The organism is Citrobacter sp. Ce129 (genome assembly GCF_030334545.1).
Taxonomy (GTDB): Bacteria; Pseudomonadota; Gammaproteobacteria; order Enterobacterales; family Enterobacteriaceae; genus Citrobacter; species Citrobacter europaeus.
In genome coordinates, this window is sequence record NZ_JAOWDS010000047.1 from 1 (window position 1) to 54,789 (window position 54,789).

The 54,789-nt window shown below is 53.8% G+C and carries 43 protein-coding genes, 2 other RNA genes and 2 pseudogenes; 27 read left to right on the plus strand and 20 right to left on the minus strand.

Translation table 11 applies throughout. The annotated features are described in order from the left end of the window. Together OGV77_RS00915 and OGV77_RS00920 are read left to right on the plus strand one after the other, a co-directional pair. Positions 1-420, plus strand: a 420-nt coding sequence (locus OGV77_RS00915; RefSeq protein WP_141110927.1) for an alpha/beta hydrolase, incomplete at its 5' end; no start/stop codon positions are given. Between the two features lie 141 nt (positions 421-561). Continuing rightward, the gene (locus OGV77_RS00920; RefSeq protein ID WP_043017892.1) at positions 562-1,689 is read left to right on the plus strand and encodes an MFS transporter; all 1,128 of its coding nucleotides are present in this window, start codon (positions 562-564) and stop codon (positions 1,687-1,689) included. Here OGV77_RS00920 and OGV77_RS00925 read toward each other — a convergent pair. Beyond that, positions 1,686-2,186 carry an Lrp/AsnC family transcriptional regulator gene (locus OGV77_RS00925; RefSeq protein ID WP_087050470.1) on the minus strand — a complete coding sequence of 167 codons (501 nt, stop codon included), beginning with the start codon at positions 2,184-2,186 and terminating at the stop codon, positions 1,686-1,688. The two genes, OGV77_RS00920 and OGV77_RS00925, sit on opposite strands and share 4 nt — an antisense overlap. 84 nt (positions 2,187-2,270) lie before the next feature. Here OGV77_RS00925 and OGV77_RS00930 point away from each other — a divergent pair, with 84 nt between their 5' ends. Further along, positions 2,271-3,443, plus strand: a complete 1,173-nt coding sequence (locus OGV77_RS00930; protein WP_043016100.1) for an MFS transporter — start codon at positions 2,271-2,273, stop codon at positions 3,441-3,443. 73 nt (positions 3,444-3,516) lie between these two features. Here the strand turns inward: OGV77_RS00930 and OGV77_RS00935 are convergent, their stop codons facing one another. The 5 genes and pseudogenes from OGV77_RS00935 to OGV77_RS00955 all read right to left on the minus strand — a co-directional run bounded on the left by OGV77_RS00935 (position 3,517) and on the right by OGV77_RS00955 (position 7,975). After that, a complete protein-coding gene (locus OGV77_RS00935; protein ID WP_087050471.1) occupies positions 3,517-4,581 on the minus strand; it encodes an alpha/beta hydrolase in 1,065 nt (354 codons plus the stop codon). Between the two features lie 78 nt (positions 4,582-4,659). After that, complete coding sequence (locus OGV77_RS00940) at positions 4,660-5,421, minus strand: carboxymuconolactone decarboxylase family protein (protein ID WP_087050472.1); 762 nt, start codon at positions 5,419-5,421, stop codon at positions 4,660-4,662. After that, complete coding sequence (locus tag OGV77_RS00945) at positions 5,399-5,875, minus strand: (R)-mandelonitrile lyase (RefSeq protein ID WP_043016104.1); 477 nt, start codon at positions 5,873-5,875, stop codon at positions 5,399-5,401. Before OGV77_RS00945 ends, OGV77_RS00940 begins: the two co-directional genes overlap by 23 nt. Before the next feature lie 64 nt (positions 5,876-5,939). Then, positions 5,940-7,294, minus strand: a pseudogene (locus tag OGV77_RS00950) (ATP-binding protein). Beyond that, complete coding sequence (locus OGV77_RS00955; protein WP_087050473.1) at positions 7,295-7,975, minus strand: heavy metal response regulator transcription factor; 681 nt, start codon at positions 7,973-7,975, stop codon at positions 7,295-7,297. A gap of 218 nt (positions 7,976-8,193) precedes the next feature. Here OGV77_RS00955 and OGV77_RS00960 point away from each other — a divergent pair. Then, positions 8,194-9,243: pseudogene (locus OGV77_RS00960) on the plus strand (alpha/beta hydrolase). 255 nt (positions 9,244-9,498) lie between these two features. Here OGV77_RS00960 and ychF read toward each other — a convergent pair. Together ychF and pth are read right to left on the minus strand one after the other, a co-directional pair. Continuing rightward, positions 9,499-10,593, minus strand: a complete 1,095-nt coding sequence (gene ychF, locus OGV77_RS00965) for a redox-regulated ATPase YchF (protein ID WP_043016108.1) — start codon at positions 10,591-10,593, stop codon at positions 9,499-9,501. A gap of 115 nt (positions 10,594-10,708) precedes the next feature. After that, the gene (pth, locus tag OGV77_RS00970) at positions 10,709-11,293 is read right to left on the minus strand and encodes an aminoacyl-tRNA hydrolase (RefSeq protein WP_003020814.1); all 585 of its coding nucleotides are present in this window, start codon (positions 11,291-11,293) and stop codon (positions 10,709-10,711) included. A gap of 274 nt (positions 11,294-11,567) precedes the next feature. Between pth and ychH the strand changes: the two genes are divergently transcribed. Next, on the plus strand, positions 11,568-11,849 hold the full coding sequence (ychH, locus tag OGV77_RS00975) for a stress-induced protein YchH (RefSeq protein ID WP_003833480.1): 282 nt from the start codon (positions 11,568-11,570) through the stop codon (positions 11,847-11,849). 108 nt (positions 11,850-11,957) lie between these two features. Here the strand turns inward: ychH and lysC are convergent, their stop codons facing one another. Next, positions 11,958-13,319: a lysine-sensitive aspartokinase 3 gene (lysC, locus tag OGV77_RS00980; RefSeq protein WP_087050474.1), complete on the minus strand. Its 1,362-nt coding sequence runs from the start codon at positions 13,317-13,319 to the stop codon at positions 11,958-11,960. Between the two features lie 608 nt (positions 13,320-13,927). On the opposite strand from lysC, the gene OGV77_RS00985 reads away from it, so the two are divergent. Continuing rightward, positions 13,928-15,313: a diaminobutyrate--2-oxoglutarate transaminase gene (locus tag OGV77_RS00985; RefSeq protein ID WP_087050475.1), complete on the plus strand. Its 1,386-nt coding sequence runs from the start codon at positions 13,928-13,930 to the stop codon at positions 15,311-15,313. Between the two features lie 15 nt (positions 15,314-15,328). Further along, the gene (locus OGV77_RS00990; protein WP_087050476.1) at positions 15,329-16,792 is read left to right on the plus strand and encodes a pyridoxal phosphate-dependent decarboxylase family protein; all 1,464 of its coding nucleotides are present in this window, start codon (positions 15,329-15,331) and stop codon (positions 16,790-16,792) included. A 97-nt stretch (positions 16,793-16,889) separates the two neighbouring features. On the opposite strand, the gene dauA is transcribed toward OGV77_RS00990, so the two are convergent. The 4 genes from dauA to lolB form a co-directional block, all read right to left on the minus strand. Next, positions 16,890-18,572, minus strand: a complete 1,683-nt coding sequence (dauA, locus tag OGV77_RS00995; protein ID WP_072033332.1) for a C4-dicarboxylic acid transporter DauA — start codon at positions 18,570-18,572, stop codon at positions 16,890-16,892. A 124-nt stretch (positions 18,573-18,696) separates the two neighbouring features. Continuing rightward, positions 18,697-19,644 carry a ribose-phosphate diphosphokinase gene (gene prs, locus OGV77_RS01000; RefSeq protein ID WP_001518537.1) on the minus strand — a complete coding sequence of 316 codons (948 nt, stop codon included), beginning with the start codon at positions 19,642-19,644 and terminating at the stop codon, positions 18,697-18,699. Between the two features lie 266 nt (positions 19,645-19,910). Further along, positions 19,911-20,762: a 4-(cytidine 5'-diphospho)-2-C-methyl-D-erythritol kinase gene (ispE, locus tag OGV77_RS01005; RefSeq protein WP_043016114.1), complete on the minus strand. Its 852-nt coding sequence runs from the start codon at positions 20,760-20,762 to the stop codon at positions 19,911-19,913. Then, positions 20,759-21,382 (minus strand): lipoprotein insertase outer membrane protein LolB, encoded by a 624-nt coding sequence (gene lolB / locus OGV77_RS01010; protein ID WP_043016115.1) that lies wholly within the window; start codon positions 21,380-21,382, stop codon positions 20,759-20,761. The genes ispE and lolB overlap by 4 nt, the downstream gene beginning before the upstream one ends. Before the next feature lie 211 nt (positions 21,383-21,593). Between lolB and hemA the strand changes: the two genes are divergently transcribed. Genes hemA through kdsA form a run of 6 tightly spaced genes read left to right on the plus strand, consistent with a single transcriptional unit; the run spans position 21,594 to position 26,898 of the window. Next, the gene (hemA, locus tag OGV77_RS01015; protein ID WP_003833420.1) at positions 21,594-22,850 is read left to right on the plus strand and encodes a glutamyl-tRNA reductase; all 1,257 of its coding nucleotides are present in this window, start codon (positions 21,594-21,596) and stop codon (positions 22,848-22,850) included. A 41-nt stretch (positions 22,851-22,891) separates the two neighbouring features. Next, positions 22,892-23,974 (plus strand): peptide chain release factor 1, encoded by a 1,083-nt coding sequence (gene prfA / locus OGV77_RS01020; RefSeq protein ID WP_003020786.1) that lies wholly within the window; start codon positions 22,892-22,894, stop codon positions 23,972-23,974. Then, complete coding sequence (gene prmC, locus OGV77_RS01025; RefSeq protein WP_087050477.1) at positions 23,974-24,807, plus strand: peptide chain release factor N(5)-glutamine methyltransferase; 834 nt, start codon at positions 23,974-23,976, stop codon at positions 24,805-24,807. The genes prfA and prmC overlap by 1 nt, the downstream gene beginning before the upstream one ends. Further along, positions 24,804-25,196, plus strand: a complete 393-nt coding sequence (sirB2, locus tag OGV77_RS01030) for an invasion regulator SirB2 (RefSeq protein ID WP_043016117.1) — start codon at positions 24,804-24,806, stop codon at positions 25,194-25,196. Before prmC ends, sirB2 begins: the two co-directional genes overlap by 4 nt. Before the next feature lie 2 nt (positions 25,197-25,198). Next, positions 25,199-26,008, plus strand: coding sequence for an invasion regulator SirB1 (sirB1, locus tag OGV77_RS01035; RefSeq protein ID WP_003020775.1), 810 nt, complete (start codon positions 25,199-25,201; stop codon positions 26,006-26,008). Positions 26,009-26,043: 35 nt separating this feature from the next. Further along, a complete protein-coding gene (gene kdsA, locus OGV77_RS01040; RefSeq protein WP_003020772.1) occupies positions 26,044-26,898 on the plus strand; it encodes a 3-deoxy-8-phosphooctulonate synthase in 855 nt (284 codons plus the stop codon). Between the two features lie 115 nt (positions 26,899-27,013). On the opposite strand, the gene chaA is transcribed toward kdsA, so the two are convergent. Continuing rightward, a complete protein-coding gene (gene chaA, locus OGV77_RS01045; protein WP_003020769.1) occupies positions 27,014-28,114 on the minus strand; it encodes a sodium-potassium/proton antiporter ChaA in 1,101 nt (366 codons plus the stop codon). 276 nt (positions 28,115-28,390) lie between these two features. Here chaA and chaB point away from each other — a divergent pair, with 276 nt between their 5' ends. Beyond that, positions 28,391-28,621, plus strand: coding sequence for a putative cation transport regulator ChaB (chaB, locus tag OGV77_RS01050; RefSeq protein ID WP_043016118.1), 231 nt, complete (start codon positions 28,391-28,393; stop codon positions 28,619-28,621). A gap of 196 nt (positions 28,622-28,817) precedes the next feature. Further along, a complete protein-coding gene (locus OGV77_RS01055; protein ID WP_060682116.1) occupies positions 28,818-29,513 on the plus strand; it encodes a gamma-glutamylcyclotransferase in 696 nt (231 codons plus the stop codon). 54 nt (positions 29,514-29,567) lie between these two features. On the opposite strand, the gene OGV77_RS01060 is transcribed toward OGV77_RS01055, so the two are convergent. Together OGV77_RS01060 and OGV77_RS01065 are read right to left on the minus strand one after the other, a co-directional pair. Continuing rightward, positions 29,568-29,813, minus strand: a complete 246-nt coding sequence (locus OGV77_RS01060) for a DUF1883 domain-containing protein (protein ID WP_003020763.1) — start codon at positions 29,811-29,813, stop codon at positions 29,568-29,570. A 262-nt stretch (positions 29,814-30,075) separates the two neighbouring features. Then, positions 30,076-30,429 (minus strand): DsrE/DsrF/TusD sulfur relay family protein, encoded by a 354-nt coding sequence (locus OGV77_RS01065; protein WP_047410733.1) that lies wholly within the window; start codon positions 30,427-30,429, stop codon positions 30,076-30,078. Between the two features lie 73 nt (positions 30,430-30,502). Here OGV77_RS01065 and nasR point away from each other — a divergent pair, with 73 nt between their 5' ends. The 7 genes from nasR (at position 30,503) to OGV77_RS01100 (ending at position 43,001) form a co-directional block, all read left to right on the plus strand. Continuing rightward, positions 30,503-31,684 (plus strand): nitrate regulatory protein NasR, encoded by a 1,182-nt coding sequence (gene nasR, locus OGV77_RS01070; RefSeq protein WP_087050478.1) that lies wholly within the window; start codon positions 30,503-30,505, stop codon positions 31,682-31,684. A gap of 222 nt (positions 31,685-31,906) precedes the next feature. Next, the gene (locus OGV77_RS01075; RefSeq protein ID WP_087050479.1) at positions 31,907-33,166 is read left to right on the plus strand and encodes a CmpA/NrtA family ABC transporter substrate-binding protein; all 1,260 of its coding nucleotides are present in this window, start codon (positions 31,907-31,909) and stop codon (positions 33,164-33,166) included. A gap of 1 nt (position 33,167) precedes the next feature. Beyond that, positions 33,168-34,043: a nitrate ABC transporter permease gene (gene ntrB / locus OGV77_RS01080; protein WP_047410740.1), complete on the plus strand. Its 876-nt coding sequence runs from the start codon at positions 33,168-33,170 to the stop codon at positions 34,041-34,043. A gap of 9 nt (positions 34,044-34,052) precedes the next feature. After that, positions 34,053-34,841 carry an ABC transporter ATP-binding protein gene (locus OGV77_RS01085; protein ID WP_043016122.1) on the plus strand — a complete coding sequence of 263 codons (789 nt, stop codon included), beginning with the start codon at positions 34,053-34,055 and terminating at the stop codon, positions 34,839-34,841. 10 nt (positions 34,842-34,851) lie between these two features. Then, positions 34,852-38,916 carry a nitrite reductase large subunit NirB gene (gene nirB, locus OGV77_RS01090; protein WP_087050480.1) on the plus strand — a complete coding sequence of 1,355 codons (4,065 nt, stop codon included), beginning with the start codon at positions 34,852-34,854 and terminating at the stop codon, positions 38,914-38,916. Beyond that, positions 38,913-41,513 carry a nitrate reductase gene (locus tag OGV77_RS01095; RefSeq protein WP_087050481.1) on the plus strand — a complete coding sequence of 867 codons (2,601 nt, stop codon included), beginning with the start codon at positions 38,913-38,915 and terminating at the stop codon, positions 41,511-41,513. Before nirB ends, OGV77_RS01095 begins: the two co-directional genes overlap by 4 nt. A gap of 84 nt (positions 41,514-41,597) precedes the next feature. Beyond that, positions 41,598-43,001: a YchO/YchP family invasin gene (locus OGV77_RS01100; RefSeq protein WP_087050676.1), complete on the plus strand. Its 1,404-nt coding sequence runs from the start codon at positions 41,598-41,600 to the stop codon at positions 42,999-43,001. 21 nt (positions 43,002-43,022) lie between these two features. Here OGV77_RS01100 and narL read toward each other — a convergent pair whose 3' ends face one another. Together narL and narX are read right to left on the minus strand one after the other, a co-directional pair. After that, positions 43,023-43,673, minus strand: coding sequence for a two-component system response regulator NarL (gene narL, locus OGV77_RS01105; protein WP_087050482.1), 651 nt, complete (start codon positions 43,671-43,673; stop codon positions 43,023-43,025). Next, positions 43,666-45,462, minus strand: coding sequence for a nitrate/nitrite two-component system sensor histidine kinase NarX (gene narX, locus OGV77_RS01110; RefSeq protein WP_043016124.1), 1,797 nt, complete (start codon positions 45,460-45,462; stop codon positions 43,666-43,668). The genes narL and narX overlap by 8 nt, the downstream gene beginning before the upstream one ends. Before the next feature lie 340 nt (positions 45,463-45,802). Between narX and OGV77_RS01115 the strand changes: the two genes are divergently transcribed. The 5 genes from OGV77_RS01115 to narI all read left to right on the plus strand — a co-directional run bounded on the left by OGV77_RS01115 (position 45,803) and on the right by narI (position 54,252). Next, complete coding sequence (locus OGV77_RS01115; protein WP_003833390.1) at positions 45,803-47,194, plus strand: NarK family nitrate/nitrite MFS transporter; 1,392 nt, start codon at positions 45,803-45,805, stop codon at positions 47,192-47,194. A gap of 395 nt (positions 47,195-47,589) precedes the next feature. Beyond that, positions 47,590-51,333 carry a nitrate reductase subunit alpha gene (locus OGV77_RS01120; protein WP_047410758.1) on the plus strand — a complete coding sequence of 1,248 codons (3,744 nt, stop codon included), beginning with the start codon at positions 47,590-47,592 and terminating at the stop codon, positions 51,331-51,333. Then, complete coding sequence (gene narH, locus OGV77_RS01125; RefSeq protein WP_087050483.1) at positions 51,330-52,868, plus strand: nitrate reductase subunit beta; 1,539 nt, start codon at positions 51,330-51,332, stop codon at positions 52,866-52,868. The genes OGV77_RS01120 and narH overlap by 4 nt, the downstream gene beginning before the upstream one ends. Further along, positions 52,865-53,575, plus strand: coding sequence for a nitrate reductase molybdenum cofactor assembly chaperone (narJ, locus tag OGV77_RS01130; RefSeq protein WP_008784959.1), 711 nt, complete (start codon positions 52,865-52,867; stop codon positions 53,573-53,575). The genes narH and narJ overlap by 4 nt, the downstream gene beginning before the upstream one ends. After that, positions 53,575-54,252, plus strand: a complete 678-nt coding sequence (gene narI / locus OGV77_RS01135; protein WP_003833386.1) for a respiratory nitrate reductase subunit gamma — start codon at positions 53,575-53,577, stop codon at positions 54,250-54,252. The genes narJ and narI overlap by 1 nt, the downstream gene beginning before the upstream one ends. 186 nt (positions 54,253-54,438) lie before the next feature. Here the strand turns inward: narI and OGV77_RS01140 are convergent. Both OGV77_RS01140 and OGV77_RS01145 read right to left on the minus strand, forming a co-directional pair. Beyond that, a non-coding RNA gene (locus OGV77_RS01140) (RtT sRNA) lies at positions 54,439-54,569 on the minus strand. A 43-nt stretch (positions 54,570-54,612) separates the two neighbouring features. Beyond that, positions 54,613-54,743, minus strand: a non-coding RNA gene (locus tag OGV77_RS01145) — RtT sRNA. Positions 54,744-54,789 lie beyond the last annotated feature (46 nt).

Consider the following 54,789-nt stretch of genomic DNA (forward strand, 5'->3'; position numbering starts at 1 on the left):
CATGATATTAACGTCGACAGCAACGGCAAGGCCAGCGCGGGCGAGCGCGTTCTGCCAGAAACGCTGCCGGCAAATCCGCATCCGATACTGAAAGAGTTCTTCGATTACTATCGCATGCCGCGCGGCTTCCACGAGCGTTCCGTTAACTCGACCGGGGCGTGGACGGCAACGATGCCACTGTCGTTTATGAATATGCCGCTGCTGAGCTACGCCAGTGAAATCACCATCCCAACGCTTATTGTGACCGGTGAGAAAGCGCATTCACGCTATTTTGCTGAAGATGCTTTCAAGGCGATTGGCAGTAAAGACAAAGAACTGGTAGTGGTGCCAGGGGCAAATCATGTGGACCTCTACGATAACGTGGCCGGAAAAATACCTTTCGCGAAGTTCGAACAATTTTTCCAGACCAAACTGAAATAAACCCTCTCCTGAATTGATGCAAAGCCACCGGCCTCTGGCGGGTGGCTTTTATCCTGATCTTCGTGAAATTTCACTATGTCGACGCTAAACCAAACACCATCATCTCATCATCAGCGCGCATACTGGGGCGGTATTTTTGCCATGACCCTGTGCGTGTTTGTGCTGATTGCTTCTGAATTTATGCCCGTCAGCCTGCTCACGCCGATTGCCCGCGATTTAGGCGTGACGGAGGGGCTGGCAGGCCAGGGGATTGCCATCTCCGGCGCACTGGCGGTTCTGACCAGCCTGACGCTTTCAACGCTAGCAGGAAAGATGAATCGTAAATTCCTGCTGCTGGGAATGACGGTTCTGATGGCCGTATCGGGGCTTATTATTGCGCTGGCTTCCAGTTATCTGATGTATATGATCGGTCGCGCGATGATCGGTATGGCGATTGGCGGATTCTGGTCGATGTCTGCGGCAACGGCGATTCGTCTGGTGCCGCAGCAACAGGTCACGCGTGCGCTGGCGATTTTCAATGCCGGTAATGCGCTGGCGACGGTCGTGGCCGCGCCGCTGGGAAGCTATCTGGGTGCCACGGTCGGATGGCGAGGCGCTTTCTTGTGCCTGGTGCCCATCGCGGTGGTCGCCTTTATCTGGCAGTGCATCAGCCTGCCCAGTATGGATGCGAATAAAAGCCGCACGTCACCTGGCGATGTATTCCGCATACTTAGCCGCCGCGTGGTTGCGGTTGGCATGCTGGCCTGCGGCCTGTTTTTCATGGGCCAGTTTACGCTATTTACCTATGTGCGCCCGTTCCTGGAGACCGTGACGCGGGTTGATTCCTCAGGCTTGTCGTTGATTTTGCTGATTATCGGCGTAGCCGGTTTTATCGGCACGCTGGTTGTTTCGACATTCCTCAACAGAAAATTCTATCCCACGCTGATGGTCATACCCGGACTGATGGCCGTCATTGCCATCGGCCTGATGCTGACCGGGCATCTGGTCTGGACGGTTTCGTTGCTGTTAGGGCTCTGGGGCATGCTGGCCACCGCTGCGCCAACCGGATGGTGGACATGGATTGCGCGTACGTTGCCTGATAACGCAGAAGCCGGAGGCGGGCTCATGGTCGCGGTGATTCAGCTCTCCATCGCCCTTGGATCAACGGCAGGAGGCATCGTGTTTGACCACCTCGGTTGGCAGAGCACGTTTGCCATGAGTAGCGTGCTGCTCCTTTGCGCGGGCGTACTGACCTTTTTTACCGCACGCCAGAAGGCCGGTGCGCGTTAATCCGGCGAGGGCCCGCGCTCCAGAAAAGTGGAAAGCGCAATATAGCTGCGTACGGAACGTACGCCCTCAAGGCTCTGAATCTCCATCAGGAAATTTTCCAGCGATTCGGTATCGGCGGCGCGTACTTTGATAAAGACGCAGCCGTCGCCGGCAACGGTATGCAATTCTTCCACCTCCTTGCGGCTGGTGAACTGCAAAAGGGCGCGCGTCGCCTGATAGCTACTGGTGTCGATAACCAGAAACGTTAACAGCGTCCGTCCCAGCTTGCAGCCATCCAGGACCGCCACGGTACCCTTGATCACCCCATCGCGCTTCAGTCGTTTTACGCGATCGTGAACCGCCGGGGCTGATAAGTTCACAATCTCACTCAATTCCGTGTAGCTGCGTCCTGCATCCTCTGCCAGGGCACTTAATATTTTTCGGTCAATGGCATCCAATTCCGCCGGTTTATGTCTTGTCTGCCGAATACCATCTTTTTCTTTATCAAATGCGCTCATAGGGCTTCTCAATCTGAATGAAAATATGAATATACTTAATTCTACCTAATATTATTAAGCCATAAAACGAATAATGGAGTTGCAATGCCTATCGCACTTTTCGCCCTCGCCGTGGGCGCATTTGGTATCGGCCTGACGGAATTTGTCATCGCCGGGATCCTGCCACAAATCGCAGCAGAATTTAGCGTCAGTATCCCGAAGGCGGGAATGATGGCGACGTCATACGCGCTGGGCGTATTTATTGGTGCACCGCTGTTAACGATTATTGGCGCGAGGATCCCCCGCAAGGCCATGCTGATTACGCTGGCGGGTATTTTTACGGTCGGTAATATCATTACGGCCATCGCGCCGACGATGGCGATAGCCATTGTCGGTCGTATTATTACCTCTTTTAATCACGGTGCCTTTTTTGGTATCGGCTCGATTATTGCCGCATCGCTGGTGGCACCCGGACGCCAGGCAAGCGCCATTGCCTTTATGTTTTCGGGGCTGACGTTAGCCAATCTGCTTGGCGTTCCGGTGGGTACGTGGCTTGCGCAAACCTTTAGCTGGCGGCTGGTATTCTGGATCATTGCTGGTATCGGGGTGCTGACGATGGCAAGCATAGCCGTGCTGGTTCCGCATATTGCGAAAGGCAAAGCTATTGCTTTACGCAACGAACTGAGAGCCTTTGTTGACCCGCAGGTGCTGCTGGTCATGGGGATCACGATTTTCGGTCCGGCCGCCTTTTTCACCTCGATTACCTATATTGCGCCAATGATGGTGCAGGAGGCCGGTTTCTCCTCAGGCGGCGTGGCAGGGTTAATGGTGCTGTTTGGTCTGGGACTTGCTGTCGGTAACTGGATTGGTGGACGCTTCGCTGACCGCTCTCTGTTTGGCACGCTGTTCGTTACCCTCGCGGCTCAGGGGTTGGTGCTGCTGGTCTTCTGGGCGGGTGTTGAAAGCCAGTGGGTTGCCGGCATCTCAGTCTTCCTGATGGCGGCCTTCGGCTTCGCGACGGTCTCACCGATTCAGAAACTGGTTATGGAGCGCGCCAGCCATGCGGGAGCCCCGACAATGGCGGCCTCGGTCAATATCGGCATGTTTAATCTGGGAAATGCGCTGGGGGCATGGGCCGGTGGGGTAACCATTGCTGCGGGTTTTGGACTGGCTTCTCCGAACTGGGCGGGCGCAATTCTGTCCTTCATTGCGTTGGGCCTCGCTGTTCTTGCATGGCAAAGTGCGCGTAAAGGTTATATTTTGCCGGTACTTGAATAAGTTACACAAGGCGATGAGCGCCCACTATGTGTTGGGCGCTCTTTTAAATGATTTAGGTGATTTTCTAAAACGGCTACTGCAAATTTTTCTCTTTCAAGAATTTACTCACCAAATCAGCAATCTGCACATTATTTAAATCAGAGAACGGGAAGTGGGTATTCCCTTTGATTCCCACTTCTGGCAGATGCGTCACAGTGACATCCCCGCCATGCTTGTTCACCACATCACGCCATTCGCGAGCCATCGCCAGACGTACGCGCCAGCTGTCCTGCGCGGGCATGGCGACAGGTTTATCCGGTATGTTATCGCCGTAAATAATCAGAATCGGGATTTTGGTCAGAGCCATAAACTGCTCCATCGGCACTGGCTCACCCTTCAGTGTGTCGAACGCGCTTGGCATAGGGGCTGGGAGTTCTTTTTCCGGGAAGACAAAGCTGCTGCCAGGCTCGAAGGCGACAATGGCTTTGACCTTGTCATTTTTCATCGCCGTGTACCAGCCTGGTCCACCGCCCTGAGAGTGGGTGAAGAGGATAGCGGGGCCGGATTTATTCACGACGGCGGACATCGCATCAGAGATGACATTGATATCAAACGGCCCGGTGTTCGGGGTCATCTGACGGAAATACTGGTTCAACGCTTCTTTGTCGTGAGAAAACTGAACACCTTTAAAATACTCTGGCCACACGCCAACTCGGAACTGGTTAAACCACATTTGTTCATCCGATTTAGGCGTAACAGTACCTTCTACCGTCGTGCGCCCGGCGCTGCCCCGACGTGGCTGATCGACAAGATAGGTTGAGAATCCGCGCCGCAGGAAGATGTTCTGGAACCCTTCGCGGCCATCCGGGGTACTTTCCCAGGTACGGGAGAACTGACCTGCGCCGTGCAGCATGACGATAGGGTATTTATGCGGATTCTCCGGGATTTGGTAGAACACTGAGGCATGATCGCCATGCCAGGTTTGGCCAGCTGAATCCAGCGGCTTTTTTGCATCAAATGTTCCTGGTGCGGTGATGATAGTGCCACCAGCAGAAAAGCTTCCTTGTTCCTGAATGACCAGCGGCTCGGCATAGACCGACTGAGCCACCAGGCCGCCCGCCATTACGCAGATGGCCAGTGTTTTTAAGATTGTCTTCAAGATTACATCCTCTGTTATGTTTGCCGCTCAATAATATCTGAGTTGTCCGCGTTAATTATTTAGCACCCCTGATTGCCCTTATTTGCCATCGAGCGCCTGTTGCAGCGCCTTTTCTGCTCGCGTTGCTGCATCATTTTCGCCATGTTCACGCAGAACCTGTGCGAGCTGGCGCAGCTGCGCTGCCGTCAGGCCGACCCGCATGCTTGCTCGGGTATGCGACAGCAGCTGGGCTTCAACGCCTGGCGTGGCCGCTAATGCACCCACCGTTGCCAGCTCGCGGCTTTGCCAGTCGAGGTTATCGCGGGCGAAAATGTCACCGAAAAGATGCGTTTGCAGGAACTGGTTAATGACCGGGGCAAAATCAAACAGCGGACCCTGGACGGGAGCGCCTGAGATTTTCGTCTGGTTTGCGGTACCGACACGGCGAAGCTCATCCCCGACAGGGATGGTGGCGACCGGTTCTTTACCTTCAACGTCTTCGATGCCACGTTGTTTACGTGCTTCGACGACCTTCATCAGTTCACTAAGCGCATTCAGGCTACGGGGGAAGCCCGTATAGGCGTAAAGCTGGACGAGAATCTCTTTGGTTTCGTTTATCGTGAGCCCGGCATCCAGTCCCTGATTCAGGGCTGCATTCAGCTTATCCATCTGACTGCTGGCCATTGATGCCGCAATCAGCGGGATGGCCTGTTGGCGGACTGACAGCGTATCTGAAACCGTTTGTTCGTGGTTCATTTCTGAGGCTCCTTTATTGACGGGGGCAGCATGTGCCGCGAGACCAAAACCAAAGGTCAGCAGTACCGCTGCCGCTAATGCTTTAATGGGCGTGGTATTGTTCATCTGTCACTAACTCCTTCCAGTTAACGCTTTTGCCATCCACAATCCCGGTTATCGCCAGATGCGTCATCGCACTGCCGGGAGCCGCCCCGTGCCAGTGTTTGACGCCCGCCGGGCAAGAGACAACGTCACCGGCGCGGATAACCTGCACCGGCTGGCCTTCTTGTTGGGTGAGCCCCACACCCGAGGTTACAATCAGCCGCTGACCTGCCGGATGCGTATGCCAGGCGGAACGAGCGCCGGGTTCAAACGTGACATAAGCCCCGGAAACAGGGATGTTGTTATCCGGTCTGAAGAGAGGATCAACCCGGACGCGACCGGTAAAGTTCTCGGCGGGCCCATATACCGCGTTCTGACTTCCTGCGGGGGTGATATGGACAGCGGGATTTTGCTCCGCTGCCCAGGATGAAAATGTAATCGGCAGTAACAGCCCGAGGTAACGTAAATGTCTGATCATGCAAAGCGTCCTTATCAATGAAGAGGGGATTGCCTGCGATGATTTTATCGAGAGGGTGATGACGTCAGGCTGACGCCCCCCTGACAATTCTGTCAGTTAACCCGGGTCCCGGCTCAGTGCCGGATTGAGCATTGCCCGCCGCTTTATCCGCTTGTATCGCAAAGGTGAGGCCAAATGTATTGATGCCACCTTCACTACGGGCAAAGACATCTCCCTTGTGCATAATGGCGACGGCACGCACGATCGACAGGCCCAGTCCATGGTGGGTATCACTCCTCGCCCGGGAGGTGTCAACGCGATAGAACCGCTCGAAAAGCCAGTGTAAGTGCTCTGGTGCTATCGGATCGCCCAGGTTTGACACTTCAACACAGGCTTGATGACCGGTTTCGCTTAACCGCACCGTAACCGTGCTATTGGACGGCGAATGCCTTGCGCTGTTTTCCAGTAAATTAGCCAATGAGCGATGGAACAGACGTCGGTCGATGTGCGCGATCACGTCGCCCTGAACATCCAGAGAGAGCTGTTTTTCAGCAAAAGAAGGTTCAACGTACTCCGCTGTTTTCAGGGTTTCTTTTCGCAGCGACACTTGGGTCAACTGGGACGCATGTTCACCCGCGTGGGCATGGGACAGGAACAGCATGTCGTTAACGATAGACGCCATGCGTTCCAGTTCTTCCAGATTGGAGCCCAATAATTCTTCCAGTTCATCATGCGAGCGTCGGCGCGAGAGCCCCAGTTGCGTCTGGCCGATCAGATTCGTAAGCGGAGTCCGGAGTTCATGCGCTGGCCATGGTTTCCCGGTGCAAGATGCCGGGCCTGTTTACTGAGCGCCCCAACGGGACGAAGACCGATCCTTGAAACGAAGTATCCCAGTAAAGCGACAATCACGACGCCCAGCGCGGTAATGATTAACAGCGTCCGGGTGAAGGCATTCAGTGTGCCCATATACGGCGTGGAGTCGATGGCAACGATATAGCGCAGCTCAGGCCTTTCACCGTTGGCGGGGATCGTTTTCACTAACAGAAACAGCGAGCAGGCACCTTCCGATGCGCCGGGCACTTTATTAAAGCCTTCCTGTAAAGAAGACCACTCAACACCCACCGGTGGTGTTCCCCCCATGCTAAAGCGTGGGTTATCGCTCACTATCCAGTAACGAACGCGTTCACCTTCAGAATTGGTTAACACGGTGAATTTATTGGCAAGCAGTGACCAGCCGTCAGCCGAGGTTCGTGCGGTGATCCACGGACTCATCAATGACTCACGAAATAACAATTCGTTGTGCATCTGCTTTTGCAAAGAGTCATGCAAAGAGCTTCTGAGCAGGATACCGATAACGGACACAATCAGCAGCGCGGATAAGGCAAACATCAGCGCCAGGTGAACGGAGATGGAACGCTCAGGCAAGCTTATCCCCTTCATTTATTTGGACCGGACTTCGAGGACATAACCCATGCCACGAACGGTATGCAGCAGTTTGATATCGAACGGGGCATCCACTTTGGCTCGTAGGCGTTTAATGGCCACTTCAACCACGTTGGCATCGCTATCAAAGTTCATGTCCCATATCTGCTCAGCAATCATCATCTTTGACAGGATCTCTCCCTGATGTCGGGCCAGAAGGCTCAACAGGGAAAACTCTTTCGCGGTCAGTTCCAGCCGTGTTCCGGCGCGAAATACCCGACGAGCCAGCAGGTCGAGCTGCAGATCGTGAATTTGCAGTTGAGTGATGTCCACGCCATCCGTAGAACGACGACGCACCAGGGCCTGAATACGCGCCACCAGCTCAATAAGCGAAAAGGGCTTAGGCAGATAATCATCCGCGCCAAGACGCAGCCCTTCAACACGTTCATCGACTGAGCCGCGAGCCGAAAGCATCAGCACCGGCGTCTGTTTGGCTGCTCGCACACTCTCAAGTACCCGGTAACCATCCATCCCCGGCAGCATCACATCCAGTATTATCGCGTCGTAGTCGAACTCCAGCGCGTAATGAAGACCTTCAGCGCCGTCTGCAGAGACATCTACCGTAAATCCGGACTCACTCAACGCACGGTTAAGGTATGTTGACGTTTTTTCTTCATCTTCGACTAACAACAGGCGCATAACGGGACTTCCTCTTAGCTTTTCATCGGTGCTTCAATACCTGAACAACCCTGTTACTGAGACCATTTTGCCTTCTGATTGCCAACATAAAGCTGACGGTTACCTGACAAAAATGTTATTTCCGCGTCAGGATGCTGACAGCGCTCGCACCCTAATCTGAGCCTGCAAATTTAATCCGCGAGCCTGAATAACCAGGCCGACACTCATCGGGAGAGACCATGAAATTCACGCTTATCAGCGCAATATTGCTCACGGCAATGGCTGGAGTGACCTCAGCCAATGCGGCTGATTACAAAAAAAATCAATTCACGCTGGCCTATGACGGCGCCATCACTGAGAACGTCAAAGGCAAGGTCAACATTCACCCCGTGAAATACGATCTGCATGGCATCCAGATTGCTGCGAATGTCTATACCCCTGCTAACTACGATCCCGCCAAAAAATACCCTGCTGTAGTGGTGGCACATCCTAATGGCGGCGTAAAAGAACAGGTCGCCGGGTTGTATGCCCAGCGTCTCGCCGAACAGGGCTACATCACGATTACCGCCGACGCGGCTTATCAGGGTGCTAGCGGTGGGATGCCTCGCAGCGTGGATAAACCCGCTAATCGCATTGAGGATATCCACGGTATGGCTGATTACATCAGCCAGTACCCCGGCGTAGATACCGCCCGCCTTGGTCTGCTGGGTATTTGCGGAGGCGGCGGGTATTCACTGGTAGCCGCCGAAACTGACAAGCGGTTCAAATCGATAGCGACCATCAGTATGTTTAATTCAGGCCTGGTGCGACGTAACGGTATGCAGGATTCACAGCTGGATACTATCCAGCAGCGTCTTCAGCAGGCTTCTGACGCACGCGCTCAGGAAGCTGCCGGAGGCGAAGTGCTTTACTCCGGCGATGCCAATCTGACTGATGAACAGATTGCTAAATTACCCTTTGCCTTATATCGCCAGGGCTACGAGTATTACTGGAAAACTCACGCCCACCCGAACTCTACGTTTAAATACACCACCAGCAGTCTGCTGGATTTGATGAGTTTTGACGTCACGGACCATATCAATCTCATCAATCAACCGCTGCTGATGATTGCCGGTACAAAAGCGGATACGCTCTAGATGACTGAAGATGCGTTCGCAAAAGCCACCGGTACGAAGGACAAAGAACTCTTATTGATCGATGGCGCTACTCACATCGAGACTTATTGGGTTCCTGAGTACGTTGACCAGGCGATGCAAAAGTTAGATGTCTATTTTGATAAAAATATTTAATCCGTATCTGTCGATACCCCGAGGGGTATCGACTTATTCAGTATTTATTGTTCAGCTTAACGAAACTGGGCAGAAAGATAATTACGCACATTAAATAGCCGCTATGAATTAAATTCATAAAACAATTGGGCATGTGATGGCTATGTTTACCTGAATAAGTCTGTGAAATGAAAAATCCACGCAATTGCGTGGATTTTATAGTTTTTTGTGATTCTTATGAGATGTATTAAGATCTCATGAGACAACAAATTTTATTTAGACGTTGAACAGGAAGTTCATCACGTCGCCATCTTTAACGATGTAGTCTTTACCTTCTGCACGCATCTTACCGGCTTCTTTCGCGCCTTGCTCACCCTTGTAGGTGATGAAGTCTTCAAACGCGATGGTTTGCGCACGGATAAAGCCTTTCTCGAAGTCGGTGTGGATCTTACCGGCAGCCTGCGGAGCGGTCGCACCGACAGGGATGGTCCACGCGCGGACTTCTTTCACGCCGGCGGTGAAGTAGGTCTGCAGGTTCAGCAGCTCGTAACCAGCGCGGATAACGCGGTTCAGGCCCGGCTCTTCCAGACCCATTTCAGCCATGAATTCTTCACGGTCAGCATCATCGAGTTCTGCGATGTCAGCTTCAACGGCAGCGCAAACGGCAACAACAACAGACCCTTCTGCCGCCGCGATTTCGCGCACTTTATCGAGGTATGGGTTGTTTTCAAAACCATCTTCGTTGACGTTGGCGATATACATCGTTGGCTTCAGCGTCAGGAAGCTCAGGTATTTGATGGCTGCTTTGTCTTCTTCGGTCAGCGTTTTCAAAGCGCGCAACATGCCGGCGTTTTCCAGCTGTGGCAGGCATTTTTCCAGCGCAGCCAGTTCCGCTTTAGCGTCTTTATCGCCGCCCTTGGCCTTCTTCTGTACGCGATGGATAGCGCGCTCACAGGTATCCAGGTCAGACAGTGCCAGTTCGGTATTGATAACTTCAATGTCGTCAGCCGGATCCACTTTGTTATTAACGTGGATGATGTTGTCGTTTTCAAAGCAGCGAACCACATGGCCGATAGCTTCGGTTTCACGGATGTTGGTCAGGAACTGGTTACCCAGGCCTTCACCTTTGGATGCGCCTTTTACCAGACCGGCAATGTCGACGAATTCCATCGTGGTTGGCAGGATACGCTGCGGTTTGACGATTTCGGCCAGCTGATCCAGACGCGGATCGGGCATCGGGACAACACCCGTGTTCGGCTCGATAGTACAGAACGGGAAGTTTGCCGCTTCAATACCCGCTTTTGTGAGCGCGTTGAACAGGGTAGATTTGCCTACGTTTGGCAAACCGACGATACCGCATTTGAATCCCATGTTTAAATCACCTTAATCTTTTGATATTCAACCTGTTATAGAAAACAGATTGTAGAAAAGTAAATAACTTTGCCTATTATACACAGCACGCGAGAAAAATGCCGCACATCGCTGCTTATTGCGCTTTAAAGGTGTGTAACCGGCTCGTTGCCTTGGTCAGGCCATCTTTGAATAAAATCTCGGTACAACGTGCCGCTTCGTCAATCGCTTCATCAATTAACTTCTGTTCTGAAACAGGCGGTTTGCCTAAAACAAATCCGACAACCTTGTTTTTATCGCCCGGATGCCCAATTCCGACGCGTAAACGATGAAAGTTAGGGTTATTGCCCAACTTACTGATGATGTCTTTCAGGCCATTGTGTCCGCCATGACCGCCGCCAAGCTTAAATTTGGCTACACCAGGCGGCAGGTCTAACTCGTCGTGTGCGACCAAAATTTCATCGGGATTAATTCGATAAAAACTGGCCATCGCGCCGACAGCCTTGCCGCTCAGATTCATAAATGTGGTCGGCACCAGCAAACGAACATCTTCCCCTTCGAGCGTTACTCTGGAGGTATAGCCGAAGAATTTCGGCTCATCGCGCAGGGGAGCGCGTAATCTCTCTGCCAGAAGATCGACATACCATGCGCCTGCGTTGTGTCGCGTTGCCGCATACTCTGCGCCGGGGTTCGCCAGGCCGACAATCAATTTAATCGCCACGTGTTTTGTCCTGAGTGTTTCCATAAACGACGTGTAGTTTACTGTCTGAGGCTGCTGTTGACAAAAAACTGCGTGCTAATCGCCAAAAGCTGAATAATTGCACAAGTGGACTATTAGAAATTGAGTGTGTTCAGTAGCTTATTTGTAAAGTTTTGTTGCGTGAGTGTTTGTAATTGTGATCGCTCCCGCACTTGCGAACGGCAGTGTTGTCTATACTTTACACATAAGGATTAGGGGTATTCCCTGTAACAACCCAAAGTTCCGGAGGTGACACATGAAACGCAAAAACGCTTCGTTACTCGGTAACGTGCTCATGGCTTTAGGGTTGGTGGTGATGGTAGGTGGTGTCGGTTACTCTATTTTAAACCAACTGCCGCAATTTAATCTGCCACAGTTTTTCGCACATGGTGCCGTGCTCAGTATTTTTGTTGGTGGTGTTCTCTGGTTGGCAGGTGCCAGAGTGGGTGGGCATGAACAAATCAGTGACCGTTACTGGTGGGTGCGCCATTATGACAAACGCTGCCGTCGCGGTGATACCAATCATCGTCATAACTAAATAAGTGCTGCGTTAAGAACACAAAGTCCTGGTCGAAAAACCAGGGCTCTGTTTGTTCATTACACTTGCATTAAACGCTCTTCTGTTCACTACCGAATATAAGAAACGTTATTCGAATAATCGATAATGTAACGCCTTAACCGCGCTATCCGCAGCTTCAGCCGGTAACAGAATGCTCAGGTTATCGTTTGACGCACCGTGGCAAATCATTCGCACCGTATGCTCTTCGAGCCAGGCAAAAACGTCTTTGCAAACCCCCGCAGCCTGGGTCAGTTGATTCCCCACCAAAGTGACTAATGCCAGTCCGGTTTCCACTTCCACACGACAGTGGGAGGACAATGCGGTAAACAATGCCGTGGTCAGCACATGGTCTTCACCTGAGGTTGCATGAGTGGCGTCCAGCGCCAACGCAATACTATTCTCTGAGGTTGTAACCAAATCCACCGTGACCGCGTGGCGAGCTAAAATGGCGAAGGACTGTGCCAGGAAAGAACAGAACGGCTGTGTCTCCAGACGATGTAATCGCAACAACGTCTGTTTACGGCGCACGGCAAGCGCACGGTAGCGCGGTGGATTATCGGTGGTATTGTGTACCAGCGTACCTCCGGCGGCAGTATCCTTACTGGAGCCTACAAAGACCGGAATGCTTTTACGCATTGCCGGGAGCAGCGTAGCCGGGTGGAGGACCTTCGCCCCGTAGGCGGCCATATCGCTGGCCTCGGAAAATGAGATGTGGTCGATGCGTTTGGCCCGCGGCGCAATGCGCGGATCGGTGGTGTAGATCCCTGCAACGTCGGTCCAGATGTCCACGCGTGTGGCGTGAAGCGCCTCACCGAAAAGCGTTGCCGTGTAATCACTACCGCCGCGTCCAAGCGTTGTGGTATGCCCAGCGGCATCACGGCCAATAAATCCCTGAGTCACCATAATCGCTTGCTCAAGACGAGGGCGCAAGTGTGTCTCCACCTGGTGGTGCAGGGTGCTAAGTTCGGGTTCCGCGCAGCCGAAGTTCGAATTGGTACGCATTACGCTGCGGGCGTCAAACCACCCGGCCTCAGCATGTCGTTCACGTAACACTTCAGTAAACAGCAAAGAGGACATCAGCTCGCCGTGACTAACCAAATCATCGCTTAGCGCATCGGACGGTGAAACCGTCGCCGTTTGCGCAAGATGACGAATATTGTTGAGAAGATTATCGATTTCCGTACTGATAACGGACGGCTGCTTCAGGCGGGAAATAATGTTGTATTGGATGGCGCGTAAGGTCTCAAGCTTATCTAATTGTTGATGCGTTTCCAGACCTTCAGAAAGCTCGACCAGTAAGTTTGTGACGCCTGCGGAAGCAGACAGTACGACTAAACGGACATCGTGATCAGCAAGGACAATGCTGGCGCTGCGGTTCATCGCATCAAAATCAGCGACGCTGGTGCCGCCAAATTTGGCAACGACGGATGGTGGATAAATGCGAGTCATAACAATCTCATATCAGGGCGCCATAAAAGTATGGCTAGAAAATTTTCATTCTCGGCATAAGGGAACGACGTTCACCTTACGAAATGTCCGCCCGCGAACATTTCTGCTGACAACCCAGGGAATACCTGTTGTCGATAACGCGTGTCGCCTGTACGCGTTATCGGGTGCTGCGCATTAATTTTATCTACATAGCCTGTAAATAAGCGCGCCATACTAAGTGATTTATATTTAGGGATCGACTTTTTTATTCGATTTATCGATAAATAAGTGAAAAATCATGTCGTAACAAGAAAACGCGTACATTATTAATGGTAAAAACGTGTAAAAAAATAATAAAAACATGAAAATTCCATGGTTTTTATTACATCACAGGCGTTGCAACTGGGTACGGTTTTGTAAAATAAATAGCTATATTACTTTATGATTTCGTAATGTTGAATGAGTGTTACGTTTTGAATTTTAAGGTGAAAATGCTTATTTAAGCGACGGGAAAATAAATGATTGAGTCCTGTGCTAAAACAACATATATTAGCCGCGCTTTTTTACAGGTAATCCTTATAACCATTTATTCAATCAGGCGTTAATCTACACCTGGTTGTAGGAGTGATATGATGACGGATAAAGTCCGTATTGATACTTTAAGTGCTAATTCATTACCACAGAGCAATGATACCTTTTTAGCAAGACAGGCTGAGTTTGAATCTAATGTCCGCAGCTATCCGCGTAAACTGCCATTGGCAATTGCCAAAGCACAGGGCGTCTGGATTACTGATGTAGAAAATAATCAATATCTTGATTGTCTGGCAGGCGCCGGAACTCTGGCGCTTGGTCATAACCATCCTGAAGTGCTGCAAAGCATTCAAAGTGTCATCACAAGCGGCTTACCGTTACATACGCTTGACCTTACCACGCCGTTAAAAGATGAATTCTCATCTTATTTACTTTCTTTATTACCGGGCCAGGGCAAAGAATATTGCCTGCAGTTCACCGGGCCGTCCGGCGCTGATGCCGTTGAAGCGGCGCTGAAGCTGGCGAAGAAAGTCACCGGCCGTTCCAGCATCATTAGCTTCTCTGGTGGCTACCACGGGATGACGCACGGTGCGCTGTCCGTGACCGGCAACCTGTCGCCGAAAGAAGCGGTCAGTAACATGATGGCGGAAGTGCAGTTTATGCCGTATCCGCATCAGTACCGCTGCCCGCTGGGTATTGGCGGTGAGGCTGGCGTGAAAGCATTAACCTACTACTTTGAAAACCTGATCAACGACGTTGAAAGCGGCGTGCGTAAACCGGCAGCCGTGATCCTCGAAGCGGTGCAGGGCGAAGGCGGCGTAAACCCGGCGCCGGTCGAGTGGCTGCAGCGCATTCGTAAAGTGACGCAGGAACACGGCATTCTGCTGATTATCGATGAAGTTCAGGCTGGCTTCGCGCGTACCGGTAAACTGTTCGCCTTCGAGCACGCTGGTATTGAGCCAGACATCATCGTGATGTCCAAAGCGGTTGGCGGCGGTCTGCCGTTGGCGGTGCTGGGTATTAAGAAGCAGTTCGACGCGTGGTCTCCGGGCCACCACACTGGCACCTTCCGCGGTAACCAACTGGCGATGGCGACCGGTCTGACAACGCTGAAGATCCTCAAAGACGACAAGATTGCCGATAAAGTTGCCGCCCAGGGCGAGTGGCTGAAAGGCAAACTGGCTGACCTGCAGAAACGCTACCCGGTTATTGGCCAGGTGCGTGGCCTCGGTCTGATGATCGGTCTGGAAATCGTGAAGCCGGGCGAAGCGCAGGATCACATGGGCTGCTACCCGGCCGATGGCGAACTGGCCGCGCTGCTGCAGAAAAAATGCTTCGAAAACGGCCTGATTCTGGAGCGCGGTGGTCGCAATGGCTGCGTCCTGCGTCTGCTGCCGTCTCTGCTGATCACCAACGCTGAGCTGGAAATTTTCCTCGATAAATTCGAAAACGCCCTGCTGGGTGCTGGCGTGAAGCCGGTTTAAACGGAGTTGGATCGAATGTCAGACGTAAACCCGATTCTGTCCGGCTCGGCGCAAAGTATCGCTGCCTACCAGGACGCTATCGAGCAGAGTACGCAAGCCGTCGTTGAATGGTTGAAGCAGCCTGAGATGTATCAGGGCAAAACCGTTGAACAGCTGCGTGAACGTATCAACCTGAATTTTACGTCTCAGGGCCTGGGCAACCAGGCCGCTATTGAGCGTGCGGTTGAATACTTTCTGAAAGACAGCCTGTTGGTTCACCATGCGCAGTGCGTCGCGCACCTGCACTGCCCAAGCCTGGTGATTAGCCAGGCGGCGGAAGTGCTGATCAATGCCACCAACCAGAGCATGGACTCCTGGGACCAGAGCCCGTCGGCCACCATCATTGAGATCAAACTGATCGAATGGCTGCGTGAGCAGGTAGGCTACGGCGCAGGCGACGCGGGCGTATTCACCAGCGGCGGCACCCAGAGCAACCTGATGGGTCTGATGCTGGCGCGTGATGCCTTCTTCGCACGCCAGGGGCACTCCATTCAGCAGAATGGTCTGACCGGCGATCTGAGCAAAATCAAAGTGTTCTGCTCTGAAAGTGCGCATTTTTCCGTACAGAAGAACATGGCGCTGATGGGGCTGGGCTACCGTTCCGTCACCCAGGTGAAGACCGATGCCTTCTCACGTATGGATCTGGCAGACCTGAAAGACAAGCTGGCCCAGGCGCAAGCCAACGGCGAGCAGGTGATGGCGATTGTTGCCACGGCCGGAACGACCGATGCGGGCGCAATTGATCCGTTAGCGGATATCGCGGCGCTGGCGGCAGAAAACCAGATCTGGATGCACGTGGATGCGGCATGGGGCGGGGCGCTACTGCTTTCTGAGAAGTATCGTCACTTCCTGAATGGCCTGGAGCTGGCGGATTCCGTCACCCTGGACTTCCACAAGCAGTTCTTCCAGACCATCAGCTGCGGCGCGTTCCTGTTAAAAGACGCGCGTCACTATGAGCTGATGCGCTATCAGGCGGCATACCTGAACTCTGATTTCGATGAAGAGGCTGGTGTGCCAAACCTGGTGTCGAAGTCGCTGCAGACCACGCGTCGTTTCGACGCGCTGAAGCTGTGGATGGGCCTCGAAGCGCTGGGCAAAAAGCAGTATGCCGAAATCATTGATAACGGCGTAACGCTGGCGCGTGATGTGGCTGAGTTTGTGAAAACCCAGCCGCATCTGGAACTGGTGATGGAACCGCAGCTGGCAAGCGTACTGTTCCGCTTCCGCCCGCAAAGTGATGACATGGCCTTCGTTGCGTTGCTGAACCAGCGTATTGGTGACGTTCTGCTGGCTTCCGGTAGCGCCAACGTCGGCGTGACCGAAGCAGATGGCGTCACCTGCCTGAAGCTGACGCTGCTGAATCCTACCGTGTGTCTGGAGGACGTTAAAGTTCTGCTGGCAAGCGTGAAGGCAACGGCTGAGCAACTGCTGAAAGCCTAAGCAATAAGCTTGTTATAAAAATGGCTCCCACATGTGGGAGCCATTTTTTTTTCTGTCATTTGTCGCCCCGGCGGCGCTTCGCCTGGCCGGGTTACGGTTAGATGATGTCTGCCAGCGCGGCGTCTTTATTCGGGAAGAAGGTCAGACGCCCGGCGATTGGCTGAATGCCTGCGCGCGCCATGGTACGTAGCGGCTGGAATTCCAGATTACTGATGCGTAATTCACAACCTTCCGGCAGCCGTTTTACAAAACGCTGGAAAGCGTCCAGACCACCGGCATCCAGTACCGGGACCGCGTCCCACTTCAGGACTACAATGCGTTTACCTTCTATACGCGACTCGAGATCGGTAAATAATCCTTCCGCTGCGGCAAAGAACAGTGGGCCAATCACGCGCAACACCAGCACATCTTCCGGTACGTCTATGTTGACCGGCGCCAGACGCGTCATGCGTGCAATACGACGCATAAACAGCAGAGAGGCGAGAACGATACCGACACTGATGGCGATAACCATGTCGAACAGCACCGTCAGCGACATACACATCAGCATGACGATGATGTCGTCTTTCGGCGCATGACGCAGCAGATCCACCACTTTATGCGCTTCACTCATGTTCCATGCCACCATCAGCAGCAGAGCGGCCATGGCGGAAAGCGGCAACCAGGAAAGTAGCGGCGCAAGCACCAGCAGGGCAAGGATCACCAGAATCGCGTGGATAACCGCAGAGATCGGCGAGGTCGCCCCGGCGCGGACGTTTGCCGCAGAACGGGCAATTGCCGCTGTGGCGGTGATACCACCGAAGAACGGCGCGACGATGTTACCCAGTCCCTGACCAATTAGTTCGCTGTTAGCTTTATGTTTGGTGCCGGTCATCCCATCGAGTACGACGGCGCACAGCAGAGATTCGATCGCCCCGAGCATCGCCATCGAGAAGGCCGCGGGTAACAGCGCCTGTAACGAACTCCAGCTCAGGGTAAAGTTTGACTCCGGCATATTCCACGGTAATACCAACTGCGGTAGCAGCTGTGGGATACCATTGCCCTGTGAGCCATCAGCCAGAATGTAGTGGAACTGAGAACCGATGGTGGCAACATGCCCGCCGGTGAGGTTCACGATCCCCATTACCGCACAGCCTGCCAGCAGTGCAGGAAGGTGACCCGGCAGTCGAATCCCCAGACGCGGCCAGAAAATCAGGATCCCCAGCGTCACTACGCCAATAGCGGCATCGCCAACGTTGATGGTCGGCAGGGCCATAAACAGCGCGCCGACCTTCTGCAGGTAGTGCTCCGGGACATGAGCCATCTGCAGGCCAAGAAAATCTTTAATCTGCATGGTACCGATGGTGATACCAATACCCGAGGTAAAACCTAACGTAACGGACACCGGGATATATTCGATCAGGCGACCAAAGCGGGCGAGGCCGAAAAGGATCAGGAATATCCCCGACATCAGCGTGGCAACCAGCAGGCCTGCCAGCCCAAACTGTTGCGACACCGGATACAGAATGACCACGAAGGCGGCGGTTGGACCTGATACGCTAAAGCGCGATCCCCCGGTAAGGGCGATGACAATCCCAGCGACGGCTGAGGTATACAGGCCGTACTGCGGCGCAACGCCACTGCCGATTGCCAGCGCCATTGCCAGCGGAATCGCAATGATCCCAACTGTAATCCCGGCTATCAGGTCACGTGTAAAACGTGAGGCGGTATACTTTTCTTTCCAACAAGCGTCGATGAGGGCGCGGAAAGGCATCACATGTGAGGAAAATAGTCTGTTCACAATAATGTTTCATCCATGAGCGCATCATCTATCTAAAAAACGATAGTTGAAGTTGGCATAAATCATACAAATAAATAAAACGGATAAAAAAACCCGCCGCAGCGGGTTTTTGAGCCGGGCTCGATTAATGCTCGAACATGGCAGAGATGGATTCTTCGTTGCTGATACGACGAATCGCTTCGGCCAGCATACCCGACAGGGTCAATGTACGCACGTTTGGCAGTGCTTTGATTTCGTCAGTCAGTGGAATAGTGTCACAGACAACGACTTCGTCAATCACTGAGTTGCGCAGGTTGTTTGCCGCATTACCTGAGAAGATCGGGTGGGTTGCGTAAGCAAATACGCGTTTTGCACCACGTTCTTTCAGTGCTTCTGCTGCTTTACACAGCGTACCGCCAGTATCGATCATGTCATCAACCAGTACGCAGTCACGACCTGCTACGTCACCAATAATGTGCATCACCTGAGAAACGTTTGCACGCGGGCGACGTTTGTCGATGATAGCCATGTCGGTATCGTTCAGCAGTTTAGCGATAGCGCGGGCACGCACGACGCCACCGATATCCGGAGAAACCACAATCGGGTTATCCAGGTTCAGCTGCAGCATGTCTTCTAACAGGATCGGGCTACCGAATACGTTATCAACCGGTACGTCGAAGAAGCCCTGGATCTGTTCAGCATGCAGGTCAACGGTGAGGACGCGGTCAACGCCAACGCTGGACAGGAAATCAGCGACGACTTTAGCGGTAATCGGTACACGAGCGGAACGTACGCGACGATCCTGACGTGCATAGCCGAAGTAAGGAATAACGGCGGTGATACGGCCTGCGGAAGCACGGCGCAGCGCATCAACCATAACGACCAATTCCATCAGGTTGTCGTTAGTAGGGGCACAAGTGGACTGGATGATGAAAATATCACCACCGCGTACATTTTCATTAATTTGTACGCTGACTTCGCCGTCGCTAAAGCGACCTACAGCGGCGTCGCCGAGTGAAGTGTACAGGCGGTTGGCAATACGTTGTGCTAGTTCCGGGGTGGCGTTACCAGCAAAAAGCTTCATATCAGGCACGAGAAGAACCTCAGGCATGCGTCCATTGGTGGAAAGAATCTGCCGAAAACTGTGCGGGCCAGGCAGTATCCTCTCCATGCGGTGTATTAAAGAGCGCGATGCAACGTCTGGAACAGGGTGACGTTGTCACCGCAACTCAGCTTGCCCGGCTTACTCGTGATCCTTCGTGTTTCATGTGCGTTGGCATCAATTTCTCGCACCAGTCACATACTTTTGTATGCTCCTGGCGATTTGTCATCTCGCCATCTTCCTGAAACCCGAATGATTTAGAGTAACGCTCTATGCAATGGGGAGAGGTTGACACCTTTCGCCACAAAGCCTTTGAGCCATTCCGGGGCTTGCTCAAGCACCTGGCGAGCACGAGACTCAGTGTCAAATTCAGCAAAGACACAAGCCCCTGTACCAGTCAGGCGCGACGGCGCGTATTCTAACAGCCAGGAAAGCGCCGCATCAACCTCGCGAAAACGTTTTCTTGCGATAACCTCGCAATCATTGCCGAATTCACATTTTAGTAACGTTTTTATTGACCTTTTTGGCGTGTTACGCGGGAGGTCGGGATCTTTAAAAATCACCGGTGTCGGAATACTGACTCCCGGGTGTGCAACCAGATACCATTTTTCCTCTGGCTCGACCGGTGTCAGAATTTCTCCTACGCCTTCGGCAAAGGCCGCATGGCCACGCACGAACACGGGAACGTCCGCCCCCAGCGTTAAGCCGAGTGCCGCCAGTTCATCAACCGAGAGTCCGCATTGCCAGAGATGATTCAGCGCCACCAGAACGGTCGCCGCATTAGACGAGCCTCCGCCAAGACCGCCGCCCATCGGCAGGCGTTTTTCGATACTGATGTCGGCGCCGCTCCCTTGAGGAAGACGATTGCTTTCAGATGCCGCCTTCATCAGCAAACGTGCCGCACGGATGATCAGGTTGTCTTCATGCTCAACGCCTTCCACCGGGGTTAACAGGCGAATTTCGCCGTCGCCGCGCGGCGCAATATCTATCGTGTCGCCATAATCAAGAAACTGAAATAACGTCTGCAGCGTGTGGTAACCGTCCGCACGCTGCCCGGTGATGTATAAAAACAGATTCAGTTTTGCCGGAGAGGGCCAATGGGTCATCATTTCACAATCCAGTTATCCATCTTCAGCTTAATACGCTGGGAGCCGTCGGACAGTTCCATGTTTGCCGGCATCGCGGGCTGGGTTTTGCTGTCGTAGGCGCTATAGACCACTTTCCAGCTTTTACCGTCTTTGCTGTAGTTCACCTCACTCAGACGATATTGGTCATCGAGCTTGTAATCGGTGGCGTCACCTGGCAGACCAAGGATCCACTGGCGCAGGCTGTTCAATGGAATAGGCATGCCGGTCAGTTTGCCAATCATCTCTTCGGCGTCGTCGGCGGTGTAATGCTTGCCTTTGTTATCGACAAGTTCGACGCTGCCCGGCTGCGCATTGAGTTCCAGTTCAGTGCTACCCAGCGGGTTGGTCAGCAGGAGACGATAGCGATCCTGTCCGGTTTGTTGCCAGAAAAAGCGGGCATACACTTTCTGTTGATCGGAGATATAGGCAAACGCACCGCGCGTCTGATATTGGTTCAGGGCGCGTACTTCCTGCTGGTGCTGGCGCCACTGTGGCGAGTCGGGGCTTTTGCCGGGACCTTTCGGCGCGTTGATCGTACAAGCGGTAAGAACCAGGGCCGCCAGCGGCAGCAGGCGAATCAGGCGAAAATCGGGCAGGGTCATAATGATGACAAATCCTTGAGATACGTTGCAGTTATAATTCTTAATGCTAGCGCCGCCATCAGACATCGTCTACGTTCAAGTTATCTTAAATCGCTTAAATTTGTGCACTAAGCCATTACTCCAAAAGGGGTCAGTCTCTTTTATTGACCGCACGCATCCTGTATGATGCACCCAGTCTAACCTTATCAACGCTGGTACTATTCCCGCACACATGACCCTTTTAGCGCTTGGTATTAACCATAAAACGGCACCTGTATCGCTGCGAGAACGCGTAACGTTTTCGCCGGATACGCTCGATCAGGCGCTGGACAGCCTGCTCGCGCAGCCAATGGTGCAGGGCGGGGTGGTGTTGTCGACGTGTAACCGCACGGAGCTGTATCTCAGCGTTGAAGAGCAGGATAACCTGCAAGAAGCGCTGGTTCGCTGGCTGTGCGAATACCACAACCTCAATGAAGAAGACCTGCGCAACAGCTTGTACTGGCACCAGGACAACGACGCCGTTAGTCATTTGATGCGTGTTGCCAGCGGTCTGGATTCACTGGTGCTCGGTGAACCGCAAATTCTGGGGCAGGTGAAAAAAGCGTTTGCGGATTCGCAAAAAGGTCACCTGAACGCCAGTGCGCTGGAACGCATGTTCCAGAAATCATTCTCTGTCGCTAAACGTGTACGTACAGAAACTGACATCGGCGCCAGCGCCGTGTCGGTGGCGTTTGCCGCCTGTACCCTGGCGCGGCAGATATTTGAATCGCTCTCCACGGTAACCGTGCTGTTAGTGGGCGCAGGCGAAACTATCGAACTGGTGGCGCGACACCTGCGTGAGCACAAAGTGAAGAAGATGATCATCGCCAACCGTACGCGTGAGCGTGCGCAGGTGCTGGCGGATGAAGTCGGCGCTGAGGTGATTTCACTGAGTGATATCGACGCGCGTTTGCAGGATGCTGATATTATTATCAGTTCTACCGCCAGCCCGTTGCCGATTATCGGCAAAGGAATGGTAGAACGCGCGCTTAAAAATCGTCGTAATCAACCTATGCTGCTGGTGGATATCGCCGTACCGCGTGACGTCGAGCCGGAAGTGGGTAAATTGTCTAACGCCTATCTGTACAGCGTAGACGACCTGCAAAGCATCATTTCGCATAACCTGGCCCAGCGCAAAGCGGCGGCCGTGGAAGCCGAAACGATTGTGGAGCAGGAAGCCAGCGAGTTTATGGCCTGGTTACGTGCCCAGGGCGCAAGCGACACTATCCGCGAGTATCGCAGTCAATCAGAACAAATTCGTGATGAACTGACCGCCAAAGCGTTGGCTGCTCTTCAACAGGGTGGTGATGCGCAAGCCATTATGCAGGATCTGGCCTGGAAACTGACCAACCGCCTGATCCATGCACCAACCAAATCACTTCAACAGGCTGCCCGTGACGGGGATAGTGAACGCCTGAATATTCTGCGCGACAGCCTCGGGCTGGAGTAGCAGCACACCAATCTTATTTTTTACAGGGTGCATTTACGCCTATGAAGCCTTCTATCGTTGCCAAACTGGAAGCCCTGCATGAACGCCATGAAGAAGTTCAGGCGCTGCTCGGTGATGCGGGTACTATCGCAGACCAGGACCGCTTTCGTGCACTGTCGCGTGAATATGCGCAATTAAGCGATGTATCTCGCTGTTTTACGGACTGGCAACAGGTTCAGGAAGATATCGAAACGGCTCAGATGATGCTCGACGATCCTGAAATGCGTGAAATGGCGCAGGATGAACTGCGTGAAGCAAAAGAGAAATGCGAGCAGTTGGAGCAACATCTGCAGGTTCTGCTGTTACCTAAAGATCCCGATGACGAACGTAACGCCTTCCTCGAAGTTCGTGCGGGAACTGGTGGTGATGAAGCCGCACTGTTTGCCGGCGATCTGTTCCGCATGTACAGCCGTTATGCTGAGTCCCGTCGCTGGCGGGTTGAGATCATGAGCGCCAGCGAAGGCGAACATGGCGGGTTTAAAGAGGTCATTGCCAAGATTAGCGGTGAAGGCGTTTACGGGCGACTGAAATTTGAGTCCGGCGGCCATCGCGTTCAGCGCGTACCTGCGACGGAATCACAGGGCCGTATTCACACCTCTGCCTGTACGGTCGCGGTTATGCCGGAATTACCGGATGCCGAACTGCCGGACATCAACCCGGCCGATCTGCGTATTGATACCTTCCGCTCATCAGGCGCAGGCGGTCAGCACGTTAACACCACCGACTCCGCAATCCGTATTACCCACTTACCGACCGGTATCGTAGTGGAATGCCAGGACGAACGTTCGCAGCACAAAAACAAAGCGAAAGCGATGTCGGTGCTGGGGGCGCGAATTCGTGCCGCCGAAGTGGCAAGACGTCAACAGGCGGAAGCCTCTGAACGACGCAACCTGTTGGGTAGCGGCGATCGCAGCGATCGTAACCGTACCTATAACTTCCCGCAGGGTCGCGTGACCGATCACCGCATTAACCTGACGCTCTACCGTCTGGATGAAGCGATGGAAGGTAAACTGGATATGCTCATTGAGCCGATTGTCCAGGAATACCAGGCCGACCAACTGGCGGCGTTGTCCGAGCAGGATTAATGGATTATCAGCACTGGCTGCGTGAAGCGATAAGCCAATTACAGGCAAGCGAAAGCCCGCGCCGTGACGCCGAGATTTTACTCGAGTCTGTTACCGGTAAGGGTCGCACCTTTATTCTGGCTTTCGGCGAAACGGTGTTAACCGAGGCGCAGCGTCAGCAACTCGACACATTACTGGAACGCCGTCAGCGGGGTGAGCCGGTGGCACATCTTACCGGCGTGCGCGAGTTTTGGTCGCTGCCGCTGTTTGTGTCTGCGGCGACGCTTATCCCTCGTCCGGATACCGAGTGTCTGGTGGAGCAGGCGCTGGCTCGCCTGCCGGCCTCAGCGTGTCGTATTCTCGATTTGGGAACCGGCACGGGCGCCATTGCGCTGGCGCTGGCAAGCGAGCGTCCGGATTGTGCGGTGACGGCGGTCGATCGTATGCCGGATGCCGTGGCGCTGGCCATTCGCAACAAACAGCATCTGGGCATCGACAATGTTTGCGTGCTGCAAAGCAACTGGTTCAGTGCATTGCAGGGACAGCGGTTTGATATGATTGTCAGCAATCCGCCGTATATCGACGAGCAGGATCCTCACCTGGCGCAAGGCGACGTTCGCTTTGAACCGCTGTCGGCACTGGTGGCAGGCGATCAGGGACTGGCGGATATCGTACACATCATTGACCAGTCTCAGCATGTGTTAACGCCCGGGGGCTATCTGATGCTGGAGCATGGCTGGCAGCAGGGACAGGCAGTCCGCGACGCCTTTACTCGGGCGGGTTATCAGGCGGTTGAAACCTGCCGTGACTATGGCGGCAACGAGCGAATTACGCTTGGACGCATCCCATCATGAATACTTTCAGTGTGTTACTCAACGTCCATCTCATCAGCATTGCGCTTTCTGTTGGTCTGCTGACGCTGCGTTTTTGGTGGCGTTACACCGACTCGCGTCTTGCCTGCGCGCGCTGGACGCGCGTTGTGCCGCCGGTTGTGGATACCGTTTTATTACTCAGCGGCGTGGCGTTAATGGTTAAAGCGCACATCCTGCCATTCACTGAGCACGGGACATGGCTGACTGAAAAGCTGTTTGGGGTTATCATTTACATCGTTTTGGGTTTTATTGCGCTCGATTATCGTCGGGCGCGCAGTCAGCAGGCGCGATTAATCGCATTTCCGCTGGCGCTGGTGGTGCTGTACATCATCATTAAACTCGCCACCACAAAAATACCGTTACTGGGGTAAGCATGAGGTCGTTAGCTGATTTCGAATTTAATAAAGCGCCATTGTGTGATGGGATGATCCTGGCGTCGGAGTCTATCCGTCTGGATTTTCCAACACAAACTGTCTATGACGAACTGGAACGTCTGGTCAGTCTGGCGCAAGAAGAAATTAGCCAGCTCCTGTCTCAGGATGAGCAACTGGAAAAACTGCTGGCACTTTTTTATGGCGAATGGGGGTTTACGGATACCCACGGCGTCTATCGTCTTTCTGATGCATTATGGCTTGATCAGGTACTGAAAAATCGTCAGGGCAGCGCCGTGTCGTTGGGGGCGATCTTATTGTGGATTGCCAACCGGCTGGAACTGCCGCTGGTGCCGGTGATTTTCCCGACACAACTTATCCTGCGTATCGAATCGCTCGATGGCGAAATGTGGCTAATCAATCCGTTCAATGGCGAAACGTTGAATGAGCACACGCTGGAAGTATGGCTGAAGGGGAATATCAGCCCGGTCGCGGAGTTGTTTAACGAAGACCTGGATGAGGCGGATAATGCAGAAGTCATCCGCAAGCTGCTCGACACGCTGAAATCATCGCTGATGGAAGAGCGGCAAATGGAGCTGGCGCTGCGTGCCAGCGAAGCACTATTACAGTTTAATCCCGAAGATCCGTATGAAATACGCGATCGCGGATTGATATACGCGCAGCTCGAGTGTGAACATGTTGCGCTGACCGACTTAAGTTATTTCGTTGAACAGTGTCCGGAAGACCCGATCAGCGAAATGATTCGTGCGCAGATTAATACTATTTCGCACAAGCAAATTGTATTGCATTGATTAATGACACTTTACCTACCGTTTAAGGCGATCCTATGAAACAAAAAGTGGTTAGCATTGGCGACATCAACGTGGCAAATGACCTGCCGTTCGTGCTGTTTGGCGGAATGAACGTGCTGGAATCCCGCGATCTGGCGATGCGCATTTGTGAGCACTACGTAACCGTTACTCAAAAGCTGGGTATCCCTTACGTGTTCAAAGCCTCCTTTGATAAAGCCAACCGTTCTTCCATCCACTCTTACCGTGGACCGGGCCTTGAAGAAGGGATGAAAATCTTCCAGGAACTGAAGCAGACTTTTGGCGTAAAAGTGATCACCGACGTTCACGAAGCCAGCCAGGCACAGCCTGTTGCTGACGTGGTGGATGTGATTCAGCTGCCGGCATTCCTCGCTCGTCAAACCGATCTGGTGGAAGCGATGGCGAAAACCGGTGCCGTTATCAACGTTAAGAAACCGCAGTTCGTAAGCCCGGGCCAGATGGGTAATATCGTGGATAAATTCCATGAGGGCGGTAACGATAAAGTTATTTTGTGCGACCGTGGCGCGAACTTTGGTTATGACAATTTGGTTGTGGACATGCTTGGCTTCAGCGTGATGAAGAAAGTCTCCGGCAATTCACCGGTGATTTTTGACGTCACCCATGCGCTGCAGTGCCGCGACCCGTTTGGCGCAGCAAGCGGTGGTCGTCGCGCGCAGGTTACCGAACTGGCGCGTGCCGGTATGGCGGTAGGCCTGGCAGGTCTGTTTATTGAAGCGCATCCGGATCCAGCCAATGCGAAATGCGATGGCCCATCCGCACTGCCGCTGGCGAAGCTGGAACAGTTCCTGACGCAGATTAAAGCGATTGATGACCTGGTGAAAAGCTTCGACGAGCTGGATACCGAGAACTAAGTCTGGTTTGACCGCCCGATAGCGCCAACGCTTATCGGGCCGACAAAACCGTAAGAAATGAAGTGAAACATACTCCAGGCCGGATAAGACGCATTGCGTCGTATCCGGCTTTTTTTCAGGCAAATATCGTCATCAGATAGGCGATAAACAGCGCCAGATGCGCCGCGCCGTTAAGCACGTTGGTGCGTCCGGTAGAGAAAGAGATATGGCACAGTACCAGCGATGAAACCATCACAATCATCTCTGGCGCGCCCAGCGCAAAGACCAAATCATTCCCGGTTGCCCATGCGATCAGCGTTACGACCGGAACGGTCAGTGAAATGGTGGCTAACACCGAACCGAAGAACAAATTCATCGCCCGCTGAACCTGATTACTCAGAACCGCTTTCAGCGCGCCCAGACCCTCAGGAGAGAGGATCAGCAATGCGACCAGGAAACCGGTAAATGCCACTGGGGCATTCAGTTCAGTCAGCAATGTCTCCAGCGGGCTGGCGTTCATCTTGGTCACGGCGATTACAGCGATCAGATGAATGATAAGCCAGGCGGCGTGCCACATATTGCTGTGGGCTGACGGTTTACCGTGATGCGGGTCATCGTCGTCACCCTCGTCTTCATGCTCGTAAATGAACAGGCTCTGGTGGGTTTTAGTTTGTATCAGCAAAAACACGCCGTACATCGCCGCAGAAATTAATGCCACCAGCAGCGCCTGCGCGGTAGTGAAATTCGCTCCCGGTAAAGCCATTGGGAACACCAGTACAATAATGGCCAGCGGGAACAGGGCGATTAAATACTGCTTAATACCAAACAGGTTCATATACTGAGTGGCAAATTTACGACCACCTAACAGTAAAGAAAAACCGACCAGACCGCCGGTTACGATCATTATGATTGAATATAGCGTATCGCGCATGAGCGTAGGCGCAGCATCGCCAGTCGCCATTAATGCGGAGATTAAGCTGACTTCAAGAATAACAACGGACAGGCTGAGGATCAGCGACCCGTAGGGTTCGCCAAGTCGATGCGCTAATACATCCGCATGACGGACAACGCTAAATGCGCTGCTTAATATACCAATAAGGGCCAGCGCATTGATACCGATGACCACTGGTAGTGACTGACTGCTCCCCCAGAAGAACAGTACTACCAGCGCCAAAATCGGGAAGACGAGAGAGGTCTCCTTGTGGCGGGTTTTTACCGCCTCATGTACTTGTGTCATTGAACTAATTTCTCCATCTCTGCAGGTATTTATAATTATAAAAAGTATTAAAGAATGTAAAAAATAACAGAAAACCTGGTTTTGTAGGTGACATTTTACGAAATTTTACTACATCGCTTATTTTTCCTCTCAAAGCGGTCAAAAACAAATTCTTTGTTTATAGACTGTTTAATTAACAGAAGGTTAGATGAAGAAAGTTTCTAAAAATGTCTTTTGTTGGCGTATCGCCGCATTGTTAACCACACTTAAGGTTTAGCCTAAAAAGAGGAGTTCACAATGCCGTATAAATCTAAAAGCGATCTGCCTGACAGCGTGCAGCATGTTCTGCCAGCCCATGCTCAGGACATCTACAAAGAAGCTTTCAACAGCGCCTGGGAACAGTATAAAGATAAATCTGACCGTCGTGATGATGCCACCCGCGAAGAGACGGCGCACAAGGTGGCGTGGGCCGCGGTCAAAAATGATTATCAAAAAGGTGATGATGATAAATGGCATAAAAAGACGTAACAGTATCAATTATAATGCTTTTATGAACTAGCCAGCATCAGGCGTTAGCGAATCGTGCTACGCCGCGCCGTTGCTGGCTTGCAAGCGAGCGGTGAATTGCCTATTGTCCAGCTATTGGTTTCAAAATGAGCAGTAAAAAAGCCCGGAAGGCGTCAAAAAAGTTGTCGCAGGGAAGCTGCAGTGGCGGAGGTGTAAGGTGTTAACGCGTGATTTTTTATTGAATGCCGACTGTAAGACGGCATTTGGTGCTATTGAAGAATCACTACTCTGGTCAGCGGAACAACGTGCAGCCTCACTGGCCGCCACGCTCGCTTGCCGACCAGATGATGGACCGGTGTGGATCTTTGGTTATGGATCGTTGATGTGGAACCCGGCCTTAGAGTTTGAAGAGTCCTGTACCGGGACGTTAGTCGGCTGGCACCGTGCTTTCTGTCTGCGCCTGACGGCGGGGCGAGGAACGGCGTGTCAGCCAGGACGTATGCTGGCCCTGAAAGAAGGAGGACGCACCACCGGTGTGGCCTACCGCTTGCCGGAGGCATCCCTGGAACAAGAGCTTTCGCTGCTGTGGAAGCGAGAAATGATCACCGGCTGTTATCTGCCGACCTGGTGTCAGTTGGCGCTGGATGATGGCAGGACGGTGAACGCGCTGGTCTTTATTATGGATCCGCGTCACCCGCTGTTTGAGTCAGACACGCGTGCGCAGGTGATCGCGCCGCTGATTGCCGCCGCCAGTGGACCTTTAGGCACTAACGCCCAGTATCTGTTCTCGCTGGAACAAGAGCTGGTTAAGTTAGGGATGCAGGATGATTGTCTTAACGATTTGGTGATCACGGTCAAACGATTGTTGGGAGAGAACCTGCCAGAAGGCGTTATGCGACCAGGGTTTGCCTGACTCCAGCCTGGAACTGTATGCCCGAAAGCCAGACGCTCTTCGGGCATTTAACCCTTAGGCTGCAATATAACTTATCGAATGCTCGAGCGACTGGCTGTGGCTGTCGATCAGCACATTCCAGATGCCGGTATAGGGCACGGTCAACCATGCGTTATCACGATCCTGCACGCTTAAAATATCGGACTGCGTGTCTTTGACGTGATTTTTCTCGCTCATCAGATGGATATGACAGCGCTCAGAACAGCGCACTACCACCGTATCGCCACCAAATAACTTTAAACTCGCCTTCACTAATGCCATTTTTCACCCCGTTCTTGAAAACAACGTACTTTCTGTCGAAAGTGCTGCGTGATGTTGTTCACATTTCACTCATGGCATAACACCAAAGGGTGAGCCACAGGATGCTGATTTTGATCAAAAAATGGCATAACGATTAAACAAAAGTGACAAAATCCCTCAAAAGGGTTGAAAGGGCGTGCTAACGTTCAACGAAACCGCGCCCATCTACGATTAAATCCGGAAATTATCGACACTTTCAGTGTGCTGGCCTGAAAGCGGTGTATCAGAAGGTCAGCACTTTATCTGCAGCCAGAGTCCATTGAGCCAGTTCAACCAGCGTGCCGACGGCTACTCCGTCGATTAACGGCAGCTCCGTTATGCCTCGGCCATCGGTGCAGGTTTTGCACAGTTTTACCGGCACATTTTGCGCCGTCAGAATCTCCAGCATTTGCTGAATATTGTATCCTTCCGCTGGTTTCTGTCCTCGTAATCCCGCGGTTACCGCGTCCGACATTAAAAACAGGCGCAGGTCGAGATCCGCTTCTTGTTCGCGCAGGGCGATAGCCAGTCGCAGGCTGTTAAATAAGGATTCACTTCCATAGGCCGCACCGTTCGCGACGATCACTATCTTTTGCATTTTTACTCCTGTTGTCAGGGGGGCATGGATATTGCTTGTCCTCAGGGATAACCCGTTATCGGTGAGGGCAGAGATGATGACAAATGCACAAAATTTCGGCGCGGCGCAATGGTTTCGCCATGCCCGCCAGCTTGAGAATACCCAGCTTCGCCAACTGGCGCAGTCCGGTAAGCTGGTGATACGCATCAGCCATCTGGTGCATATGCTACAGTGCGAACGCGGTGCATCCAATATCTGGTTGTGTTCTCAAGGTACGCTTTATGATCGGGAGGTCCGTGCCAGTCGGGCGCTGGTGGATGAGGAGTGTCGGCAACTGCATATCCTTTTCCAGCACATTATGCCGGTGGCGGGCAGTGCGTTGTGTCACCGCATTGCTGGCACCGTCTGGTGTCTCGATCAGCTAACGACGCTGCGTGAGTCTGTCAGCGGACAGATTGTCGATGCGCAGCAGGTGATGGAGCAATATAGCCGGATGTTACGCCATCTGCTGGGTATTGTACCGCAGCTTAACGACAGCATCGATTATCCCCATGTCGCAGGTGGACTGGTAGCGCTGTACAGTTTTATGCAGGGTAAAGAACTGGTGGGGCAAGAGCGGGCATTAGGGGCCATTGGCTTTACCCAGGGCGAGTTTAATCCTCCGATGCGCCAGGAGCTGGTGGACAGAATCGACGGGCAGCAGCCGTGCTTTGACACCTTTATCTCCCTGGCTTCACCTGTGCTGGTGCAGCATTTTCGTCAGCAGTGCGAGGCATCGGGCGAGATCGAACAACTGCGACGCCAGGCCTGTACGCGACAACCCCAACTCGATAACGGTGAAAGCGCGCTACGCTGGTTTACCCTACAGACGCAGCGCCTTGAACAATTACGCCATCTCGAAGAGATGCTGATTACCGAGTTGCTGAACGCCGTGGCGCGGCGGCTGGCAGAAGAAACCTCCGCCTTGCCGCTCGACAACTGGCTTGATGACCGTGCTGAGGAACCCCTTTCGTTACGTCGGGATAAACAATTATTGTGGGTTGTTCGCCAGCAGGCTCGCCAGTTGGAACAGATGAGCGCCCAGTTGGCCTCATTGCAGGACGCCTTAGAGGAGCGCAAGGTGATTGATAAAGCAAAAAGCATCCTGATGAATCACCAACAGGTCAGCGAAGAACAGGCGTGGCAGCTATTGCGAAAAATGGCTATGGATAAAAACCAACGGATGGTGGATATCGCCCGGGCACTGCTTACCGTCAAATCCCTGATGCAGGGATAGCGGCTGCACAACGGGCGGGCAGCGGCTGCCATATTTGGGTGCACCACGACGTCTGCTACGCGTTGAACCCGCTAAAACCGTCAGTGTAATTCTGGCATCTGAATTGCATTCACTCATACAGACAATTTAGCAGCAGGCCAACGGCGGTCTGACTGTTTTGAGGATAAAGGCGTCCTGCAATGCTTCGGCATTGTTGGACGCCTTTTTTTATGGGGAGCATGTATGGGTGACAGAACAGTTTCGTTAACGCGGCGGCAGTTTTTGCAGGCAAGTGCCGTGATGGGGGCCAGTTCCCTGATTCCAGGACTGATGTCCTCGGTCTGGGCGGCAGGCTCTGATGCGCCGGAGATCACTACCGTTCGGGTCGGTTTTATTCCGCTAACCGACTGCGCGCCGCTGGTTATCGCCGCGTTGAAAGGTTTTGATAAAAAATACGGCATTACGCTGGTGCCGACCAAAGAGGCAAGCTGGGCCGCAGTGCGTGACAAACTGGTCTCTGGAGAGCTGGATGCGGCGCATGTTCTGTACGGCCTGTTGTATGGACTGGAACTGGGGATTGCCAGTAAAGCGCAGCCAATGGCCAATCTGATGACGCTCAATCAGAACGGGCAGGCGATCACGCTCTCCGCAACGCTGCTGGAGCAGGGGATTACCGATGCGTCTGCGCTGAAGAAACTGATCGTCTCGCAGGCGCCTGGAACCTATACCTTCGCGCATACCTTTCCCACCGGCACACATGCCATGTGGCTCTATTACTGGCTGGCCAGCGCTGACATCAATCCTTTCACCGATGTTCGCACCGTCGTGGTACCGCCTCCGCAAATGGTGATGAACATGCGCATTGGCAATATGAGCGGATTCTGCGTCGGCGAGCCGTGGAATGCGCGGGCGATCAACGACCGCATCGGTTTTACCGCGGCGACGTCTCAGGAAATCTGGCCCGACCATCCGGAAAAAGTACTCGGTACGCGCCGGGAGTGGGTCGAAAAATATCCACATACTGCCCGGGCGCTGGTTAGCACGCTGCTTGAAGCGTCGCGCTGGATAGATGCCAGTGACGCCAACAAACGCGAAACAGCACAAATTCTGGCGCGCCGGGCCTGGCTCAATACCAAAGAAAGCTATCTGACGGGAAGAATGCTGGGTGAGTACGACAACGGGGCAGGTCGTCGCTGGCAGGATCCGCATGCCATACGCTTTTTTCGCGACGGCGAGGTGAGTTTTCCATGGCATTCCGATGGCATGTGGTTTCTGACCCAGTTCCGCCGTTGGGGATTGTTAAAGCAACAACCGGATTATGCAGCCATTGCCGCGCGCATCAACCGGACCGATATCTGGCGCGATGCGGCAGCTGCGGTTGGTGGGATAACACCGCCTGCGCAATTGTTACGTACCAGTACGCTGATGGACGGTTCCGTATGGGATGGCCGCAATCCAGAAGCCTATGCCAACAGTTTTACCCTCCACCGTACAGGAGCCTGAGATGAAACAAAATACGCAGCTTAAATCCCCTGAACCGGCAGTTGGTGAAGTCATAACGCTATCAACGATGAAGGTCAGAAAGCGCAAAATGCCGTGGTCATTATGGTTAAACGCATGGCTCAGGCGAGCCGTACCCGCTCTGCTGGGGATTGCCTTGCTGGTGGTGTGCTGGCAACTGGCCGCTATCAACAGCAAAGGATTTCCTACGCCGCTGAGCACTCTGGATTCAGCCCTGACACTGTTTGCCGATCCGTTCTATAACGGCGGGCCGAATGATATGGGGATCGGCTGGAACGTGCTGGCGTCGTTGCAACGGGTTGCGATCGGTTTCGGATTAGCGGCGCTGGTGGGGATCCCGCTGGGATTTCTGATTGGGCGTTATACCTTCTTCTCGCACATGTTTTCTCCGCTGATTGCGCTGTTGCGCCCGGTCAGCCCGCTGGCCTGGCTGCCGATTGGACTGCTGTTGTTTCAAAAAGCGGAACCCGCATCGAGCTGGACCATCTTTATCTGTTCTATATGGCCGATGGTGATCAACACCGCCGAAGGGGTGCGGAGAATTCCTGACGATTATCTCAACGTTGCTCGCGTACTGCAGCTCTCAGAGTGGACGGTGATGCGACGGATACTTTTCCCCGCCGTGCTGCCGGCGATCCTCACTGGCATACGCCTGTCTATCGGCATCGCCTGGTTGGTGATTGTGGCAGCCGAAATGCTCACCGGCGGGTTGGGGATTGGTTTTTGGATCTGGAATGAGTGGAACAACCTTAACGTCGAAAACATTCTCATCGCTATCGTCATCATCGGCGTTGTAGGCCTGCTGCTTGAGCAGGGGCTAATGCTGGTGGCACGTCGGTTTAGCTGGCAGGAAAAATAAGGAGACAACATGAAACCCATTATTCAGATCCAGGCGGTCAGCCAGCGTTTCTCGACCGCCAGCGGTGAGTTCCTCGCGCTCCACAATGTCTCTTTTGATATCCATGAAGGGGAGACCGTCAGTTTGATTGGTCACTCCGGTTGCGGCAAGTCGACGCTTTTGAATCTGATTGCCGGCATTACGCTGCCTACGGAAGGAGGCCTGATTTGTGATAATCGCGAAATTGCCGGGCCAGGGCCTGAGCGGGCGGTCGTTTTCCAGAATCATTCGCTGCTGCCGTGGCTGACCTGCTTCGACAATGTAGCCCTGGCCGTCGATCAGGTTTTCCGCCACACCATGAGCAAAGCCGAACGACGCGAGTGGATCGAGCACAACCTGCATCGCGTCCAGATGGGCCACGCGATGCATAAACACCCCGGTGAAGTCTCTGGTGGGATGAAGCAGCGCGTGGGTATTGCCCGGGCGCTGGCGATGAAACCCAAAGTCCTGCTCATGGATGAACCGTTTGGCGCACTGGATGCGCTCACCAGGGCGCATCTGCAGGATACGGTGATGCACATTCAACAGTCGCTGAACACCACCATTGTGCTGATCACTCACGACGTTGATGAAGCCGTGCTGCTTTCCGACCGGGTTCTGATGATGACCAACGGGCCGGCGGCGACGGTAGGCGAGATCCTGACGGTTGATTTGCCGCGCCCACGCAATCGGGTCCAGCTCGCCGATGACAGCCGATACCATCAGCTACGACAACGCATACTCCATTTTCTGTATGAGAAACAGCCGAAGGCGGCGTAAGGAGGGTGATATGACGCGACTGGTCATTGTAGGTCATGGCATGGCGGCTACTCGCCTGATTGAGGCGCTTATTACGTACAGGGATTGCAACATTGCCATCACCGTTATCGGTGAAGAGCCGCAGCTTGCTTACAACCGGATCCAACTTTCACCGGTACTGGGGGGAGAAAAGGCCTTTGCGCAAACCTTACTTCACCCGGCGCAGTGGTATCTCTACCACGGCGTGACGGTGCTAAGCGGTGAAACCGTGCTGACTGTTGATGCCGCCAGCCACAGCCTGACCACGACAAAACGGCTTATGTTCTGGGATGAGCTGGTATTTGCCACCGGGTCGTATCCGTTTATTCCGCCTATTCCCGGCGGTAAACAGCCGCATGTTCATGCTTTTCGCTCGATGCAGGATGTTGAGGCGATTCTCCAGCGGTCTGGGCCAAAGGTGGTGCTGGGCGGTGGCGTTCTTGGCATAGAGGCGGCGGCAGCATTACACCTTAATGGTGACAACGTCACGTTAATTCATCGCACGGGTAGGCTGATGGAACAACAGCTTGATCAACTGGCCAGCGACTTGTTGCAGGCTCAACTGACGAGTCGTGGCATTCGCTGTGAACTTGGTTCAGGCATCACCAGTATCGAAGCCGACAGCGTCACGTTGCTGGATGGCCAGCGGATTGCGGCGAATGGCGTGGTGATTGCCACGGGGGTAAAACCCAATATCCGCCTGGCGCAGGCGTGCGGCGTAGTTTGTCAGCAGGGGATCGTGGTGGATGATCAACTTCGCACCTCAACGCCCAACATTAGCGCTGTCGGGGAATGCTGCGAGATTAACGGCCAGACGTGGGGACTGGTCGCGCCGTGTCTGAAGCAGGCAGAGGTGTTGGCTGCGCGACTGGCGGGTTTTACCGGTGCCGGATTTGGCTGGCAGTCGAGCGGAACGCGTCTCAAGGTGACGGGCATTGATCTGTTTAGTGCAGGTGTAACAGACGCGACGGCGACGGATGCCATCCTGAGTACATACGATCCGCTTAGTGGGCACTACCGCCGCTTGCTGACGCGTGACGGAAAACTCCATGGTGTGCTGCTGATGGGCGATTGCCGCAGCGCCGCGCCGTTAACCGATTTGCTGGCCCAGGGGGCGACAGCACAATCAGACTGGCTCTTCGACCGCTTTGATACGCAGCCATCGGCTGCAGGACAGATGACGATGACAAAACCGACGCTGGCTGTTGTGGGACACGGTATGGTTGGCCACCATTTTCTCGAGCAATGCGTAAGCCGTAATCTGCATTTGCATTATCACATCGTGGTGTTTGGCGAGGAACGTTATGCCGCCTATGACCGGGTGCATCTGTCTGAGTATTTTGCCGGGCGCAGCGCGCAATCACTTTCGCTTGTCGCAGATGATTTCTTTGCCCGCAATGGCATCGAGCTACGTTTGGGGCAATGCGTGACCGGGATCGATCGTGAAACGCGCGTCATCCGTAACGCCGACGGACATGAAACCCACTGGGATGCGCTGGTGCTTGCCACCGGATCGTATCCGTTTGTCCCTCCCGTGAAAGGTGGGGATTCTCCATCCTGCTTTGTTTATCGTACGTTGGACGATCTGGATGCCATTGCAGCGAAAGCGAAAAGTGCGCGCCGCGGGGTGGTTATCGGCGGAGGCCTGCTTGGTCTGGAGTCGGCGAACGCGCTGCGTCAGCTTGGGCTGGAAACGCATGTCGTTGAATTTGCGGCTAATCTGATGGCGGTACAACTGGATAACGCCGGTGCCGCGATGCTGCGAGAAAAGATAGAAGCGCTGGGCGTTGGCGTCCACACCGCGAAATCGACCACGGAAATTGAAAGCACTTCTGACGGACTGGTACTGCACTTTGCCGATGGCGAAAAGCTGGAAACTGAAATGGTGGTCTTTTCTGCGGGGATTCGTCCGCAGGATGCGCTGGCGCGTCGTAGCGGATTAAATATTGGCGAACGCGGTGGGATTTGTATCGATAACCACTGTCGCACGTCAGATGACGCCATTTTTGCAATCGGCGAATGTGCGCTGTGGGAAGGGCGAGTCTTTGGCCTTGTCGCGCCGGGGTATCAAATGGCGCGGGTGGTCGCCGCACAGCTGGCCGGAGACGATGTCAGCTTTAGCGGCGCGGATATGAGTACCAAACTCAAGCTGCTGGGCGTCGATGTCGCTTCTTTTGGCGATGCGCATGCCCGTACGCCGGGCGCGAAAAGTTACCAATGGACGCATGGTCCCGAGCAGATCTACAAAAAAATCGTCGTCAGCGCGGAGGGCAAAACGCTGTTGGGTGGGGTGTTGGTTGGCGATGCTGGCGATTACGCCACGCTACTTCAAATGATGCTCAATGGGATGCCGCTTCCCGGTCAGCCGGAATCGCTGATCCTGCCCTCGCTGGCGGGCGGTGCGTCGAAAGCGCTTGGGGTTGCGGCATTGCCCGATACTGCGCAAATCTGCTCTTGTCATAACGTCAGTAAGGCCGATATATGTCAGGCGGTGAGCGCTGGCGCGACGGACATGGGCGCCATCAAGCAGTGCACGAAGGCTGCGACTGGATGTGGCGGATGCAGCGCGCTGGTTAAACAGGTGATGGAGCACCAACTTGCGGCCCAGGGCGTTGAGGTTAAAAAGGATATCTGTGAACACTTTCCCTGGTCGCGCCAGGAGATTTATCACCTGGTACGGGTGAACCATATTCATACTTTCGAACAGTTGATTAGCCGTTACGGTCATGGTCACGGCTGCGAAATCTGCAAACCTCTGGTGGGGTCAGTGCTGGCGTCCTGCTGGAATGAGTATCTGCTTAAACCTGCGCACTTACCGTTGCAGGACACTAACGATCGCTATTTTGCCAATATTCAAAAAGACGGTTCCTATTCCGTGGTTCCACGTATGCCTGCGGGAGAGGTCACACCAGACGGCCTGATCGCTATAGGCCAGATTGCGAAACGTTTCCAGCTGTACAGCAAAATCACCGGCGGGCAGCGGGTGGATCTTTTCGGTGCGCGTCTGGAGCAGTTACCAGATATCTGGCGCGAGCTGGTGGCGGCGGGGTTTGAAACAGGGCATGCGTACGGGAAGTCGTTGCGTACAGTGAAGTCCTGCGTGGGCTCAACCTGGTGTCGCTACGGCGTACAGGACTCAACGGCAATGGCGGTGATACTCGAAAATCGCTACAAAGGGCTGCGCGCGCCACACAAAATTAAAATGGCGGTTTCCGGTTGTACCCGGGAATGCGCCGAGGCGCAGGGCAAAGATGTCGGCGTCATTGCGACGGATAAAGGCTGGAATCTCTATCTGTGCGGCAACGGAGGAATGAAACCGCGCCATGCCTGTCTGTTTGCCAGTGATTTGGATGATGCCGCGCTGCTGAGTACCATCGACCGTTTCCTGATGTTCTACATTCGCACCGCCGATCGTCTGCAACGTACCAGCACCTGGATGGATAACCTGGAAGGCGGTATTGAATATTTACGTGAGGTGATCCTTGACGACAGTTTAGGTATTGCCAGCGAACTGGAACAAGAGATGGCGCGGGTTGTGGAAAGTTATCAGTGTGAATGGCAAACCACGCTCAGCAGCCCGCAGCGCCTGGCGCTGTTTCGTTCTTACATCAATAGTGATGAGCCGGATGAGACGATTGCACGCGCGCCTTTGCGCGGGCAGCCGCAGTTGGCGGCATCTGCATCCAGAGGTCGGGAGTTATTACCGACAAAACCCTGGCAGGAGATATGCGCCCTTGATGCGATCCCTGAGCAGGCGGGTATTGGTGCACGCCTGGGAGACGTACAAATCGCGTTATTTCGCTTTGGGCAGACGATTTATGCCCTTGATAACCTTGAACCCGGTAGTTCTGCTCAGGTGTTATCACGCGGTATTCTGGGGGACGTGCAGGGTGAGCCGATTGTTATCTCGCCGCTGTATAAACAACGTATTCGTCTGCGCGATGGCCGCCAGTATGACAGCGGAGAACAGGCGGTACGCGCCTGGCCGGTGAAAGTGGAGGCTGGAAAAGTGTGGGTGGGAACTCAGGCGCTGATCCTGCGGGCGGAGGCATCATGAGTGAGACTCGTACAACGTGCCCGTACTGTGGCGTTGGCTGCGGCGTAATTGCGCAGGTGGACAACAATGGTGTCACCGTCAGAGGCGACCCCGAACATCCGGCAAACTTTGGCCGCTTGTGCGTTAAAGGCGCGGCGCTGGCTGAAACCACAGGACTCAGCGGCAGGTTGTTGCAGCCAATGGTGGATGGCGCAACGGCAAGCTGGTCGCAGGCGCTGGATACCGCCGGTGAACGCCTGCGCGCTATCATTGCTCAGCATGGTCCGCATGCCGTGGCCTTTTATGCCTCCGGGCAACTGCTGACGGAGGATTACTATGCGGCGAATAAGCTGATGAAAGGTTTCATTGGCGCGGCCAACATTGATACCAATTCGCGGCTTTGTATGTCGTCTGCGGTGACCGGGTACAAGCGGGCGTTGGGGGCGGATGTGGTGCCCTGCAGCTATGAGGATATCGAATGCAGCGATTTGGTGGTGTTGGTGGGATCGAATGCGGCATGGACGCATCCGGTGCTGTATCAGCGTCTGGTACAGGCGCGCAGTGCCAATCCGTCGATGAAGGTTGTGGTTATCGATCCTCGTCGCACCGCCACCTGTGATATCGCCGATCTGCATCTTTCCCTGCTGCCCGGTAGCGATGCCGGACTGTTTGTTGGCTTACTGAACCGGATTGTGGCTGAGGGTGATGCGCGGAGTGAATTTGATGACGCTGCAGAAACGTTTGCTATCGCCCGCGACTGGAATCTGGAGCGTGTCGCGCAATTTTGCGGGCTGGATGTTGCTGATGTTGTCACCTTCTATGACTGGTTTACGCGCGCGTCAACAGCCATCACGCTTTACACCATGGGCATTAACCAGTCCGCCAGCGGTAGCGACAAATGCAATGCGATTATCAATGTACATCTGGCCAGCGGTAAATTTGGACGGGAGGGGTGCGGCCCATTTTCGCTGACCGGACAACCCAATGCGATGGGCGGACGGGAGGTTGGCGGGCTGGCGACCCAACTGGCGGCGCATATGAATTTTGAACCTCAGGATCTTGCCCGCCTGGCCCGTTTCTGGGGCACCGAAAGGCTGGCGCAGACGCCAGGGTTGATGGCGGTAGATCTGTTTGAGGCGATCGGTAAAGGCGATGTCAAAGCTGTATGGATCATGGGGACTAACCCGGCGGTGTCACTACCGGACAGCCATGCAGTGTGCCAGGCGCTGGCCGCCTGTCCACTGGTGATTGTCTCCGAAGTCGTGGCTGACACGGATACCAGCCGCTATGCGCATATCCGGTTTCCGGCGCAGGCCTGGGGGGAGAAAAACGGTACGGTGACCAACTCAGAACGTCGGATCTCGCGCCAGCGTGCATTTTTAACTGCGCCGGGTGAGACGCGGCCAGACTGGTGGATTGTCGCGCAAATGGCGAAACAGTTGGGATTTGCCCAGGCGTTTGGCTGGCAAAGCGCCTGGGAGGTATTTTGTGAACATGCGGCGCTTTCTGGTTATGAAAACAGAGGTGAACGTGCATTTGATATTGGCGCGTTAGCTGAGCTGACGCACCAACAGTGGGATGAGATGACGCCGGTTCGCTGGCCGGTGAGCACAGGCTCATCAACGCTTAATCTTTGGCAGGGGTGGCGTGGTAACCAACGTTTACGCCTGGTCGCTGTTGCGCCGCAGGGGATGAAAACCACCTGCGATGCCCTCTATCCATTGGTGTTAAATAGTGGTCGCATTCGCGATCAGTGGCACACCATGACGCGCACGGGGACAATTTCACGCCTGATGCAGCATATCAATGAGCCGCTTGTAGAAATTGCACCTGAAGATGCTGGTCGCTTCAAACTTAATGAAGGTGCACTATGCCGGGTGAATTCCCCGCGCGGCGTGATGGTCGGTAGAGTAACCATCCACCCTGGACAGAGGCCGGGGTGCGTCTTCACCTCAATGCATTGGAATAACCGTTTTGCCCGTCAGGGGCGAGTAAATGCATTGGTTTCCCCGGTTTGCGATCCTGACTCTGGACAGCCGGAAAGCAAACAGACTGCGGTGCGCATTATGGCGTGGCAGCCCCGGTGGCAGGGAGAGCTGTTTTGCCGCTCTACGCTGACGTTGCCGGGATTCGTCCACTGGTGGCGTAAAAGTGCTGACAATGCGTTGCGCTATACCCTTGCGGGTGACAGCGATATTTTCGTCTGGCTACAACAATATTGTGTGGCGCAGGGCTGGCAACTTCAACTGGCGCAATGGGAACGGGGGCTGAATCTGCTGGCCTGGCATGATGGCAACCTGATGCTCGGGTTCTGGTCAGCAGCAACGCCGCCGCAGATTGATGATGAGGCGATCCTCTGCGCATTCATGCAAAAGCCGGAAAATGCTCAGGCTCGTCATGCGCTGTTGGGCGGGAAATCCGGAGGAATTCCGGCTGATAAGGGAGTGACTATTTGCAGTTGTTTTAACGTAGGAGAAAAAGCCATTACCCAGGCTATCGCTAACGGTTGTGATACGGTTCAGGCACTGGGACAGGCATTACGTTGTGGAAGCAATTGCGGCTCATGTATTCCGGAACTGAAGGCATTACTGGCACAAAAAATCACACTCAATGATTAAGGATATTCCTGAAAATTTGAGAAAAGGCTGCAAAGGGGAGCGCGGGCAGGTAGGATTTAAGCTGTGATCCCCAAATTCAATGATATTAAAGCTAGTAACGATTTGAGCCGTATTTTAAGTTGTAGATTTTCTCTTCTCCTACTCTTGCCTTTGGCAGGCGGTACTGCCAGCGCGCAGTCGTCTTTTATTCACCAGGCTGAAAACCCTTTCGACAACAATAGCGATGGCTTGCCCGATCTCGGTATGGCGCCTGAATCGCGGGCAGGTGAAAAGCACTTTGCCGAAATGGTTAAAGCGTTTGGTGAAGCCAGCATGATCGATAACGGTCTTGATACCGGTGAACAGGCGAAGCAGTTCGCCTTTGGCCAGGTGCGTGACACGGTCAGCGAACAGGTGAATCAGCAGTTGGAATCCTGGCTCTCTGTGCGGGGAAACGCCAGCGTCGGGTTGCAGGTTGATAATGAAGGCAGTTTTACCGGAAGTCGGGGAAGTTGGTTTATTCCGTGGCAGGACAATCAACGATTTCTGACCTGGAGCCAGTTGGGTTTGACGCAACAGGATGAAGGCTTAGTCAGTAATGCGGGGATTGGGCAGCGTTGGGTGCGTGACGGTTGGTTAGTGGGTTATAACACCTTTTATGACAACCTGCTGGATGAAAATCTGCCCCGGGGCGGCCTCGGCGCAGAGGCGTGGGGTGAATATTTGCGCTTATCCGCAAACTATTATCAACCGTTGTCCTCCTGGCAGGAGCGTTCAATAACCCAGCAACAAAGGATGGCCCGCGGCTACGATCTGACCGCGCAAATGCGTATGCCGTTTTATCAACACCTCAATACCAGCGTCAGCGTGGAACAGTATTTTGGCGACCAGGTGGATCTGTTTCATTCGGGAACCGGATATCACAATCCGGTGGCGGTGAACCTCGGACTGAGCTATACGCCGGTGCCGCTGATCACAGTGACAGCACAACACAAACAGGGTGAAAGCGGCATCAGCCAGAATAACCTCGGCTTCACGCTTAATTACCGTTTTGGCGTGCCGCTAAAAAAACAGCTGATGGTCAGCGAGGTGGCAAACAGCCGTTCGCTGCGCGGCAGTCGCTATGATGCTCCGCAGCGTAACAATTTGCCGACGCTGGAATATCGCCAGCGTAAAACGCTGTCGGTATTGTTGGCCACGCCGCCCTGGGATCTCAAACCGGGAGAGACGGTGGCGCTGACGCTGCAGGTCCGTAGTCTGCATGGGATCCGCCATCTGGCGTGGCAGGGCGATACTCAGGCGTTGAGCTTAACGGCTGGCAGCAATAGCCGAAGCGCGCAGGGCTGGACGATTATTATGCCGAAGTGGGACAACAGAGAAGGTGCGATGAACCGCTGGCGGTTGTCTGTGGTGGTAGAAGATGAGCAGGGCCAGCGTGTCTCTTCCAATGAGATCACGCTATCACTGACCGAACCGTTTTTTACGGTTTCGGAAAATGATCCTCGTTAACAATGACGCATGAATGCGTTATCAGAAAATGCGTTCCTGGTGCACCCATACCGCGGCTTCAACGCGTGATTTGAGCTTCATTTTCTTCAGCATATGCTTCACGTGAACTTTTACCGTGCTTTCGGTGATGTCCAGTCGGCGGGCGATCATCTTGTTAGGCAAACCCTGGGCGATGAGCTTAAGAATATCGCGTTCGCGCGGGGTCAGTTGGGTGACATCACGGTCGGACGTTGCGCGATTTGCGCGCAGGCTGGCGGCCAGAACCGGGGTCAGGGCTTCGCTCAGCACCATTTCACCAGCGGCAGCCTGCTGCAATGCTTTCAGTAAATCTTCCGGCTCCATATCTTTCAGTAGATAACCGTCGGCGCCACGCTTCAGTGCGGTAACCACGTCTTCTTCATGATTGGATACGCTAAACACAACGATACGACCCGACAGGGATTTCTCACGCAGTTTGTCGAGCGTTTCCAGACCGTTCATGCCAGGCATGTTCAAATCAAGAAGGATCAGATCGGGATCAAGGAATTCTGCCAGCTCGATACCCTGCTCACCATTGCTGGCTTCGCCGACAACGGTGATATCGGGCGCCATGCTGACAAGCTGTTTCACACCGGTTCGCAGCATCGGATGATCGTCGATCAACAGGATGGTTGCCGGTTCCAGATTACTCATGGGTATCTCCTTGGACTTCTGTGAAGTTTGTTTCGGGAATAAAAGTGACAGCAACTTCAGTACCGCCTGTCTCGCGACGGCGTACACGGCAATCGCCGCGTAAGCTTTGCGCACGGTCGCGCATGATTATCATGCCATAATGGTTACTGCGTTCGGCGTTTTCCGGTACGCCGCAGCCGTTATCTTGCACTGTCAGTTTGACCTGCTTGCCATTTTGCACCACCGTCACGACCACTTCGTCGGCCTGAGAGTGTTTGAGGGCGTTGCTCAGGGCTTCGCGCGCAATTTGTAGCAGGTGTATAGCCTGATGTGAAGGTACCAGGCGCGGCGGCAGCTGATAATCCAGCTTCACCGTAAATCCAAAACGGGCGCTGTATTCCTGACAGCTGGCTTCCAGCGCCGGTCGCAATCCCGGTTCCGTCAGTTGTAAACGGAAAGTGGTTAACAGCTCACGCAATTGCGCCCACGAAGCATTCAGCTCGTTACGAATCTGACTGAGCAGCTCGCGGCAGTTGTCAGAAAGCGCATCGCCCTGCATCTGTAAACAGCTAACCTGCATCTTCATACAGGAGAGCGATTGTGCAATAGAATCATGAAGTTCGCGCGCAATGGTGGCACGCTCTTCCATCACGATCAACTGCTGTTGACGCTCCTGATGCCTGTCGAGCGCAAGCGTGGCGGTCAGTTGCTCCACCAGGGTATCAACCAGTTGCTGCTGATCGTGGCTGAGATGGCGTCCCTTCGGCAAAGTAGCGAGCAGGATACCATACTGGGTATGCGCATCGGTCAGTCGCCATTTCAACGTGATACCGCCGTCAATGGCGGGCAGCGTGCCGCGCGGACACAAATGGCAGCCTTTCTCATCACAGCTGGCATTGGACTGGCAGGTAAATTCCTGATGATTGTCTTCATCTTCCAGGTCATAAACCCGAAGTTCAATATCATGCAGCAGGGTCAAATTTTGCAGGCCGTTCAGTACCGGCGAGAGGCGTTCGCACAACGGTACCTGAGAGTGCAGGCGGCGGTTGGCTTGCCACAGGAAAGAGAGGATCTGGTTTTTGTGCTCCAGGCCCGCCGTTTTCTCCTGTACCCGCTGTTCCAGCACCGCGTAACTTTCGGCCAGTTCCTTCGACATATTATTTAGCGCCGAGCCCAGCGCCGCCATCTCATTGCGCCCGCTGATATTCGCGCGTTGGGTAAAATCACGCTGGCTGACGGCTCGCGCCATCGCCAGCAGCTGTTTCCACGGCTCTAACAGGCGCACGCGCAGCCAGATAATGGTGAAAACCAGCAGTAATGCCATAAATACGGCCATCAGGCGATGCAGCAGGACGACGCGTTCAATGCGTAATTCGGTAGTATGGTCAAAGGCGGTGACCAGCTTATCCAGCCCGTCCACAAAGCGCGTCACATCTTGCGCTACCGCATCAGGCGTTTGCGCATGCGCAAGCCCCGGCGCCAGTTCGGTATGCCAGTAATCCTGTAATGCTTTTAACTGCGCCTGTTGTCCGTCACGCTGCGCAGCGCGCGTCAATTCCGGGCTAAACGCCGTTTGCTCCATTTCATCCAGCAGCGATTGATCGCTCGCGTCAAGCGGTACGGCTGCCAGTAGGCGATAGCTCTGCATACGCAGCGAACCCGCTTTGTTGATCGCATGAGCGCTACCTTGAACACCCTGAACCAGCCAGCCAGAGACAGCCATACCCGCCACGCCGATGGCAGTAGACAATAAAACAATCAGCGCCACCTGGTTGACCAGCGTGAGCGGGGAGAGACAACGTTTAAACATGGTGACTAGTTCCTTCGGGTTTTCGCTGTTCAGAAAACCTTATTGAATGACGATTCTGCTGCAGGCAGTGGCGTTATTCTCGGCGATACACTGGAGTATACCCATACCTCAAACGGGCTACCTCTTAATTGCCAGTAGAGGGAGAGTTCCAGGACGAGGGGGAGTAGGGGACGACAGAAGCGTGAAAAACCACATCTTTTTTACCGAAGTTATGTACTCATTAAGGGTAATGATAAATTTTAGGCATGAATAATGACACCTTTTCCTTTGATTTATATCAACTTACCTCCAGCTGTAAACCCTAATGTTGCAGGCATCGAAACAAGTATCAGAGGTGTCTATGAGTCACTCATCTGCCCCGGAAAGGGCATCTGGAGCTGTAATTACCGAATGGCGGCCGGAAGATCCCGCCTTCTGGCAGCAGCGTGGTCAACGAATCGCCAGTCGTAACCTGTGGATTTCCGTCCCTTGCTTGCTGCTGGCGTTTTGCGTGTGGATGTTATTTAGCGCCGTGGCGGTGAACTTACCGAAAGTCGGATTTGATTTCACCACTGAACAGCTGTTCATGCTGACGGCATTACCTTCGGTGTCCGGCGCGCTGCTGCGTGTTCCGTACTCCTTTATGGTTCCCCTGTTTGGTGGACGTCGCTGGACGGCGTTTAGCACCGGTATCCTGATCATTCCTTGCGTATGGTTAGGTTTTGCGGTGCAGGATACCTCCACGCCGTTTAGTACCTTTATTATTATCTCCCTGTTGTGCGGCTTCGCTGGTGCGAACTTTGCGTCCAGCATGGCAAACATCAGCTTCTTCTTTCCAAAACAGAAACAGGGTGGTGCGCTGGGTCTGAACGGTGGTCTGGGCAACATGGGCGTCAGCGTGATGCAGTTGGTTGCGCCGCTGGTGGTTTCACTGTCAATCTTTGCCGCATTTGGTAGCCACGGGGTTGAACAACCGGATGGTACGCAGCTGTATCTGGCAAACGCCGCATGGATTTGGGTACCGTTCCTTGCGGTGTTAACGCTGGCTGCATGGTTTGGTATGAATGAACTGGCAACCTCAAAAGCGTCGCTGAAAGAGCAATTGCCGGTGCTGAAACGTGGGCATCTGTGGATTATGAGCCTGCTGTATCTGGCAACCTTCGGTTCATTCATCGGTTTCTCTGCCGGTTTTGCCATGTTGTCAAAAACGCAGTTCCCTGAGGTGCAGATCCTGCATTACGCCTTCTTTGGACCGTTGATTGGCGCGCTGGCTCGTTCAGCGGGCGGGGCTATCTCTGACCGTCTGGGGGGAACCCGCGTTACGCTGGTGAACTTCGTACTGATGGCTATTTTCAGTGCCTTGCTGTTCCTGACGTTGCCATCTAACGGTGTCGGCGGCAACTTTATCGCCTTCTTTGCGGTGTTCCTGGCGTTGTTCCTGACGGCTGGTCTGGGAAGTGGTTCAACCTTCCAGATGATCTCCGTTATCTTCCGTAAGCTGACGATGGACAGAGTGAAAGCTGAAGGGGGTTCTGAAGAGAAAGCAATGCGTGAGGCGGCAACCGACACTGCGGCGGCGCTGGGCTTTATCTCAGCTATTGGTGCGATCGGCGGCTTCTTTATCCCGAAAGCATTTGGTACGTCCCTGGCATTAACCGGCTCTCCGGTCGATGCGATGAAAGTATTTCTGATCTTCTATGTCGCTTGTGTGGTTATCACCTGGGCGGTATACGGACGTCATTCTAAAAAGTAAAAAAGTAGTAGCAGTTGATTATCCATTGCGCGGCGTTAGACCGCGCTTTTTTTTGCTCTAAATTAGTTACAACATACTTATATATGAGCTCATGACGTAAGTCTGCGAAAACGGTGCGGGTGATATGCCTGGCAGGGGGGATACCCCTTAATACCCACTTATAAAGAATTTAACATTTGTATGATAAGTGATTTTAATAAAATCATTTAAATTCAATATGTTGACTGATTTATTAATATCCCACTAAGGGGGTATGTGAAAATCGACCCTCTGTTTTCATCCCTGCCTGCCTTGATCGTTATCAATTCTCACGCCCTTTCAGAGCGTTACCTTCGCACTCAATCAAGCAATGTCGATTTATCAGAGAGCCGTCAGGCTCCTACAGGAGAAAACCGATGAGTAAATTCCTGGACCGGTTTCGCTACTTCAAGCAGAAGGGCGAAACCTTTGCCGATGGGCATGGCCAGCTTCTCAATACCAACAGGGACTGGGAGGACGGATACCGCCAGCGTTGGCAGCATGACAAAGTCGTACGTTCAACCCACGGGGTAAACTGCACAGGCTCATGCAGCTGGAAAATCTATGTGAAAAATGGTCTGGTGACCTGGGAAACCCAGCAAACTGACTACCCACGCACGCGTCCAGATATGCCTAACCACGAGCCTCGCGGCTGTCCACGTGGTGCAAGCTATTCCTGGTATCTCTACAGCGCTAACCGTCTGAAATACCCACTGATGCGCAAACGTCTGATGAAGATGTGGCGTGAAGCCAAAAAGCTGCACAGCGATCCGGTAGATGCATGGGCATCCATTATCGAAGACGCCGATAAAGCAAAAAGCTTCAAACAAGCGCGTGGTCGTGGTGGGTTTGTTCGCTCTTCATGGCAGGAAGTGAATGAACTGATTGCCGCATCTAACGTATACACCATCAAAACCTATGGTCCTGACCGTGTCGCAGGCTTCTCACCGATCCCGGCGATGTCGATGGTTTCTTATGCTTCCGGCGCACGCTATATGTCGCTGATTGGCGGTACCTGCCTGAGCTTTTATGACTGGTACTGTGACCTGCCGCCGGCTTCCCCACAGACCTGGGGCGAGCAGACTGACGTACCGGAATCTGCTGACTGGTATAACTCCAGCTACATTCTTGCATGGGGCTCTAACGTCCCGCAGACCCGTACTCCGGATGCACACTTCTTTACCGAAGTTCGGTACAAAGGGACCAAAACGGTAGCAATTACCCCGGACTACGCAGAAATCGCCAAACTCTGCGACCTGTGGCTGGCACCGAAGCAGGGAACCGATGCGGCAATGGCAATGGCGATGGGCCACGTCATGCTGCGCGAGTTCCACCTCGATAACCCGAGCCAGTACTTCACCGACTACGTTCGTCGTTATACCGACATGCCAATGCTGGTGATGCTCGAAGAGCGCGACGGCTACTATGCTGCTGGTCGTATGCTGCGTGCAGCGGATCTGGTTGACTCCCTGGGCCAGGAAAATAATCCGGAATGGAAAACCGTCGCTATCAACAGCAACGGCGATATGGTTGCGCCAAACGGTTCAATTGGTTTCCGTTGGGGTGAAAAAGGCAAATGGAACCTCGAGCAGCGCGACGGCACGTCTGGTGATGAAACCGAACTGCAGCTCAGCCTGCTGGGTAGCCAGGATGATATCGCCGAAGTGGGCTTCCCGTACTTTGGCGGCGAAGGCACCGAGCACTTCAGCAAAGTAGAACTGGAAAACATTCTGCTGCATAAATTGCCGGTTAAACGCCTGCAACTGGCCGATGGCTCTACCGCGCTGGTGACCACCGTTTACGATCTGACTATGGCCAACTACGGTCTGGAACGCGGTCTGAACGATGAAAACTGCGCAACCAGCTACGATGACGTGAAAGCGTACACACCGGCCTGGGCAGAAAAAATCACTGGCGTATCACGCTCTCAGATCGTACGCATCGCCCGCGAATTTGCGGATAACGCCGATAAAACGCACGGTCGTTCGATGATTATCGTCGGTGCGGGCCTGAACCACTGGTATCACCTCGATATGAACTATCGTGGCCTGATCAATATGCTGGTGTTCTGCGGCTGTATCGGCCAGAGCGGCGGCGGTTGGGCCCACTATGTCGGCCAGGAAAAACTGCGCCCGCAAACCGGCTGGCAGCCGCTGGCGTTTGCGCTTGACTGGCAGCGTCCGCCTCGTCATATGAATAGCACCTCCTACTTCTATAACCACTCCAGCCAATGGCGCTATGAGACGGTTACTGCGCAGGAACTGCTGTCCCCGATGGCAGACAAATCCCGCTACAGCGGTCATTTGATTGACTTTAACGTTCGCGCTGAACGTATGGGCTGGTTGCCATCTGCGCCGCAGTTAGGGACTAACCCGCTGCGTATCGCCGAAGAAGCGCAGAAAGCAGGCATGACGCCGGTGGACTACACCGTTAAATCCCTGAAAGATGGTTCCATTCGCTTTGCGGCAGAGCAGCCGGAAAACGGTAAAAACCATCCGCGTAATCTGTTTATCTGGCGTTCTAACCTACTCGGTTCTTCCGGTAAAGGCCACGAGTACATGCTGAAGTATCTGCTGGGTACTGAACATGGTATTCAGGGCAAAGATCTCGGCCAGCAGAGCGGCGTGAAGCCGGAAGAAGTGGAATGGCAGGATAACGGACTGGACGGCAAACTGGATCTGGTCGTTACGCTGGACTTCCGCCTGTCGAGTACTTGTCTGTATTCCGATATCGTGCTGCCGACCGCAACCTGGTATGAAAAAGACGATATGAATACCTCGGATATGCATCCGTTTATTCATCCCCTGTCTGCAGCCGTTGACCCGGCCTGGGAATCGAAGAGCGACTGGGAAATCTATAAAGCTATCGCCAAAAAGTTCTCTGAAGTTTGCGTGGGCCACCTTGGTAAAGAAACCGATGTCGTTACGCTGCCAATTCAGCACGACTCCGCTGCCGAACTGGCGCAGCCATTAGACGTGAAGGACTGGAAAAAAGGTGAATGTGACCTGATTCCTGGTGTTACCGCGCCGCATATCATGACCGTTGAACGTGATTATCCGGCTACCTACGAGCGTTTCACCTCCATCGGCCCGCTGATGGAAAAAATCGGTAATGGCGGTAAAGGGATTGCCTGGAACACCCAGAGCGAAATGGATCTGCTGCGTAAGCTCAACTACACCAAGGCTGAAGGTCCGGCGAAAGGCCAGCCGATGCTGGATACAGCGATTGATGCCGCAGAGATGATCCTCACCCTGGCGCCGGAAACTAACGGTCAGGTAGCCGTTAAAGCCTGGGCGGCGCTGAGCGAGTTTACCGGCCGTGACCATACGCATCTGGCGCTGAATAAAGAAGACGAAAAAATTCGTTTCCGCGATATTCAGGCGCAGCCGCGCAAAATTATCTCCAGCCCGACCTGGTCAGGCCTGGAAGATGAACATGTGTCTTATAACGCCGGTTATACCAACGTTCATGAGCTGATCCCATGGCGTACGCTGTCTGGTCGCCAGCAGTTGTATCAGGATCATCAGTGGATGCGTGACTTCGGTGAAAGCCTGCTGGTTTATCGTCCGCCAATCGACACCCGTTCCGTGAAAGCGGTAATCGGCGAGAAATCTAACGGTAACCCGGAAAAAGCGCTCAACTTCCTGACGCCGCACCAGAAATGGGGTATCCACTCCACCTACAGCGATAACCTGTTGATGCTGACGCTGTCACGCGGCGGCCCGATTGTATGGATGAGCGAAGTCGATGCGAAGGATCTGGGTATTGAGGATAACGACTGGATCGAAGTCTTCAACAGCAACGGCGCACTGACGGCGCGTGCAGTTGTCAGCCAGCGTGTGCCGGCTGGGATGACCATGATGTACCACGCGCAGGAACGTATCGTTAACCTGCCGGGTTCAGAAATCACCCAGCAGCGCGGTGGGATCCACAACTCGGTGACCCGTATTACGCCGAAACCGACCCATATGATCGGCGGCTATGCGCAACTGGCCTACGGCTTTAACTACTACGGTACCGTCGGTTCAAACCGCGATGAGTTCGTAGTTGTACGTAAGATGAAGAACATTAACTGGTTGGATGGCGAAGGCAATGACCAGGTACAGGAGAGCGTAAAATGAAAATTCGTTCACAAGTCGGCATGGTGCTGAATCTCGATAAGTGCATCGGCTGCCACACCTGTTCAGTGACCTGTAAAAACGTCTGGACCAGCCGCGAAGGTATGGAGTACGCCTGGTTCAACAACGTCGAAAGTAAGCCCGGCGTTGGCTTTCCGAATGACTGGGAAAACCAGGAAAAATGGAAGGGCGGTTGGATCCGTAAAATTAATGGCAAACTGCAGCCGCGCATGGGTAACAAAGCGCTGCTGCTGGGTAAAATCTTTGCTAACCCGCATCTGCCGGGTATGGATGATTACTACGAGCCGTTTGATTTTGACTACCAGACGTTGCACAACGCCCCGGCAGACAGTAAGGCGCAGCCGATTGCTCGTCCACGCTCGCTGATCACCGGTCAGCGGATGGACAAAATCACCAACGGTCCAAACTGGGAAGAAATTCTGGGCGGCGAGTTCGAAAAACGCGCCAAAGACCAGAACTTCGAAAACATGCAGAAGGCGATGTACGGTCAGTTTGAAAACACCTTCATGATGTACCTGCCGCGTCTGTGTGAGCACTGCCTTAACCCGGCGTGCGTGGCGACCTGCCCAAGCGGCGCTATCTACAAGCGTGAAGAAGATGGCATCGTGCTGATCGACCAGGATAAGTGCCGCGGCTGGCGTATGTGTATCACCGGCTGCCCGTACAAGAAGATCTACTTCAACTGGAAGAGCGGGAAGTCTGAGAAGTGCATCTTCTGCTACCCGCGTATCGAAGCCGGTCAACCGACCGTGTGCTCCGAAACCTGCGTCGGTCGTATCCGTTACCTCGGCGTACTGCTGTATGACGCGGATGCGATTGAGAGTGCGGCAAGCACCGAGCACGAGAAAGATCTGTACCAGCGTCAACTGGACGTGTTCCTCGATCCGAACGATCCGGCTGTTATTGAACAGGCGCTGAAGGATGGCATTCCGCTGAGCGTCATTGATGCCGCACAGCAGTCTCCTGTTTACAAAATGGCGATGGACTGGAAGCTGGCGCTGCCGCTGCATCCGGAATATCGCACGCTGCCGATGGTTTGGTACGTGCCGCCATTGTCACCGATTCAGTCTGCCGCCGATGCGGGTGAGCTTGGCAGCAACGGTATTCTGCCGGACGTTGACAGTCTGCGTATCCCGGTTCAGTACCTGGCGAATCTGCTGACCGCAGGCGACACTCAGCCGGTACTGTTAGCGCTGAAACGTATGCTGGCGATGCGTCACTACAAACGCGCGGAAACCGTTGACGGTAAAGTTGATACTCGTGCGCTGGAAGAGGTGGGTTTAAGCGAAGCGCAGGCACAGGAAATGTATCGTTACCTGGCGATTGCCAACTACGAAGATCGTTTCGTGGTACCGAGCAGCCATCGCGAACTGGCGCGTGACGCGTTCCCGGAGAAAAGCGGTTGTGGCTTTACCTTCGGCGACGGTTGCCATGGTTCTGATACTAAATTCAATCTGTTCAACAGCCGCCGCATTGACGCTGTTGATGTGACCAGCAAAACGGAGCCGCACCAATGATTGAACTCGTCATTGTTTCGCGTCTGCTCGAGTACCCGGATGCTGCCCTGTGGCAGCATCAGCAGGAACTTTTCGATGCACTCGCGTCATCTGAGAACCTGGATAAAGAGGATGCCCAGACCCTGGGCGTTTTCCTGCGCGATCTGACCGCGCAGGACATGCTGGATGTACAGGCCGCCTACAGCGAACTGTTTGACCGTGGCCGCGCCACATCGCTGCTGCTGTTTGAACATGTTCACGGTGAGTCCCGCGACCGCGGTCAGGCGATGGTTGATCTGATGGCGCAGTATGAGCAGCACGGTTTGCAGCTCGACAGCCGCGAACTTCCCGATCATCTGCCGCTGTATCTGGAATACCTTGCGCAGTTGCCGAAAAGCGAAGCGTTAGGTGGTTTGCAGGATATCGCGCCGATTCTGGCTTTGCTCAGCGCTCGTTTGCAACAGCGTGAAAGCCGTTATGCGGTGCTGTTCGATCTGCTGTTAAAACTGGCGAATACCGTTATCGACAGCGACAAAGTGGCTGAAAAAATTGCGGATGAAGCACGTGATGATACCCCACAAGCGCTGGATGCGGTCTGGGAAGAAGAGCAGGTAAAATTCTTCGCCGATCAGGGGTGTGGCGAGTCGGAAATCTCCGCTCACCAGCGTCGTTTTGCCGGGGCCGTTGCGCCGCAGTATCTGAATATCACCACCGGAGGACAGCAATAATGCACTTCCTGAATACGTTCTTCTTTGACATCTATCCGTACATTGCGGGTTCTGTCTTTCTGATCGGCAGCTGGCTGCGTTATGACTATGGGCAATATACCTGGCGTGCGGCCTCCAGCCAGATGCTGGATCGCAAAGGGATGAACCTGGCGTCAAACCTGTTCCATATCGGGATCCTGGGGATTTTTGCCGGGCACTTCCTTGGCATGCTAACGCCACACTGGATGTATGAAGCGTGGTTGCCGCTTGAAGTGAAACAAAAGATGGCAATGTTCGCGGGCGGTGCCAGTGGTTTGATGTGTCTGATTGGTGGCGTACTGCTGCTAAAACGTCGTCTGTTCAGCCCACGCGTGCGGGCGACCACCACCGGAGCGGATATTCTGATCCTCTCGCTGCTGGTGATTCAGTGTGCGCTGGGCCTGCTGACCATTCCGTTCTCCGCCCAGCATATGGACGGTAGCGAGATGATGAAGCTGGTGAACTGGGCGCAGACAGTGGTGACTTTCCAGGGCGGAGCGTCTCAATATCTGGATGGTGTTGCGTTCATTTTCCGTATGCACCTGGTGCTGGGTATGACGCTGTTCCTGTTGTTCCCGTTCTCGCGTCTGGTACACATCTGGAGCGTTCCGGTCGAATATCTGACACGCAAATACCAGATTGTTCGCGCGCGTCACTAATCGGTTATCTGTTCAAGACAAAACCCTGCTCCGGCGGGGTTTTTTTATGCCTGTTTGCCGGATGGCGACGTTAACACCTTATCCGGCCTACACAGGTGTCAGTGAGCTTTGTAGGTCTGATAAGCGCAGCGCATCAGGCAAATTAGGGCATTGCAGATGAATGAGGTGTGTTGCTTTAGGAAGTGATGGTGGTGGGGGAAGGATTACTCAGCGCTGCGCGCTTCGCCCTTCGGGTCGTTGCCTTTGGCAACGCTTTCTCGCTACGCTCGAATCGAACCTTAGCCGAAGTTTCTCATCCTTCCCGCATGGGCAGAATATAGGGCATTGCAGATGAATTGGGTGTGTTGCTTTATGAAGTGATGGTGGTGGGGGAAGGATTACTCAGCGCTGCGCGCTTCGCCCTTCGGGTCGTTGCCTTTGGCAACGCTTTCTCGCTACGCTCGAATCGAACCTTAGTCGAAGTTTCTCATCCTTCCCGCATGGGCAGAATATAGGGCATTGCAGATGAATTGGGTGTGTTGCTTTATGAAGTTATGG

Excerpts from the sequence above, each read along its gene's own strand:
- OGV77_RS00920 (WP_043017892.1), top strand. The coding sequence starts at position 562 with ATGACCCTGTGCGTGTTTGTGCTGATTGCTTCTGAATTTATGCCCGTC.
- OGV77_RS00925 (WP_087050470.1), bottom strand. The coding sequence starts at position 2,186 with ATGAGCGCATTTGATAAAGAAAAAGATGGTATTCGGCAGACAAGACAT.
- OGV77_RS00930 (WP_043016100.1), top strand. The coding sequence starts at position 2,271 with ATGCCTATCGCACTTTTCGCCCTCGCCGTGGGCGCATTTGGTATCGGC.
- OGV77_RS00940 (WP_087050472.1), bottom strand. The coding sequence starts at position 5,421 with ATGAACAATACCACGCCCATTAAAGCATTAGCGGCAGCGGTACTGCTG.
- OGV77_RS00945 (WP_043016104.1), bottom strand. The coding sequence starts at position 5,875 with ATGATCAGACATTTACGTTACCTCGGGCTGTTACTGCCGATTACATTT.
- OGV77_RS00955 (WP_087050473.1), bottom strand. The coding sequence starts at position 7,975 with ATGCGCCTGTTGTTAGTCGAAGATGAAGAAAAAACGTCAACATACCTT.
- ychF (WP_043016108.1), bottom strand. The coding sequence starts at position 10,593 with ATGGGATTCAAATGCGGTATCGTCGGTTTGCCAAACGTAGGCAAATCT.
- ychH (WP_003833480.1), top strand. The coding sequence starts at position 11,568 with ATGAAACGCAAAAACGCTTCGTTACTCGGTAACGTGCTCATGGCTTTA.
- lysC (WP_087050474.1), bottom strand. The coding sequence starts at position 13,319 with ATGACTCGCATTTATCCACCATCCGTCGTTGCCAAATTTGGCGGCACC.
- OGV77_RS00985 (WP_087050475.1), top strand. The coding sequence starts at position 13,928 with ATGATGACGGATAAAGTCCGTATTGATACTTTAAGTGCTAATTCATTA.
- OGV77_RS00990 (WP_087050476.1), top strand. The coding sequence starts at position 15,329 with ATGTCAGACGTAAACCCGATTCTGTCCGGCTCGGCGCAAAGTATCGCT.
- ispE (WP_043016114.1), bottom strand. The coding sequence starts at position 20,762 with ATGATGACCCATTGGCCCTCTCCGGCAAAACTGAATCTGTTTTTATAC.
- lolB (WP_043016115.1), bottom strand. The coding sequence starts at position 21,382 with ATGACCCTGCCCGATTTTCGCCTGATTCGCCTGCTGCCGCTGGCGGCC.
- hemA (WP_003833420.1), top strand. The coding sequence starts at position 21,594 with ATGACCCTTTTAGCGCTTGGTATTAACCATAAAACGGCACCTGTATCG.
- prfA (WP_003020786.1), top strand. The coding sequence starts at position 22,892 with ATGAAGCCTTCTATCGTTGCCAAACTGGAAGCCCTGCATGAACGCCAT.
- prmC (WP_087050477.1), top strand. The coding sequence starts at position 23,974 with ATGGATTATCAGCACTGGCTGCGTGAAGCGATAAGCCAATTACAGGCA.
- sirB2 (WP_043016117.1), top strand. The coding sequence starts at position 24,804 with ATGAATACTTTCAGTGTGTTACTCAACGTCCATCTCATCAGCATTGCG.
- sirB1 (WP_003020775.1), top strand. The coding sequence starts at position 25,199 with ATGAGGTCGTTAGCTGATTTCGAATTTAATAAAGCGCCATTGTGTGAT.
- kdsA (WP_003020772.1), top strand. The coding sequence starts at position 26,044 with ATGAAACAAAAAGTGGTTAGCATTGGCGACATCAACGTGGCAAATGAC.
- chaA (WP_003020769.1), bottom strand. The coding sequence starts at position 28,114 with ATGACACAAGTACATGAGGCGGTAAAAACCCGCCACAAGGAGACCTCT.
- chaB (WP_043016118.1), top strand. The coding sequence starts at position 28,391 with ATGCCGTATAAATCTAAAAGCGATCTGCCTGACAGCGTGCAGCATGTT.
- OGV77_RS01060 (WP_003020763.1), bottom strand. The coding sequence starts at position 29,813 with ATGGCATTAGTGAAGGCGAGTTTAAAGTTATTTGGTGGCGATACGGTG.
- OGV77_RS01065 (WP_047410733.1), bottom strand. The coding sequence starts at position 30,429 with ATGCAAAAGATAGTGATCGTCGCGAACGGTGCGGCCTATGGAAGTGAA.
- nasR (WP_087050478.1), top strand. The coding sequence starts at position 30,503 with ATGATGACAAATGCACAAAATTTCGGCGCGGCGCAATGGTTTCGCCAT.
- OGV77_RS01075 (WP_087050479.1), top strand. The coding sequence starts at position 31,907 with ATGGGTGACAGAACAGTTTCGTTAACGCGGCGGCAGTTTTTGCAGGCA.
- ntrB (WP_047410740.1), top strand. The coding sequence starts at position 33,168 with ATGAAACAAAATACGCAGCTTAAATCCCCTGAACCGGCAGTTGGTGAA.
- OGV77_RS01085 (WP_043016122.1), top strand. The coding sequence starts at position 34,053 with ATGAAACCCATTATTCAGATCCAGGCGGTCAGCCAGCGTTTCTCGACC.
- nirB (WP_087050480.1), top strand. The coding sequence starts at position 34,852 with ATGACGCGACTGGTCATTGTAGGTCATGGCATGGCGGCTACTCGCCTG.
- OGV77_RS01095 (WP_087050481.1), top strand. The coding sequence starts at position 38,913 with ATGAGTGAGACTCGTACAACGTGCCCGTACTGTGGCGTTGGCTGCGGC.
- narL (WP_087050482.1), bottom strand. The coding sequence starts at position 43,673 with ATGAGTAATCTGGAACCGGCAACCATCCTGTTGATCGACGATCATCCG.
- narX (WP_043016124.1), bottom strand. The coding sequence starts at position 45,462 with ATGTTTAAACGTTGTCTCTCCCCGCTCACGCTGGTCAACCAGGTGGCG.
- OGV77_RS01115 (WP_003833390.1), top strand. The coding sequence starts at position 45,803 with ATGAGTCACTCATCTGCCCCGGAAAGGGCATCTGGAGCTGTAATTACC.
- OGV77_RS01120 (WP_047410758.1), top strand. The coding sequence starts at position 47,590 with ATGAGTAAATTCCTGGACCGGTTTCGCTACTTCAAGCAGAAGGGCGAA.
- narH (WP_087050483.1), top strand. The coding sequence starts at position 51,330 with ATGAAAATTCGTTCACAAGTCGGCATGGTGCTGAATCTCGATAAGTGC.
- narJ (WP_008784959.1), top strand. The coding sequence starts at position 52,865 with ATGATTGAACTCGTCATTGTTTCGCGTCTGCTCGAGTACCCGGATGCT.
- narI (WP_003833386.1), top strand. The coding sequence starts at position 53,575 with ATGCACTTCCTGAATACGTTCTTCTTTGACATCTATCCGTACATTGCG.